Genomic DNA, 56,574 nt, shown 5'->3' with positions numbered 1-56,574 from the left:
GATCATCTCGGCGATCTGCTCGGGTTGTGCCATGTCCGCACCTTGGTGCCCGATGCGCGTGCCGTGCACCGACAGCTCGCGCACGGCCGCGTCGATGTCGCCGAAGCCGTTGACCACCACATTGGCGCCCGCCTGGGCCAGGCGCGCAGCGATGCCCAGGCCGATGCCGCTGGTGGAGCCGGTGACCAGTGCGGTCTTGCCCTTGAGTGTCATGCAAATCTCCTCTGGAACGGGTTAGCCGCATCGCTGCGACTATCAAAACATTGGAATACCCAGAATTCGTTTGTGGCCTTGCGAGCTAGAGCAGAACAAGGAAAAAGCAGGCGAGGACGCGGAGTTGACGTGTAGTCAATGAGCAGTCATCGCCTGCTTTTGACGCAGTTATGCCGACGCGCAGCTAGCCACAAGCGGATTCTCAGACGATGCCGGTGGCGTAGAAGGTGCTTATCACCACGAACACCGCGAGGGTCTTGATCAGTGTGATGGCGAAGATGTCCTTGTAGGCTTCGCGGTGGGTCAGGCCGGTGACCGCGAGCAGGGTGATGACCGCGCCGTTGTGCGGCAGGGTGTCCATGCCGCCGGAGGCCATGGCCGCCACCCGGTGCAATACTTCCAGCGGGATGTTGGCGGCCTGGGCGGCAGCGATGAACTGTTCGGACATGGCCGCCAGCGCGATGCTCATACCGCCGGACGCCGAGCCGGTGATGCCGGCCAGGGTGGTGACGGTGATGGCCTCATTGACCAGCGGATCGGGAATCTTCTTCAGTGCGTCGGCCAGTACCAGGAAGCCCGGCAGCGAGGCGATCACCGCGCCGAAGCCGTATTCCGAAGCCGTGTTCATGGCCGCCAGCAGCGCGCCGGAAACAGCGGTCTTGCTGCCCTCGGCGATCTTGCTGCGAATCACCGCGAAGCTGGTCACCAGCACCAGCAGGATGCCCAGCAGCAGCGCCGCCTGCACCGCCCAGATGCCGGTCAGCTTGGCCACATCGCTGGCCACCGGCGCGGCCATGCCGGCCAGTTGCAGGCTGTGGGTCTTGCCGTAGACCTGGGGAATCCAGTGGGTGAACAGCAGGTTGGCGACGCCCACCAGCACCAGCGGCGAGAGCGCCAGCAGCGGGTTGGGCAATCGGATGTCGTCCGCGGTTTCCGGCTCGTTGCGCAGTTCGTTGCCGTAGCCTTCACCGGCCGCGCGCGCCTTGCCGGCCTGGCGGCGGAGGAACAGCATGCCCACGGTGAACACGAACAGGCTGCCGATCACCCCCAGCCAGGGCGCGGCCCAGCCGGTGGTGTTGAAGAAGGCAGTGGGGATGATGTTCTGGATCTGCGGGGTGCCGGGCAGGGCGTCCATGGTGAAGCTGAAGGCGCCCAGGGCGATGGTCGCCGGGATCAGTCGCTTGGGGATATTGCTCTGGCGGAACATCTCGGCGGCGAACGGATAGACCGCGAACACCACCACGAACAGTGACACGCCGCCGTAGGTGAGCAGGGCGCAGACCAGCACGATCACCAGCATCGCCTGGCGGGTGCCGAGCAGGCGGATGGCCGCGGCGACGATGGAGCGCGAGAAGCCCGACAGCTCGATCAGCTTGCCGAACACCGCACCGAGCAGGAACACCGGGAAGTAGAGTTTGACGAAGCCGACCATCTTCTCCATGAACACGTCGGTGAAGGCCGGTGCCACGGCGGAAGGGTCGGTGAGCAGCACTGCCAGCAGCGCGGCGATGGGGGCGAAGAGGATCACGCTGTAGCCGCGGTAGGCGGCGAGCATCAGCAGGGCGAGGGCCGCGAGGGCGATGACCACGCTCATCGAAGTATCTCCAGTTGTCGCGCGGCTCCGGGCCGCGCGTCGTTCTTGTTGTAGTGGGATTGCCTGACGCTCAGATGATCACCACAGCGGCAGCACGTAGCTGAGGATCAGGCGGTTTTCGTCGAGGTCGTTGCCGAAGTGGCTGGAACGAACTGTCGCATTGCGCCACTTCACGCCGAAGTTCTTCAGCGGCCCGTTCTGCACCACGTAGCCGATGTCGGTGTCGCGCTCCCACTCCTTGCCTTCGGGCTTGCCGGCGCCCAGTTCGATGTTGTCGCCGGACAGGTAGCGCGTCATGAAGGTCAGACCGGGCACGCCAAGGGCGGCAAAGTCATAGTCGTAGCGCGCCTGCCAGGATTTCTCGTCGCGGTTGGCGAAGTCGCCGATCTGCACGAAGTTGACCAGGAAGGCGTCGGTGCCGCCGATGTAGGCGAAGCCGGTGTCGCCACTCATCTTCTGGTAGCCGGCGCCGAAGCCGTGGCCGCCGAGGGTGTAGGTGAGCATGGCGCCGAAGGCGCGGTTGTCGACGTTGCTGTGGCCGTCGTCGTCGGAGCGGGCGTAGCGCAGGTCGGTCTTCAGTGACTGGCCGGCGGCGATGGGCAGTACGTGCACCAGGTTGACGATGTGCTGGTCGTAGAGCCCGTCGAGCTTGGCGTAGCTGTAGCCGGTGGTGAGTTGCGGCGTCCACTTGTAGCTGAGGCCGGCGAAGTCGAACTGGTCGCTGGTGTCGGTGGCGACGATGCCGCGCGCGCTGCCACTGGTGACTGTCATGTCCTCGCGGTTGGACGAGTCGCGCTGGCTCACCTGGCGCAGGCGGCCGCCGTCGAAGGTCAGGCCGGCGAACTCGGCGGAATTCAGGTGCGCACCTTCGAAGGTCTGTGGCAGCAGGCGCGAATCGTTGGCCAGCACGGTGGGCAGCTTGGGCAGCAGGGTGCCGATCTTCAGCGTGCTCTTCGAGGCGCGCAGCTTGGCGGTCAGGCCCAGTTCGCTGTAGTCGTCCGGCGCGCCGTTGACCTTGTCCTTGTCGCGCGGCAGCAGGCCGGACCCGGCGCGGTCGGGGCTGGAGTCCAGCTTTAGGCCCAGTAGACCGATAGCATCGACGCCCACGCCGATGGTGCCTTCGGTGAAGCCGGATTCGTAGCGCAGCAGGAAGCCCTGCGCCCACTCGTCCTGCTTGGATTGCGCGGCGTTGTCCTGGCGGAAGTCGCGGTTGAAGTAGAAGTTGCGCAACTCGACGCTGGCCTTGCTGTCGGCAAGGAATTCGGCGAAGGCCTGGGGCGAAAGGGCGAGGGTGGAACCGAGGGCGGTGATGACGGCGGCATGATTGAGCGTGGAGCGGCTCATCGGGTGATCTCCTGGCGCGGCGCCGTATGCGAAGCGGGACTAGCCGTGGTGTCCGCTGGGGTCTGTTCGCGTTCGGGCAGCGTTGATTGTTGTTATGTCGGCTGTGCGGCGCGAAGGCCGCGAGAGGCGACATAGCCAGGACCGTGCCAGGATTGTAACTATTTGATTTATAAGTCTTATTTTGAGATTTTCGTGGATTGGGAGAAGCGGTTTGTCTCTAACTGGAGACAAGGCGACGGATTGAATCGCCTGGGGCCCATCACTCAAGAGTTTGGAGTGTTTGTCTCTTTTTTGAGACTTGTCTCTTTTTCAGGACTGAAGGCCCAGCGCTGCCATTTTCTTGTACAGCGTCGAGCGCCCCAGGCCCAGGCGTTGTGCGGCCGCATCGACGTTGCCGGCATGCTCGGCCAGGGTGTTGGCAATCAGTTCGCGCTCGAAGGCATCCCGTGCTGCGTAGAAGTCCTGCCCCTCGGCCAGACGGGTTCCCGGTGTCGTCGAGGCGACGGGCAGTGGCTGCAACTCGCCCAGTGCCGAACGCAGCGCGGCGGCGTCGATCTGCGGGCGATCACCCAGCAGCACGGTGCGCTCCAGCAGGTTGCGCAGCTCGCGCACGTTGCCCGGCCAGGAGTGCCGGGCGAGTAGGGCGAGGCCATCGGTGTTCAGTTCATAAAGTGTCTGGCGGTCGTCGCGCAGGCCGTCGAGGATGGCTTCGCACAGCGCCGGCAAATCCTCCAGGCGCTCGCGCAGCGGCGGAATCTCGATGGGCAGGACGTTGATGCGGTAGAACAGGTCGGCGCGGAAACGTCCCTCGCGCACGGCCGCAGCGAGGTCGATGGAGGTGGCGGCGATCAGGCGGATGTCGCTGCGCAGGACTTCGTTCGAGCCGACCGGTTCGAACTCCTTCTCCTGTAGCACCCGTAGCAGTTTGCTCTGCAAGGTCAGCGGCATGTCACCAATCTCGTCGAGGAACAGCGTGCCGCCCTGGGCGATCTGCAGCTTGCCGGCGCGGCCCTTGCGGTCGGCACCGGTGAAGGCGCCCGGCGCGGTACCGAAGAACTCGGCTTCCAGCAGGGACTCGGGAATGGCGGCGGCGTTGAGGCTGACGAAGGGTTTGTCGGCGCGTGGCGAGGTCGCGTGGATGGCGTGGGCCAGCAGTTCCTTGCCGGTGCCGGTCTCGCCCAGCAACAGGATCGGTGCCTCGCTGGCGGCACCCCGGCGGGCGCGGCGCTTCACTTCCAGGCTGGCCGGGCTGGTGCCGATGAAGTGGCCGAAGCTGTACTTCGCCTGGCGCGCCTGCAGCAGCGAACGGGTCGAGGCCAGCTCGGCCTGCATGCGCTGGTAGCGGGTGAGCAGGGGCGACAGCGCACGCAGTTCGTCGAACAGGGCGAAGCCGATGCCTCCGATGACCTCGCCCGCATCGTCGCGGATCGGCACGCGCATGACCACCAGCGGGTCCTTGGCCATGTCGAGGATGTCCAGCAGCATCGGCCGGCCGCTGCTGACCACTTCGCGCATCAGGCTGCCGGGGATCACCTGTTCTACCGGGCGGCCGACGGCCTGCTCGGCACTGTCCAGGCCGAAGCGCTGCGCATAGCGCTGGTTGATCCAGACGATCCGCGCCTCGCGGTCGACGATCACCGTGCCCTCGCTGAACTGCTCGAAGATCTCGAACAGCGAGCGGATCGCCAGTTGGCGGACGCTGGGGTAGTCCTTGAGGCTGTGGGTGTCGGTCATGGTCAGGCCGTGCGCGGGGAGGGCAGAGGGCGCACTGTACCGGGATGCGAAGATCAGGTCAGCCGGTAGGGCGAATAACGCCACAGGCGTTATCCGCCGATGGCTCGGCGCTGGATGAAGCGCGCTGCTTCAGGCGCCCTACGTTCTGGGAGTGTGCCGGCGAGCAGCCCCGTGAATCGGCGTCACCGGCTCCCCCTCACCCCAGCCCTCTCCCCGAGGAGAGGGGGCAGTCCGTGCCGGCTGACACATTGGTGTCAGCCGGCGCCGAACGGTTCCCTCTCCCTTTGGGAGAGGGTTAGGGTGAGGGGCTCTTGTAGGATCGGTCGACGTCAGCGCTTGGACAGTTGCGCCTTGGCCACCCGCGAGCCGTTGGGCTTGTCCAGCACCGCGCAGATGCGTTGGCCAGCATCGATCAGCTGGTCCAGGTCGACGCCGGTGTGGATGCCCAGGCCGCCCAGCAGGTAGAGCACGTCCTCGGTGGCGACGTTGCCGGTGGCGCCCTTGGCGTAGGGGCAGCCGCCCAGGCCGGCGACCGAGCTGTCGAACACCGCAATGCCTTCCAGGAGGCTGGCGTAGATGTTCGCCGTCGCCTGGCCATAGGTGTCGTGGAAGTGCCCGGCCAGTTGCGCGCGCGGCACGCGTTGGCCGACGACGTCGAACATGTGCCGGGTGGCGCCGGCGGTGCCGACGCCGATGGTGTCGCCCAGGGAGACTTCGTAGCAGCCCATGGCGTGCAGTTCCGCGGCGACGGCGGCGACCTGCTCTGCGTCCACTTCACCCTGGTAGGGGCAGCCGAGCACGCACGAGACATAGCCGCGCACGCGCACGCCGTGCTGGCGTGCCGCTTCCATCACCGGGACGAAGCGCTCCAGGCTCTCCTTGATCGAGCAGTTGATGTTCTTCTGCGAGAAGGCCTCGGAGGCGGCGGCGAATACCGCGACTTCCTTCACCTGGGACTCCAGCGCGGCTTCGAAGCCCTTCAGGTTCGGCGCCAGGGCTGCGTAGGTGACGCCGGCCTTCTGCCGGATGCCGGCGAAGACTTCGGCCGAGCCGGCCATCTGCGGCACCCACTTGGGCGACACGAAACTGCCGACTTCGATGTAGCCCAGGCCGGCGGCGGTGAGGTCATCGACCAGGCGCACCTTGTCGGCGACGGCGATGGGTTGCTTCTCGTTCTGCAGGCCGTCGCGCGGGCCGACTTCGACCAGGCGGACGGATGTTGGCAGTGTCATGAAATGTCCTCGTTGGGTTTGGGCGAAGGGCGCAGGAGCTTTCGGCCAAGTAGGGCGCATAAAGCGGAACGCTTTATGCGCCGTTGCCTGGTGGCGGATAACGCTGGCGCGTTATGCGCCCTACAAGAGCCGGGGTCAGGCCGGCGCTTCTTCCAGTTCGACCAGCGCGGTGCCTTCGGACACCAGTTCGCCCTCGCTGCAATACAGCGATTTCACCACGCCGGCGTGCGGCGCGCGAATGCTGTGTTCCATCTTCATCGCTTCGAGCACCACCAGTGCGGCGCCGGCTTCGACGCTCTGCCCCGGTTCGACCAGGATGCGCACGATGCTGCCGTTCATCGGCGCGCCCAGGCCGCCCTGGTGCGAATGCGCGGCTTCGGCCTCGGCGATGGCGTCGAAACGCTGCACGTTGACCAGTTCACCGTTCCACTCCAGATAGAGGCTGTCGCCACGGCGGATCACCTGATGGCGGCGGCGAATCTCGCCGTCCTTCACATCCAGCCACTGACCCTCGAGCTGGGCGATGCGCTGCCCATCGGCATGGCGCAGGCGCACCACGTGCGACTCACCCTTGGCCAGCAGGTGCAGGTCGGTCTCGCCCGGCAGGCCGCTGCGCCAGCCGCTCTGGGCGGACCAGGGCGAATGGGCGTCGTCGCCGCGCACGCGGGTGGCTTCGCTTTGCACCCAGGCTTCGCCGGCCAGTTGCCAGAAGCGCTCGGGCAGTGCGGTCGGAGCGGGCAGCAGGGTGTCCTGGTAGCGGGCGATGAAGCCGGTGTCCAGCTCGCCGTCGGCGAAGGCCGGATGGGCCAGCACGCGGCGCAGGAAGGCCAGGTTGGTCTTGAAGCCGCCAACGGCGGTTTCGGCGAGCATCGACAGCAGGCGCTGGCGCGCTTCCTCGCGGTTCTCGCCCCAGGCGATCAGCTTGGCCAGCATCGGGTCGTAGAACGGCGAGATGTCGTCGCCCTCGCGGATGCCGCTGTCGGTGCGGCGGCCGGGGCCGGCGGCGGGTTCGCGGTACAGCGCCAGATGGCCGCTGGCGGGCAGGAAGCCGCCCTCGGGGTCTTCGGCATACAGGCGCACTTCGATGGCATGGCCGTTCAGCGGCACCTGTTCCTGGGTGATCGGCAGCGGCTCGCCACGGGCGACGCGGATCTGCCAGGCGACCAGGTCGAGGCCGGTGATGGCTTCGGTGACCGGATGTTCCACCTGCAGGCGGGTGTTCATTTCCATGAAGAAGAACTGCCCGCTGCCTTCGTCGTAGAGGAACTCCACGGTGCCGGCGCCGACGTAGCCGATGGCCTGGGCCGCGCGCACAGCGGACTCGCCCATGGCGGCGCGCAGTTCGGCGGAGAGGCCGGGTGCCGGCGCTTCTTCCACCACCTTCTGGTGGCGGCGCTGGATCGAGCAGTCGCGCTCGTTGAGGTACAGGCAGTGGCCGTGCTGGTCGGCGAACACCTGGATTTCCACGTGGCGCGGCTTGGTCAGGTATTTCTCCACCAGCATGCGCGAATCGCCGAAACCGGACTGCGCTTCACGCTGGGCGGATTCCAGCGCCTCGGCCAGTTCGGCCTCGCGCTCGACGACCTTCATGCCTTTGCCACCGCCACCGGCGGCGGCCTTGAGCAGCACCGGGTAGCCAATGCGCTGCGCTTCGCGCTGGAAGGTGGCGTAGTCCTGCGCCTCGCCGTGGTAGCCGGGCACCAGCGGTACGCCGGCGGTTTCCATCAGCGCCTTGGCCGCAGACTTGCTGCCCATGGCGTCGATGGCGCTGGCCGGCGGGCCGAGGAAAATCAGCCCGGCCTCTTCGCAGGCGCGGGCGAAGCCGGCGTTCTCCGAGAGGAAGCCGTAGCCAGGGTGAATGGCCTGGGCACCAGCGGCCTTCGCGGCGGCCAGCACGGCGTCAGCGCGCAGGTAGCTTTCAGCCGGTTTGGCGCCGCCCAGGTCGATGGCGATGTCCGCCTCTTCGACGTGGCGGGCATTGCGGTCGGTGGCGCTGTGCACGGCCACGGTGGTCAGGCCCAGGGCCTTGGCGGTGCGCATCACGCGGCAGGCGATCTCGCCGCGGTTGGCCATCAGCAGGGTATCGATCTTCTTCATCAGACTTGCTCCTGCCAGGCCGGCTTGCGCTTCTCCAGGAAGGCGCGCAGGCCTTCCTGCCCCTCGGGGCTGATGCGGATGCGGGCGATGGCGGCTTCGGTGTAGCGGCGCAATTCGGGCTTGAGATCACCGGCGCCAATTTCGTGGAACAGCGCCTTGCAGGCGACCAGGGCCGCCGGACTGTTGTTCAGCAGGTTGGCGATCCACGCTTCGGCCTCGTCGTCCAGTTCGGCCGCCGGATAGGTTTCGTCCACCAGGCCCAACTCTCGCGCGCGGATGCCGCTGAAGCGCTCGGCGGTCATTGCGTAGCGGGTGGCGGCGCGCTGGCCGATGGCCTTGGTGACGAAGGGGCCGATGGTGGCCGGGATCAGGCCGATGCGCACTTCGGACAGGCAGAACTGCGCGTCCTCGGCGGCCAGCACCATGTCGCAGCAGGCGGCCAGTCCGACACCGCCGCCAAACGCCGCGCCCTGGACGATGGCGAGGGTCGGCTTCTTCAGTTGGTGCAGGTTGTAGAGCAACTCCGCGAGTTGCTGGGCGTCGTTCAGGTTGCCCTGGTAGTCCAGCTTCACGGACTCCTGCATCCACGCCAGGTCCGCACCGCCGCAGAAGTGGCGGCCACGGCCGCGCAGCACGACGAGGCGTACGCGGTCGTCGTTGGCCACGGTGTCCAGTGCCTGGATCAGCTCGGCGATGGTCTGTGCGTTGAAGGCGTTGTTCTTCTCCGGGCGGTTCAGCCACAGGCTGGCGACGCCGCGCGGGTCGATATCGAGCTCGATGCTCTCAAAAGAGAAAGTCTGATAGTCGGTCATGGCTGCGGCCTTACATGCGGAAGACGCCGAAGCGGGTTGCTTCGACAGGCGCGTTGAGCGAGGCGGAGAGGGCGAGGCCGAGCACGTCGCGGGTCTGCGCCGGGTCGATCACGCCGTCGTCCCACAGGCGGGCGCTGGAATAGTAGGGATGGCCCTGGCGCTCGTACTGCTCGAGGATCGGTGCCTTGATCTTTGCCTCGTCTTCGGCGGACAGCGCAGAGCCTGCGCGTTCGGCCTGCTCGCGCTTGACCTGGGCCAGCACGCCGGCAGCCTGTTCGCCGCCCATCACGCCGATCCGCGCGTTGGGCCACATCCACAGGAAGCGCGGGTCGTAGGCGCGGCCGCACATGCCGTAGTTACCGGCGCCGAAGCTGCCGCCGATGATCACGGTGAACTTCGGCACCTGGGCGCAGGCCACGGCGGTGACCAGCTTGGCGCCGTGCTTGGCGATGCCGCCGGCCTCGTACTTCTGGCCGACCATGAAGCCGGTGATGTTCTGCAGGAACACCAGCGGGATGCCGCGCTGGCAGGCCAGTTCGATGAAGTGCGCGCCTTTCTGCGCGGCCTCGGCGAAGAGGATGCCGTTGTTGGCGAGAATCGCCACCGGGTAGCCGTGCAGGTGGGCGAAGCCGCACACCAGGGTGGTGCCGAACAGCGCCTTGAACTCGTCGAATTCGCTGCCGTCGACCAGGCGGGCGATGATCTCGCGCACGTCGAAGGGCTGCTTGCTGTCCACCGGAATGACCCCGTACAGCTCGTCGGCGGCGTACAGCGGCGCGCGCGGGGCGCGGGTGTTGAGCTGGCCCTGCTTGGTCCAGTTGAGGTTGGCGATGCAGCGGCGGGCGATGGCCAGCGCGTGCTCGTCGTCCTCGGCGTAATGGTCGGCCACGCCGGAGGTCTTGCAGTGCACGTCGGCGCCGCCCAGGTCCTCGGCGCTCACCACTTCACCGGTGGCGGCCTTCACCAGCGGCGGGCCGGCGAGGAAGATGGTGGCCTGGTTGCGCACCATGATGGTCTCGTCGCTCATCGCCGGCACGTAGGCGCCGCCGGCGGTGCAGGAGCCCATCACCACGGCGATCTGCGGGATGCCCTGGGCGCTCATGTTGGCCTGGTTGAAGAAGATGCGGCCGAAGTGCTCGCGGTCGGGGAAGACTTCGTCCTGGCGCGGCAGGTTGGCGCCGCCAGAGTCCACCAGGTAGATGCACGGCAGGCGGTTCTGCTGGGCGATGGTCTGGGCGCGCAGGTGCTTCTTCACGGTCAGCGGGTAGTAGCTGCCACCTTTTACCGTGGCGTCGTTGCCGACGATCATGCATTCCACGCCTTCCACGCGGCCGATGCCGGCGACCACGCCGGCGGCGGCGACGTCTTCGCCGTACACCTCATGGGCGGCGAGGGCGGAGACTTCGAGGAAAGGGGAGCCGGCGTCGAGCAGGCGGTTGATGCGCTCGCGCACCAGCAGCTTGCCGCGCGCAGTGTGCTTGGCCTGGGCGGCGGCGCCGCCGCCTTCATGGACGCGGCCGAGGACGGCGCGCAGGTCCTGGACGTTCTCCAGCATGGTCGCGGCGTTGGCGGCGAAGTCGGGGGAACGCGGGTTGATCTGGGTGTGCAGGATGGCCATGGGGGCTCCATCAGGTTGAGCTCGGTGCGGGGGCTTTTCTCTCACCCCGACCCTGGCTGCGCGCCCCGCTCCTGAGGGAGAGGGGGCGCAATCGGAACGCTGAAGGTTCAGCCGGCACCGCTCAGTTCCCTAACCCTCCGGGAGAGGGTTAGGGTGAGGGTGCTCTCAGGCTGCTCAGCGGGTCTCGTTGAACAGCTCGCGGCCGATCAGCATGCGGCGGATTTCGCTGGTGCCGGCGCCGATCTCGTAGAGCTTGGCGTCGCGCAGCAGGCGGCCGGTGGGGAACTCGTTGATGTAGCCGTTGCCGCCAAGTATCTGGATGGCGTCCAGGGCCATCTGGGTCGCGCGCTCGGCGGTGTAGAGGATCACCCCGGCGGCGTCCTTGCGGGTGGTTTCGCCACGGTCGCAGGCCTGGGCCACGGCATAGAGATAGGCGCGGCTGGCGTTGAGCTGGGTGTACATGTCGGCGACCTTGCCCTGGATCAGCTGGAACTCGCCGATGCTCTGGCCGAACTGCTTGCGGTCGTGGATGTAGGGAACGATCACGTCCATGCACGCCTGCATGATGCCGATCGGGCCGCCGGCAAGAACCACGCGCTCGTAGTCCAGGCCGCTCATCAGCACCTTTACGCCGCCGTTGACTGCGCCCAGCACGTTCTCTTCCGGCACTTCCACATCATCGAAGAACAGCTCGCAGGTGTTCGAGCCGCGCATGCCCAGCTTGTCGAACTTGCTGCCACGGCTGAAGCCTTTCCAGTCGCGCTCGACGATGAACGCGGTGATGCCGTGGGCGCCTTTTTCCGGTTCGGTCTTGGCGTAGATCACATAGGTGTTGGCATCCGGGCCATTGGTGATCCAGGTCTTGCTGCCGTTCAAGACGAAGCGGTCGCCGCGCTTCTCGGCGCGCAGCTTCATCGATACCACGTCGGAGCCGGCGTTGGGCTCGCTCATGGCCAGGGCGCCGATGTGCTCGCCGCTGATCAGTTTGGGCAGGTACTTAGCCTTCTGCTCGGCGTTGCCGTTGCGCTTGATCTGGTTGACGCACAGGTTGGAATGCGCCCCGTAGGACAGGCCGACCGACGCCGAGCCACGGCTGATTTCCTCGATGGCGATGACGTGGGCCAGGTAACCCATGTTGGCGCCGCCGTATTCCTCCGCCACGGTGATGCCGAGCAGGCCCATGTCGCCGAACTTCTTCCACATGTCCATGGGGAACAGGTTGTCGGCGTCGATCTGCGCGGCGCGCGGGGCCAGTTCGCTGGCGACGAAGCCCTGCACCTGCTCGCGCAGCATGTCGATGGTTTCGCCGAGGCCGAAGTTGAGGGAGGGGTAGCTCATGGAATCACCTGTACTTGTATTTATATGCGGATGAGAGAGCGGGCAGGGCGGCGAGATCAGCTCGTGGCGCGCTGCTTGCGGGGTTTGTCGGTCTCGGCCATGGCCGCCAGGCAGCGCTCCTCGGCCGTGTCCAGTTCCAGTTTCATCTGCTCGATGTCGAGCAACTGTTGCTCAAGCTGCGCGCGGCGCGCGGTGATCTTGTCGAGGAAGGTCTGCAGCTGCCTGGTGTTGCCGCTGCTGGGGTCGTAGAGGTCGATCAGCTCCTTGCACTCGGCCAGCGAGAAGCCGATGCGCTTGCCGCGCAGGATCAGCTTCAGGGCTACCAGGTCCTTGGCGCTGTAGATGCGCTCCTGGCCACGGCGCTCGGGGCTGAGCATGCCTTGCTCCTCGTAGAAGCGGATGGCGCGGGTGGTGACGTCCAGTTCGCGGGCCAGCTCGGAGATGGTGTAGGTCGTGGGCATGGGAATCTTCTTGCTCGGTCGTTTACCTTTACGTTAACGTAAACCTGCCTTGGGTCACTGTCAACACACCTCGCAGGCGGCGTAGGAAAGGTGGATGGCGCGGGAATTGCCTCGTGGTCGCCTCTAACCTTTCCCACCAGGGGCTTCCCCTTTACGGACGCCGCCGGCGGGTGTACACAGCCCTGACCAGCCTGCGAGTTCCGTGCCCTGAAAGAGGGCGCGGAACCTACCGGAGCGATGCATGACGACAAGAACAATAAGCAGCAACCTGTTGCGCGAAGCCCACCTTGCCCGTGAACACCTGCAGCAGGAGGGCGAAGTGCCCAGCGGCGTGCTCCGCGAGGAAATCGACGCCTCCTGGCGACGCAGCCTCGGCCACGGCCTGGACTGCGCCAGCGGCACCGAGCACGGCCTCGACACGCGGGTGAAGCCCGACGTGCTGCTGGCCGGCAATCGCCTACTGCTCGACGCCGCCACGCCCGAGCTCGACTACCTGCAGCAGCGCCAGGGCCACGACGGCGTGATCATCCTGGCCAACGCCGACGCCACCATCCTGTCCGTCGAAGGCGCGCGCGAGCGCATGCAGAGCAAGGGCCTGGCCGATATCGTCCAGGGCGCCTGCTGGAGTGAAGCTTCCCGCGGCACCAACGCCCTGGGCACCGCGCTGGTGGAAAAGCGCGCCACGCAGATCGACTGCGGCGAACACTTCCTCGACCGCCTGAGCCGCTTCTCCTGCACCTCGGTGCCCATCGAGGGGCCGCAAGGCACGTTGCTCGGTGTGCTCGACATGACCCGCGAAGGGCCGCTTTCCGGTCCGCGGGAAAGCCTCTCGCTGCTCAGCCTCGCGGTGTTCCAGATCGAGGCGCGGCTGTTCGCCGTCAGCCATCCGGGACAGGTGGTGATCGCCTTCCATTACCGCCGCCAGTACCTCGATTCCGCCTGGCAGGGCCTGCTGGCGCTGGGGCTGGACGGCAAGGTGCTGGCCGTCAGCGGCCAGGCCTGCCAGTTGCTCGGCGCCAACCGCGAAGCCCTCGTCGGCCGGCGCAGTGAAGATTTCCTCGGCGTGCGCGGTGAGCAGCTCATCGCGCGGCTATACCAGGGCGGCGTGGGCAGCCTGCAGACGCCCAAGGGCGAGCTGTTCTACAAGACCCTGCAAGCGCCGCTGCGCAGCCATGCGGTGCCGGTCAGTACGCGTGCACCGCGCCCGGCGGCCGGTCCCGAACTCGAAGCTCTGGCCGGCAATCACCCCCGCTACGCCCGTGCCCTGCGCATGGCGCGCCAGGGGTTGGTGAACGAACTGCCCGTGCTGCTGCTGGGCGAAACCGGCAGCGGCAAGGAAGTGGTGGCCCGTGCCCTGCACCAGGCCAGCGCGCGCAGCGACAAGCCCTTCGTCGCGGTGAACTGCGCGGCGATTCCCGAGGGCCTGATCGAGTCCGAACTCTTTGGCTACCGCGACGGCGCCTTTACCGGCTCTCGGCGCGGCGGCATGGTCGGACGGCTGCAGCAGGCCCACGGCGGCACGCTGTTCCTCGATGAAATCGGCGATATGCCCCTGGCCCTGCAGGCGCGGCTGTTGCGCGTACTGCAGGAGCGCAAGGTGGCGCCGCTGGGCGCCGGCGAAGAGCAGGACATCGACGTCGCGCTGATCTGCGCCACCCACCGCGACCTCAAGCGCCTGGTGGAAGAGAAACACTTCCGCGAGGACCTCTACTACCGCGTCAACGGCATCAGCGTGAAGCTGCCGGCGCTGCGCGAACGCGACGACCTCGCCGAGCTCGCCAGGGGTCTACTGGCACGCCTGGGCGCACCCAAGGTGAAACTTTCAGCCGAACTGCTCGGCCTGCTGCGCGAATACCATTGGCCGGGCAACATCCGCCAGCTGGAGATGGTCCTGCGCACCGCGCTGGCCATGCGCGAGGAGGGCGAGGAGGAACTTGGCCTCGACCATCTGCCCGACAGCACTCTCGACGAACTCGCCGCTGGCGAGCGGCCGCAGAGCGGCAGCATCCGCGAGAACGAACTGGAGTTGATCCGCCAGGCGCTGGAGCGCCACCAGGGCAACGTTTCCGCCGCTGCCGATGCGCTGGGCATCAGCCGCGCCACGCTGTACCGCAAGCTCAAGCAACTCAAGGTGGGCTGATGTTCTTCACCCGCCTGATCGAGAGCGACGATCCCCAGGCGCTCAAGGCTTCGCTGCGTTGGCTGTACGGCTTCGTGAGGCCGCACAAGGCGGCCATCGCCGGCCTGCTCGGGTTGTCGTTCTGCGCATCCCTGCTGGTGCTGGCGCAGCCCTGGCTGACCAAGACGCTGATCGACGACGGCTTGCTGGCGAAGAACTTCCCGGTGCTGGTGACGGTGGCGGTGGCGATGATCATCGTCGGCCTGGCGGGTACGGCGTTGTCCGGCCTTAACCGCTACCTGCACACGCGGCTGTCCGGGCGCATCCTGTTCGCCTTGCGCGATGCGTTGTACCGCCACCTGCAGACGCTTTCGCCGAGCTTCTTCGGCCGCCGTCGCATCGGCGACCTGATGTCCCGGCTGGATGGCGATGTCGCGGAAATCCAGCGCTTCGCCGTGGACTCGCTGTTCTCCGCCGTTTCCAGCGTGATCGGCCTGGTTGGTGCGCTGGTGCTGTTGCTGACCCTGTCGTGGAAACTGTCGCTGCTGGTGGCGCTGCTGATTCCGCTGGACGTGCTCTGGCTGCGCTGGATGCGGCGCAAGGTCGAGCGCGAGGCGCGCGGTTTGCGCGAGCGTTCGGCGGACCTTTCGTCGTTCTTCGTCGAGACCCTGCCGGCAATGAAGTTCATCCAGTCCGCCGGCCAGCAGAACCGCGAAGCCGGGCGCCTGGAAGGCCTGGGGCAGGGCTATCTGGGCCAGCTGCTGCGCCTGCAACTCACCGAGTTCTTCACCCAGGCCGTGCCGGGCACGCTGATGTCGCTGTCCCGCGCCTGCGCCTTCCTGGTCGGTGGCTACTGGGTGGTGCAGGGCACCTGGCAACTGGGTTCGCTGATCGCCTTTTCCACGTACCTGGGCATGGCCATCGGGCCGGTGCAGAGCCTGCTCGGCCTGTATGTCGCGTTGCAGCGCATGACGGTCAGCCTTGGCCGGGTGATGGAACTGCGCGGCGAGGAGGCCAGCATCGTTTCACCGGTCTCTCCACGGGCCATGCCTGCGATTGGCGAGCTGCGCCTGGAGAACCTGAGCTACGCCTGGCCGGGCCGTGCGCAAGCCGTTTTGCTGGACGTACAGGCGGTGATTCCTGCCGGCCTGAAAGTCGCGCTGAGCGGCCCATCAGGCGTCGGCAAGAGCACTTTGATCGACTTGCTGCAACGCTTCTACGACCCCGACAAGGGGCGCATCCTGCTGGACGGCGTGGACCTGCGCGAACTCGACCTGCAAGCCCTGCGCCGGCGCGTGGCGGTGGTCAGCCAGGACATCGTGCTGTTCCGCGGCAGCCTCGCCGACAACCTGGCCTACAGCGCACCCGAGTCGAGCCGCGAGGCCATCGAGAAGGCCGCTCGCGCCGCACAGCTGGACAGCCTGATCGCCAGCCTGCCCGAAGGCCTCGACAGCCCGCTGGGCGAGCGCGGCCAGCAGCTGTCCGGTGGGCAGAAGCAACGCATCGCCATTGCCCGCGCGCTGCTGCAGGACCCGCTGATCCTGGTGCTGGACGAGGCTACTTCGCAGGTGGACGAGAGCACCGAACGCGAGGTGATCGCGGCCATCGACCAGTTGTTTGCCGGGCGTACGCGATTGCTGATCAGCCACCGTACTTCCACGTTGGCCGCCGCCGACCTGTACCTGGAATTGCAGGACGGGCAGATGCGCGTGCGCGCAGCGCAGCCGGTGCAGCGACATGAGGCCTGAGCTGCGGGTCGGGGTGGTCGATAGCGGTTTTGCCGAGTCGCAGTCAGCGAATGTCAGCGCTGCGCGCCGTTTCTTCCTCACCGACACCGGCCATGCTGGAAGCGAACCCCAGGTGGATGCCCTTGGCCACGGAAGCGCTGTCTGCGAAGCCATTCTTTCCCATGCGCCGAGTGTCCGACTGTCTGTCGCACAGGTCTTCGATGAACGCGGCGTGACCAGCCCGCTGCAGATCGCCGCTGCGCTGCACTGGCTCGGCGAGCAGGGTGTGCGGGTGATCAACCTGAGCCTGGGCGTGCGCCAGGATCGGCCGATCCTGCGTGATGCCGTGGCGGAACTGGTCGAAGCCGGCCTGATCGTTTGCGCGTCCAGCCCGGCGCGGGGGGAAGCGGTGTTTCCGGCAGGTTATCCGGGTGTGATTCGCGTAACGGGTGATGCGCGCTGCGGTGAAGGCGAGTGGTCCTGGCTGGATAGTCCGCAGGCGGATTTTGGCGCGGCGGTGAAGGTTGGCGGGCGTTCCGGGGCGAGCCTGGGGTGTGCGGCTTTTTGCGGGCATCTGGCGGCATTGCTGGTGGAACGACCGGAGCTTTCCAATGTGCAGCTCATTGAGCTGATGCGGGAGCGGGCAGCTTTTCGGGGGATCGAGCGGAAGGTGAGTTTGTGAGTCATGGTCGAGTTCTTTCCCCTCACCCCAACCCTCTCCCGGAGGGAGAGGGAGCCGTCCTCTGCAAGCGTTCATTACGCAGACTTTCCCGCGGCCCTCTGCGTGCGAAGAAACTCCCAAGCACGCCGATCAGTCCCTACTCCCTCCGGGAGAGAGCCGTCCTCTGCAGGCGTTCAGTTCTGAGACTTTGCTGCAGCCCTCGGCGTGAGCAGAAATCCCCATGCACGCCGATCAGTCCCCTCTCCCTCTGGGAGAGGGCTAGGGTGAGGGCCTCCGTAGCATGAGTGAACGCCCGATCCTGATTCTTGGCGCCGGCCCCGCCGGAGCCGCCGTCGCCCTCGGCCTGCGCCGTCTCGGTCATCCCGTCACAGTGATCAGCGAATGGCGCCGCTTCGCCGCCGTCGAAGGTGTCTCCCAGCGCGTACTCGAAGGCCTGCGCAATGCCGGCTTGCGGCATGCGCTGGAGTGCGCCGCGCCACCCTCACAGCGTCGCGTGCACTGGAACGGCGTGGAAAGCGCGCAGAACATCGAATGCATCCTCGACCGTCCGCGCTTCGATGCCGGGCTGCGCGAGGATATGGCGCAAGCCGGTGTCGAGCTGATCGAAGCGCAGGTGCTGGCAGTGGAGAAAGACGGCGCTGCTTGGCGCGTGACGCTGGATGACGGCCGGGTAGTGCAGGGCGCCTTCCTCGTCGAAGCCCGCGGCCGCCAGGCACCATTGAATCAAAAGGGCCAGAAGGCCCGGCGCGGCCCGGAAACCCTCAGCCTGCTGAATCGCTGGCGGGGCGAGCCCGGTCCTTTGGCGACAGCGGTGGAGAGTCTGCCCGACGGCTGGGCGTGGATGGCGCGGCTGGAGGATGGGCGCTGCTACTGGCAGCTCACCCTGGACGTCGCCAGCAGCCAACTGCCGCCCCGCGAGCAACTGCTGGACTACTGCCGCGAGCGCCGCCGCGCGTCGAGGCTGGTCCGGCAACTTTTCGGGGATGCCGAGGAGCGCGAACTGGACCTGCACGCCCGCAGCAGCACGGCGATCCTCTGCCTGGAGGCTTGCGGCGATAACTGGATTCGCGTGGGCGATGCGGCGATGGCGGTGGATCCGTTGTCGGGCAATGGCATCTTCCAGTCGCTGTCCTCGGCCTTGCAGGCGCCGCTGGTGATCAACACGCTGCTGCGCGCGCCGGAGCGGGCTGAATTGGCCAAGCGCTTCCACCGGCAACGGGTCGAGCAGCTGTTCCTGCGCTTCGCCCGCGTTGGCCGTGACTTTTATGCCAGCGAAGAACAATGGAGTGGCCAGCCGTTCTGGCAGGCTCGCCGCGGGTGGCCGGACGAGCAGCCGAGCCACGTGCCTGCGGATTTCGCCAGCCTGCGCATCGAGCGTGCACCGGTCCTGAAGGGCGAGTTCGTCGATGAGGCGGAAGTGGTGGTCAGCGCCGATCAGCCGCTGGGCATCTGGCACCTCGACGGCCTGGAACTGGCGCCCTGGCTACGGCGGCTGCGCGCGGAGCCGGAAGCCCAGGTGCTGGCGGACCTGCCGCCGGAACGGCGTCGAGCCTTCCAGGGCTGGCTGCTCGCCCAGGGCTATCGCCCGCAGCTTTAACCACTTCACGGATTTTCGAGGCTGCGCCGGGCGATGATGTACGGCTGCCCGATGGAGAATCCCATGGCCTTCCTGCGATCCGCCTTTGCCCTGTCGCTGATCCTGCTGACGCTCTTCGATACCTCGCTCGCGGCTTCGACGTCGGCGGTCGACACCGCCAGCGCGGAACGCTTCCTGCGCCAGTTGTACGCCAGCTATTCGCCGGACGGGCCGGGCGTGCCGAACCCGTCGCTGAAGGAAGAGGACGTCTACGATGCCTCGCTGATCGCCCTGATGAAGGCCGACCAGGACGCCGCCGATGGCGAGCTGGGCTACCTGGGTGGCGACCCGCTATGCGATTGCCAGGACTGGGGCGATATCAAGGTGAAGTCGCTGGAGTTTGCGCCGGTGGACGATGAGCGAATCAAGGCCCGGGTGGTGCTCAAGGATGCACTGACCGGGGAGGACCGCGACCTTGGCCTGCTGTTGCATCGCACGTCAGGCGGCTGGCTCGTCGAGGACTGCTTCAACGAGCAGGGCAGCCTGGCCGAGAATCTCCGGCATAGCACCCGTGAGCTCCTGCAGCTGAAGAAGGGCGCGGCCAAGCCCTGATGCAGAAGCGCCTCAAGTTCTTGTAGGGCGCATAACGCGCAAGCGTTATCCGCCGAAGGATGAGCCGGCGGATAACCTGTTCCAGGTTATGCGCCCTACGGCTTGATGACGGACTTCGGTCCGGTTCGCGAGCAAGAAGTCTGCCCCTGCAAAGGCCCTTCTGCCTTGAACGAAACGCACGGCACATCGCCCATGAAAAAGGCCCCGCTACCGCTTGGCGATAGAGGGGCCTTCTGCTTTCAGAGCGGCTTACTTGCGGTCGATCCAAACGGTCTGCGGGTTGGTGAACTCGCGCAGGCCGAAGTGCGACAGTTCGCGACCGAAGCCGCTTTTCTTCACGCCGCCGATCGGTACGCGCGGATCGGAAGCGGAGAAGCCGTTGATGAACACGCCACCGCTGACCAGGCGACGGGCCATGTGCTGGGCCTTGGCCTTGTCGGCAGTCCAGATCGCGCCGGAGAGGCCGAACTCGCTGTCGTTGGCCAGTTCCAGGGCGTGCTCGGCGTCGCGGGCGACGATCAGCGAGGCGACGGGGCCGAAGATTTCCTTCTTGAACGCGGTGTTGCCCGGCTGCACGTTGGCCAGCACGGTCGGCGCGTAGTAGTTGCCTTCGCCGTCGAGCTTGTGGCCGCCCAGCAGCAGGGTGGCGCCGTCGGCGATGGCTTGCTGTACCTGGCCGTCCAGCTCGTCGCGCAGGTCGAAGCGGGCCATGGGGCCGACGAAAGTGTCGTCTGCCAGCGGGTCGCCGATCTTCAGCGCTTTCACCGCAGCCAGCAGCTTCTCGGTGAAGGCCGGGGCGATGGATTCTTCGAGGATCATGCGCTTGGCGGCGATGCACACCTGGCCGCAGTTGCCGAAGCGGCTGGCGACGGCAGCCTTCACGGCGGCGTCGAGGTCGGCGTCGGCGAGCACGATGAAGGCGTCGGAGCCGCCCAGTTCCAGCACGCACTTCTTCAGCGCGGCACCGGCCTGGGAGGCGATGGCGGCGCCCGCGCCGACGCTGCCGGTCACGGCGATGGAGGCGATACGGTCATCGGCGATGGCCTTGGAGACCAGCGGCGGCTCGACGTTCAGCACCTCGAACACGCCTTCCGGCAGGCCGGCCTGCAGCCAGGCGTCGCGCAGCTGATAGGCGCAGCCCATGACGTTGGGCGCGTGCTTGAGCACGTAGGTGTTGCCGCCGAGGATGATGCTGACCGCGCCACGCATGACCTGCCAGGTGGGGAAGTTCCACGGCATCACGGCCAGGACTGGGCCCAGCGGCAGGTAGGAGATGTACGCGCCGTCGATGCTGGTCTTCTCGTCTTCGAGCATGGCCGGGCCGTTGTCGGCGTACCACTCGCAGAGATTGGCGCACTTGTTGATCTCGCCACGGGCCTGGGTGACCGGCATGCCCATTTCCTGCGCTTCCATGCGAGCCATCGGCTCGACGTTGGCGCGCAGCACCTCGGCCATCTTGCGCAGCACGGCGACACGTTCGGCGATGCCGGTGTCGCGCCATTGGCGGAACGCGGCGTCGGTGCGGGCCAGCGCGGTTTCCAGCTGGGCGGCGTCTTCGAAGGTGTAGCGGGCCAGTTCCTGGCCGGTGGCGGGGCTGCGGGAGATGGCAGCGGGGATGGCGGCGATCTGGTTCATGGTGAGTCCTGCTTGTTCTGTAGGAGGCGGTTCGTCCGGTCGCACTGGCTCCGGAATGACGCTGAAATTAAGATGTCGAACCATTCATGTAAAATGAATAATCAAGAAAGACTCTTTCTCCAGGAGAGAATGATGGACCTGACCCAGCTGGAAATCGTCCGCGCCGTCGCCACCGAAGGCAGCATCACCGCCGCTGCGGCCCGTCTGCACCGCGTGCCTTCGAACCTGACCACGCGGATCAAGCAGTTGGAAGCGGAGCTGGGCACCGAGCTGTTCATCCGCGAGAAGCTGCGCCTGCGTCTGTCGCCAACCGGGCGCAGCTTTCTCGACTACGCCGAGCGCATCCTCGATCTGGTGGAGGAAGCCAGGCAGGTCGCGGTGGGCGCCGAGCCGCACGGCGGGTTCTCCCTGGGCTCGATGGAAAGCACGGCGGCGGTGCGCATCCCGGAGATGCTCGCTCGCTATCACCAGAATTGCCCCAAGGTACAGCTGGACCTGTCCACCGGCCCGTCGGGGGAGATGATCGACGGCGTGCTCTCCGGCCGCTTCATCGCCGCCTTCGCCGACGGCCCGGCCAACCACCCGCAACTGGACGGCCAGCCGGTGTACCGAGAAGAGCTGGTGTTGATGAGCGCCAAGCACCATGCGCCGGTGCATGACGCGCGGGACGTGGCGGGGGAGACGGTATTCGCCTTCCGCGATACCTGTTCCTACCGCAAGCGCCTGGAGGGTTGGTTCGCCGAACACCGGGTGGTGCCGGGCAAGATCGTCGAGATGGAGTCCTACCACGGCATGCTCGCCTGCATCGCGGCGGGCGGCGGCGTGGCGATCATCCCGCGGGGGATGTTCGACAGCCTGGCCGGCGGTCGCAACGTGGCGATCCACCGGCTGGCGCCGCAGCATGCCGATGCGACGACCTGGCTGTTCTGGCGGCGCGGCACCGATACGCCGGCGCTGCGGGCCTTTATCGAGCTACTGGACGCGCCGGGCGCGGAAACCGAAGCGGCTTGATTTCAGCGCTGAAACAGCAGCTGTTTCAGCGCTGCAACGTAACGTTGGCAATACGCTCGAATTTATCCGCAAAGCCCCCTTGCAGAGCCTTTGCGCTGCGCTAACGTGAGCTGGACTGTCAGCCGTGCGAATGCGCGGAAGGCGCCCGTGGTTGGAGCATTGGGCGCATGCCGTGGCGCTTCGCGACAGGGATCGTTTCCATCCCTCGTTGCCCGGAGCCACTATGGACACACGCCCCCGGACCCGTCGCGCGAATCGTCTGCAGATATGGACGATGGGCGCTGGCCTGATCTTCCTTTCCCTTCTGCTGGCCTGGCTGCTGGTGTCGTTGTGGCCGCAGCACTACCCGAAGTTCCCGCTGGCCGGTGTCGAAGGCGATGCTGGCGCGCAATGCCTGCTCGGCTGGTGCCCTGGCCCAGATGCCCGGCTGCTGGTAATGGTTATGGTCGCGGGCGGCCTGGGCAGCTTCGTGCATATCGCCAAGTCGTTCGGCGACTTCGTCGGCAACGACCGCTTCATGGCCAGCTGGATCTGGTGGTACATCCTCAAGCCCTTTATCGGCATGATCCTCGCGCTGATGCTCTACCTGGTCATCCGCGGCGGATTCCTCACCGTCGGCACCACGGCGGCTGCCGATGACGGTGTGGTCAACGTCAACCTCTACGGCCTGGTGGGCATGGCATGCCTTGCCGGTATGTTCGCCAAGCAGGCCACCGACAAGCTGGGCGAGCTGTTCGACACCCTGTTCCGTACCCGTGAAAGCGACAAGCGCCGCGACGGTCTGGGCAATCCCGTGCCGACCTTGACCGACGCACAGCCTGGCGCCGTGGATGCCCAGTCCCTCCATGTCTGCCTGCAGGGCGGCGGTTTCGTGCGCGGCGCCGTCGTCCAGGTCAACGGCGTGAGCCGTGAAACCACCGTCAGCGACAGCACTCGCCTGGCGGTGCAGCTGCTGGAGGAGGACCTGCTGACGGGCCGCCAACTGAGCCTGGTGGTAGTCAATCCGCCTCCGGGGGGAGGCGCCTCGGCGCCGCTGATGCTGCCGTTGCTGGAGGCTGCCGCGCCGCCGCTCGCGGCGCCGGTGGGGCTGTCGGCGCCTGGCGTCGTCATGCTGCACCCGGAGGTTGAGATCGACGGTTGCGATTGCCCCATCGAAGAGGAAACCGCGGACGAGGACCTGCCCGCCGCTACCGGAGGAGTCCAAGCATGAACTACGCGTTGACCTGGTTGCCGGACGTGCTCGAAGCCGCCGGCTTGAAAGTCGCCCGTGTGGACGGCTGGAGCAGTCGCGGGGTGGGTGATATGGGGCAGGTGCATGGCGTGATCTGCCATCACACCGCTGGCCCGTTGCGCGGCAATATGCCCAGCCTGAAGACCCTGATCGAGGGGCGCCGTGACCTCAGTGGGCCTCTGGCCCAGCTGGGGCTCGGGCGTGACGGCACCTACTACGTGATCGCCGCCGGCCGCTGCAACCATGCCGGCAAGGGAAGCTGGGAAGGCTTAAGTTCCGGCAACAGCAGCTTCATCGGCATCGAGGCGGAAAATACCGGGCTCGATGAAGCCTGGAGCGATGTACAGATGGACAGCTACCAGCGCGGTGTCGCGGCCATTCTCAAGCACCTGAAGCAGGACGAACAGGCCTGCGCCGGCCACAAGGAGTACGCCCTGCCGCATGGGCGCAAGAACGATCCGACCTTCGACATGGAGGCATTTCGCACGAGGGTGCGCGAGATACTCGATGGCAAGGCGATCCTGCGTCCGATGATCCCGGCCCTGGAGTCGGATACGGTGCCTGGTCAGTTACCGCGGCCGACCTTGCGGCGCGGTGCGGTAGGTGACCTGGTGCGCCTTGTCCAGCGTGCCTGTGGTGCCGATGAGGACGCCCATTTTGGCGCGAAGACCGAAGCTGCGGTGCGGGAGTTCCAGCGCCGCCACGAGCTGGTGGCCGATGGCATAGTGGGGCCGAAGACCTGGCGGCTGATCGATCAGGCCCTGCAGCAGGAACAGGCGCCCTGAATGAAAAAGGCCCCGGAAGGGGCCTTTTTCATGGACGTCTGACTGAGTATCAGGCGCTGCTGTTCACCGTCTCGCGCTTGAGCGGTCTGGTCGCTGGCGCGTGGTGCTCGTCGTGGTCGTGATCGTCGACGATTACCGGTACTTCGTTGCCCTCGGCGTCAAACAGCTTGCCGTTCTGGAAGTAGTCACCCTCGTTCAGCGCGGCGATGTCACGGTAGCGCAGGGTGCGTTCCTCGGCGGCGACGAACACCGACTGCTGGTCCGAGTTGCCGGTCTTGAAGTGGTTGAACAGCAGGTTGAGGCCGATGGCCATGATCGCCGCCGAGCTGATGCCCGAGTGGAAGATGGTGGCGAACCAGCTGGGGAAGTGCTCGTAGAAGCTTGGCGCGGCGATCGGGATCATGCCGAAGCCGATCGAGGTGGCGACGATGATCAGGTTCATGTTGTTGCGGTAGTCGACCTTGGACAGCGTGCGGATGCCGCTCGCCGCCACGGTGCCGAACAGCACCACGCCAGCGCCGCCCAGCACGGAGGAGGGCACCGCGGCGATCACCCGGCCCATCACCGGCAGCAGGCCGAGGGTCACCAGGATCAGGCCGCCGGTGGCTACCACGTAGCGGCTCTTGACGCCGGTCACCGCCACCAGGCCGACGTTCTGGGCGAACGCGCTCTGGGTGAAGGAGCCGAAGATCGGCGCCACTATGCTCGACGCCATGTCGGCGCGCAGGCCGTTGCCCAGGCGCTTGGAGTCGACCTTGGTGCCGATGATCTCGCCCACGGCGAGGATGTCCGCCGAGGTCTCCACCAGGGTCACCATGATCACGATCAGCATCGACAGGATCGCGGCGATGTGGAAGGTCGGCATGCCGAAGTGGAAGATCGCCGGGAAGGCCACCATCGGACCTTCGGCCACGCGGGAAAAGTCGGTCATGCCCAGGGCGGCGGCGATCAGGGTGCCGATCACCATGGCCAGCAGGATCGACAGGCGCGAGATCGACGCGCTGCCCAGTTTGCTCAGCAGCAGGACGATCACCAGGGTGAGCGCGGCCAGGCCGATGTTGGCCATGCTGCCGAAGTCCGGTGCCTTGGGGTTGCCGCCCATGGCCCAGCGCGCGGCCACCGGCATCAGCGTCAGGCCGATGGTGGTGATGACGATGCCGGTCACCAGCGGCGGGAAGAACTTGGTGATGCGCGAGAAGATCGGCGTGATCAGGAAGCCGATGAACGAGGCGGCCATGACTGCGCCGAGCACGGCATTCAGGCCGCCGCCCTCGTAGCCGCCGCCGAGGATGGCGATCATGGTGGCGACGCCGGCGAAGGATACGCCCTGCACCAGCGGCATCTGTGAGCCGAAGAACGGGATGCCGAGGGTCTGCAGCAGGGTGGCGAGGCCGCCGGCGAACAGCGAGGCGGCGATCAGCAGGCCGATTTCGCTGGGGGAGAGCCCGGCCGCCTGGCCGAGGATCAGGGGTACGGCGACGATACCGCCGTACATGGTCAGAACGTGTTGCAGGCCGTACGCCAGGTTGGCGCCGATTCCGAGGTTCTCGTCTTCCGGGCGTGCGCCGGCGGACGCTACAGCTGAACGATCATTCATGGCTGAGGACTCGCTTGTTTTTGTTGTGCGGCCACTGTAGACAAAGTTCGTGGGAAATATCCACTGGTTTGTATACATTTTTGCGTCCAATGGTCCGGAATCTGACCGGGTGGTTAGGTGCCTTTTCCGTTGAGATGGCTCTGTAATCAGCGTTATGCATGAAATCCTGACTCGATATGCTCTGCCCAAAATGTGTGCATTCTTGAATCCAAAAGCACCAGTTGGCTGCATGCAAAGCGCCGCAAGCTTCTTTGCACCCACCTGGACACAGGACTTCGCAAATTGCGGGCCAGAGGTGCCTGGAGCGCGTTGCATTCCCGGGTGAAGGCCGCTCCTGCTATAACCGTCCGTCACGATTTGCGCAGGACTGCTTCAGAAGGTGGCCCTCCCGCCACTGCACAGTTTCAGGGTGTTCGAAAGCGTGGCCCGCCTGGGCAGCCTGGCGGCGGCTGCCATCGAACTGCACGTCACCAGCGGCGCGGTCAGCCAGCCGGTCAAGGCGCTGCAGGCCGGCCTGGGTGTGGAGCTGTTCGAGAAGCGCGGCCGCCAGTTGGGGCTGACCGCCAGTGGGCGAGCGCTGCAGAAGAGCGTGGTCAGCGCGCTGGCTTCGGCGTGGCGCTCAGCGACGAGACGGTTTCACAGCGCGACCTCGACGAAGGCCGGCTGGTGCGTCCGGCGCCGATCTCGGTGGCGGCAGTGCACAACTACTACGTGGTCTGCCCCGAGGCGAAGCGGGAACGCCCGGAGGTCCGGGCGTTCATCGAGTGGTTGCTGTCGGTTGGTGAGTAGTGCTCAACCCGGGAGCGCTGTGGCTTGGGTGAGTCTGCAAAAGGCGGCTTGGGCGCAGGCCTCAGTAGCCGTAACCGCGCCCATCCGTGAACTGGATGTCGGTCAGGATGCTGATGTCCTTCTCCATCTCACCGCTGGCAGGGGCGCACTTCAATGCACGATTTCTGTGGCCCGACAGTTCAGTTCGACTAAAGCATTGCGGATTAGCTGGGCTGATTTTTGAGAGCTTGCATAAGCCTGGCTAATACTTCATTCGGGGATTTCATGGCAGCGTCGGCGCCTTCCCGGTAGAAATAGCCTGGCCAGGCTTGCTGCCCGGCGCCTTCGTGCCCACCGACTCCGGAGACATTCCCATGAGGTCCAGATGGACCACTTTGCTTTGCCTGCTGAAAACCCTGTCCGTTGCCTGGGGCGACTACCACAAGCGCAACTTCGTCCGCCGCTGAGATGGGCAATTTGATCGTCCGCATTCGCTGTACACCAAGGATTTCGCCATGCATCCCGTCACGCCTCGCATTGCCCCCGCCATCGCCGCCATCGCCCCCGGCTTTCGGGCCCTGAGCATCACGGTCGAGGCCGCGCCGATCCGCCACCCGGCGGTGGCCGAGCAGGCCCTGCAGCGAGCCTGCGCGGCTCTCCTGGCGGGTGAGCCGGCCTGGGCCGAGGCACACCTGGCGGCGTGGGCCGACGTGTTCCGCCGTTTTGGTGCCAAGCCTCAGCGCACGCCCTGCTCGGCGGAGGCGCTGCGCAAGCGTGTACTGCGTGACGGCAGCCTGCCGGTCATCGATCCGGTGGTGGACCTGTACAACGCCATCAGCGTGCAGTTCGCGATTCCGGTGGGTGGGGAGAACCTCGCCGCCTACGCCGGAACCCCGCGCCTGGTGATCGCCGACGGCAACGAACTCTTCGACACCATGAAGGACGGCGCGCCGGCCCACGAATCGCCCGAATCCGGCGAAGTCATCTGGCGTGACGACCTCGGTGTCACCTGTCGCCGCTGGAACTGGCGGCAGGGCGTGCGCACCCGCCTGGACGCCGACGCGCAGCAGATGTGGTTCATCCTCGAAAGCCTGCCGCAGATGCCGCTGGAAGCCCTGCGCGAGGCGGGCGACCAACTGATCGCCGGGTTGCAGGCGATGATGCCGGGCGCCAAGGCCGAGGCGCAGTTGGTGGAGTGCCGGGGTTAAGCCTCTACTGCATGAGGCTCTTCAGGTAGGCGCAGAACATATCTGCCAGCGCATCGCTGAAAGCATCGATCTGCTCGGCGCTGCGCGGGCTTTCCGAGAACTGCTTGCCCACTGAGCCGAGCGTCGTGGTGATCAACTCGCAAGCCAGCGTGCGCTGGGTTGCGGGAGCGAGCGGGAGGGCTTCGGCGATGAACGCCTGGAAAATCCCCTCGCCGACGGCCTTGGCTTCGCGGGCCTCCGGCGCATCGCGGTAGAGCGGGGCGGCATCGCTCAGGGCGATGCGCATGCGCGCCTCTTCGCACTCGGAGCGGATGAAGGCATGGACGAGGTTGCGCAGGCGCTGCAATGGCGCCTGCGTTTCGTCCGCCAGCAGGCCGCGCAACATCTCGGTGGTCTGCCGCCATTCGTCGCTCTGCAGGCGGAACAGGATCGCCGCCTTGTTCGGGAAGTACTGGTACAGCGAGCCGACACTGACGCCGGCGCGCTCGGCCACGCGCGCGGTGGTGAAACGCGAGGCGCCTTCCTTCTCCAGAACCTGAACAGCGGCATCCAGAATGGCCGTCACCAGGTCGTTGGAGCGCGCCTGTTTCGGCTCCTTGCGCGTGGAAATACGCGGGCTGCGGCGTTCGGGCATGGGGCTCTCCGGCAATGCGAATAGTGGAACCTGACGAATTCGTCGCATTCTAGTCGGGCGCTTTTTCGCGCTCAATCCCCTATCCGGAGACCACCATGACGACCCTCACTTCTGCCCCCTTGGCACCCCTGCTGCAACGCCTCTTCGAGGAAGCTGATGCGGCCTCTCCCCAGTCCAGCCCGGCCTTCGCCAATCTCGACCAGGCCGCGCTGACGCGCCTGATGCAGAGCAAGACCCAGTATCGGGAGCTCTACGGCCAGCTCAGGGACCAGCCGCTGCCCGTCTCGCGGGAAACCGCTGCGCTGTTGTACATGCTGGCGCGCAGCATCGGCGCCAGGCACATCGTCGAATTCGGCACTTCCTTCGGTATTTCGACGTTGCACCTGGCGGCTGCCTTGCGCGACAACGGCGGCGGCCGGCTGATCACCAGCGAGTTCGAGCCTTCGAAAGTGGCACGCGCCCAGGCCAACCTGGTCGCGGGTGGCGTGGCCGACCTGGTGGAAATCCGCGAGGGCGATGCACTGCAGACGCTGGCCCGCGACCTGCCTGAGAGCATCGACCTGTTGCTGCTCGACGGCGCCAAGGCGCTCTACCCGGAAGTCCTCGCCCTGGTGGAAAACCGCCTGCGGCCCGGTGCGCTGGTCATCGCCGACAACGCCGACTACAGCGCGGAGTACCTGGCGGAGGTCCGCCTGCCGGGCGGGCGCTACCTGTCGATTCCCTTTGCCGATGACGTGGAATTGTCCATGCGCCTGGGTTGAAGCTGCGCTGTCTAGAGTCGGGGCTGGGCCACCGGCGCGTGCCGCGCCATCAGCTCGACGATCCAGTCGATGAACACCCTCAGCTTCGCGCTGACGTGGCGGTTGGGCGGGAAGGCCACGAACAGCGGCATGGTTTCCATCGTCCAGCCGGCGAACAGCTCCACCAGTTCGCCGCGCGCCACGGCCTCGTCGGCCATGTAGCGCGGCAGCCAGAGCACCCCCATGCCGGCGATACCGGCGGCAAGGTAGGCGTTGCCGTCGTCCACGGTCAGCACCGGCCGCCCCTGGACCTGCACGGTCTCTCCCGCCTTGTGCAGCGCGTACGACAACGGCTTGCCGGTGCGCGCCCAGAGGTAACCGACGATGCGCTGCTGGCTGTTCTCCAGGTCACGCGGGTGTTCCGGCATTCCGGCGCGCTGCAGGTAGGAAGGCGCGGCGAAGACCCCCAACTGCAGGTCGCCGACGCGCCGGGCCATCAGCGATTGATCGGTGAGTTCGCCACCGCGCACCACGCAATCCACATTTTCATCGATGAGGTCGACCATGCGGTCGCTGACGCCCAGGTCGATCTGGATGTCCGGGTAGCGCGCGTGGAAGCCCGGCAGCGCGGGGATCAGCAGGATGCGCGCCAGCGGGCTGGGCACGTCCACCCTCAGCCGCCCGCGAGGCAGGGCGGCGGCGCTGGAGAGGCTGGTCTCGGCGTCGTCCATGTCCGCCAGCAGGCGCACCACGCGCTCGTAGTAGGCGGCGCCGTCGGCGGTGAGGTTGAGCTTGCGCGTGGTGCGGTTGATCAGGCGCACGCGCAGGCGCGCCTCCAGCTGCTGGATCAGTTGGGTCACGCTGGTGCGGCTCATGTGCAGGGTGTCGGCGGCCTTGGTGAAGCTGCCGGTTTCCACCACGCGGGCGAAGGCTTGCATCGCATCGAAACGGTCCATGGCGGCTCCGGCTGACCCAGGAAGGAGGGCGTTGAGAGGGGCTGATTGTTTGGATTCTACAAACAATGCTGACCAGTGTTGCCCGATTATCGCTGCCCCCGCGCGCCGTAACCTGCCTCCATCGTTGAACCGGGGCCATCGCGCCCCTCGCTGGAGCAAGCAGATGAGTACACGTGACGTGGTTTTCCCTTCCGGCCGCCAGGCTCTTTATGAACGCAACCGCTATTCCCCGGCGATCCGCAGCAACGGCCTGCTGTTCGTCTCAGGTCAGGTTGGCAGCCGCGAGGACGGTTCGCCCGAGGCCGGGCTGGATGCCCAGGTGCGGCGTGCCTTCGCAAACCTCAACGGGATCCTCGACGCCGCCGGTTGCAGCTTCGATGACGTGATGGACGTGACGATCTTCATGGTCGACCCCCAGGCGAATTTCGAGCGCGCCTGGCAGGTCGCCGCCGACTATTGGGGCGCAGCCCCCTATCCGACGGTGACGGCGGTGGGCGTGACCTGGCTCTACGGCTTCGATTTCGAGATCAAGGTGATCGCGCGCCTGCCACAGGGCTGAAACCGGCCGCAGGGCAGGGCGGCGAGACGGGACGGCCGGGTTTCTTTACCATGCCGTCCTGTTTTGCTCTGCCAGGATTTCCCCATGACCGCTCCGACCTTCCGCACCGCCGTTCCCGCCGACACCGACCGTTGCTTCGCGATCGAAACCACCGCCTACGAGGGCGACGAGGCGGCGACGCACGAGAAGATCGCCACGCGCATCGCGCAATATCCCGAAGGCTTCCTGATCATGGAGCTGGACGGCGAGATCATCGGCTTCATCAACAGTGGCTGCGCGTTCGACGTGGTGATGTCCGACGAGGGCTTCAAGGAACTCATCGGCCATGATCCGGCGGCGCCCAACGTGGTGATCATGTCGGTGGTGATCGACCCGGCGCAGCAGGGCAAAGGCTATGCGTCGCTGCTGATGCGCACCTTCGTCGAACGCATGGCGGGCCTGGGCAAGCGCACCATCCACCTGATGTGCAAGGACCGCCACGTGCCGCTCTACGAGCGCTTCGGCTACCGCTACGTCAAGCCGTCGGCGTCCGACCATGGCGGCATGGCGTGGCACGAGATGGTCATGGAATTGCCAGCCGCCTGAGCCTTCAGCGCTCCGGTCGATCGTTCACCCGGTCGCGGGTGGCGCGCTCGGCCAGCCGGTCGAAGGATTCCGGCAGCAGCGCCGCCTCGCCCTGCTCGTCCAGCAGCTGGCGGAATACCAGGTGGTCCGGGAAGCTGCGGCTGATCAGCGTGAGCAGCTCGGTGCCGCGTTCGGTCAGCTCGAAGTTGTTGCCGGTGCCGCCGTGCTCGCGCGGGCGCTCCTGGATATAGCCGTTGGCGTAGAGATCGCCCTCCAGGTCGCCGGCGACCTTCTTCAGATGATCCGTGCTGCCCTCCACCGGCTCGCCCTGCAGCCGGTGCTGCTCGGCCACTTCCTCGCCGCATTCGCGAGCCTTGTAGGGTTGGTCGGCGCATTCCTGAGCGCGCAGCAGCAAGCGTTCGATCAGGTCCCAGTCGTAGCTCATGGTATGTCCTCCGGGGTTGGAAAGTCGGGGGCTTCCTGATTTGCGACCGGCCAGGGCGGGGAGGGTTCGAACTTCCTGCGCAGCGGCGCGCAACCATCAATGCCGTCGAGCTTCACTATCGATGCAATCGAGTGGTGCGCGGGCCGGGCGCGGCTGACTATCTGCCCCACGAGATCGATGAACCGAGCAAGGGACAGATTCGATGAACACCCAGCGCCCCACCGCCAATCGCCCGGCTGCCCGTATCGCCCTTGGTCCGCTGCTGCTGGCGGTGGCAAGCCTGACCGGCTGCGCGGCGACCTCCGAAAGCCAGCTGAGCTGGGATAGCCTCGGTGGCATGACTGCCCAGGACAGCAGCGCCTACCTCAACTGCGTCGACGGCAGGCTGACTCCCGGCACCGCCACGTTCGTCAGCGACCGCGGCACCACCCGCCAGTTGCTCACCGGCAGCGCCGATCCGCTGCAGGCCAGCGGCATCGTCCAGGTGACCCCCATCGCCGGCGGTAACCATTTCAGCGCCTTCCAGCGCAGCGCCTGGCAGGACAAGGGCGAGTTGCTGGACGCCGCCTACCAGTGCTCGCAGCACGGTTGATGATCTGTAGAGGTTGATACGTCTTCGAGCGGATCGCTCCCCCCCAGCGACCCGCCCAGCGCCGGCAGGCGGCGAGTAGCCTGCGCCAGCGTCTGCCTTCGGGCTTTCGCTGATTCACTCTCCAAGGGTGCTTCCCCCGGCACCCGTATCTCGCCCGTCGAGTCCGCGCTCGGCGGGCGTTTTTTTTAATTTACGCGTGTTGTGTATTCTGATCGGACATGCCAGTGTGTGCGCCCTGGTGGCTGTATTCGCCCTGCCTTGCCCAGGATGCGCATCCGGTTTGTCCGCCGGGCGCTGAACGACGCCGCCGGCCGACGGTAAACTCACTCCCGTCGCGTAACAGAAGTACAAGAGAATCGAGATGAACACGCATTTTCCGACTTGCGCCGTCTGGGTCCTTCGCGACGCAGACCTGTCCCTTCCCACCAACCTTCAGCCGACGGTGAAAGCATGATCGAGGTAACCGAAGTTTCCATTGCGCAGCTGCGTGAAGCCCTCGAGTCGGGCCGCACCACCGCGGTCGAACTGGTCAAGGCCTACCTCGCGCGCATCGATGCCTACGATGGCCCGACCAAGCTCAACGCCGTGGTCGTGCGCAACCCCGAGGCCCTGAAGGAAGCCGAAGCCTCCGACGCCCGCCGCGCCCGTGGCGAAACCCTCGGCCCGCTGGACGGCATTCCGTACACCGCCAAGGACAGCTACCTGGTGAAAGGCTTGACCGCCGCTTCCGGCAGCCCGGCCTTCAAGGACCTGATCGCCTACCGCGACGCCTTCACCGTCGAGCGCCTGCGCGCCGGCGGCGCCATCTGCCTGGGCAAGACCAACATGCCGCCCATGGCCAACGGTGGCATGCAGCGCGGCGTCTACGGCCGTGCTGAAAGCCCGTACAACCGCAAGTTCCTCACCGCGCCCTTCGCCTCCGGCTCCTCCAACGGCGCCGGCACTGCGACTGCCGCGAGCTTCTCGGCCTTTGGCCTGGCGGAAGAAACCTGGTCCAGCGGCCGCGGCCCAGCCTCGAACAACGGCCTGTGCGCCTACACCCCGTCCCGTGGCGTGATCTCGGTGCGTGGCAACTGGCCGCTGACCCCGACCATGGACGTGGTGGTGCCCTACGCCCGCACCATGGCCGACCTGCTGGAAGTGCTCGACGTGGTCGTCGCCGAAGACGCCGACAAGCGTGGCGACCTGTGGCGCCTGCAGCCGTGGGTGCCGATTCCTGCCGTTTCCGAAGTGCGCCCGGCGTCCTACCTGGACCTCGCCGCAGGCCCGGAAGCCCTCAAGGGCAAGCGCCTGGGCGTGCCGCGCATGTTCATCAACAAGGACGAACTGGCCGGCACCAGCGAGAAGCCTGGCATCGGCGGCCCGACCGGCCAGCGCATCAACACCCGCGCCTCGGTCATCGACCTCTGGGAACAGGCCCGCAAGGCCCTGGAAGCCGCCGGCGCCGAAGTCGTCGAAGTGGACTTCCCGCTGGTCTCCAACTGCGAAGGCGACCGTCCCGGCGCGCCGACCGTATTCAACCGCGGCATCGTATCCCCCGAGTTCCTCCACGATGAACTGTGGGAGCTGTCCGGCTGGGGCTTCGACGACTTCCTGCGCGCCAACGGCGACCCCAAGCTGAACAAGCTGGCCGACGTCGATGGTCCGCAGATATTCCCGCACGATCCGGGCACCTTGCCCAACCGCGAGGACGACCTGGTCGCCGGCATGGACGAGTACGTCAACATGGCCAAGCGCGGCCTGAAGACCTGGGACCAGATCGAGACCCTGCCCGACGGCCTGCGTGGCCTGGAAAAGACCCGCAAGCTCGATCTGGAAGACTGGATGGACGGGCTGAGGCTGGACGCCGTGCTGTTCCCCACCGTGGCCGATGTCGGCCCGGCGGACGCCGACGTCAATCCGGAGTCGGCCGACATCGCCTGGAGCAACGGCATCTGGGTGGCCAACGGCAACCTGGCGATCCGTCACCTGGGCGTGCCGACCGTCACCGTGCCCATGGGCGTGATGGCCGACATCGGCATGCCGGTGGGCCTGACCTTCGCCGGTCGCGCCTATGACGACTCGGCGCTGCTGACCTTTGCCGCGGCCTTCGAGGCCACCGGCTCCAAGCGCCTGGTGCCGCCGAGCACGCCGCCGCTGGGCTGATCGGTCGATTGCTTCCAGCAGGATGAAAAACCGCGCCCCAGGGCGCGGTTTTTTATTGCCAGAAGCGCTGGGTGCGACGTTTTCGATGATCTGGTGTGCTAATGGGCCATATTAGCGACCAGGCGCCGGCCCGGTTGGCGAAGCGTGCCTCTACAACCGCTCCCCTGTGCGCACCGCCTTCACGCAACCGAAGCGCGACTCCTTGGACGGCGAGTAGCCGTAGAAGGACGTGTAGCACTTGCTGAAATGGCTGGGCGAGACGAAGCCGCAGGCCAGCCCCACCTCGTACATCGGCAGGCTGGAATGCTGCAGCAGGCGACGGCTTTCGGTAATGCGCAGCTCCAGGTAATAGCGTACCGGCGTGGTGCCCAGTTGGTCCTGGAACAGTCGCTCGATCTGCCGCTTGGAGCGCCCGACGTAGTTCGACAGCTGGTCCTGGCTCAGCGGTTCCTCGATGTTCGCGCTCATCAGGTTGATCGCCTCGCGCAATGGCTCGCTGAGCTTCTCGTGCAGTGCCGGGCGAGTGCGGCGGAAGCGGGACTCCTCGAAGGCCAGGATGTCGACAATGGCATCGACCAGTTCGCGGCCGTGTCGCACATTGATCCACTCCAGTACCAGGTTGAAGGCGCCGGTGGGACTGGCGGCGGTGAGGCGGTCGCGGTCGGCCTGGTAGCTCTCGCTGGTGACATCGCTGTGCCGGGCGATCTCCGCCAGCGCCGCGCGGTTCTCCGGGTGGATGGCGCAACGGTAGCCGTCCAGCAGGCCCGCCTGGCCGAGGAACCAGGCGCCGTTCCACAGGCCGGCGAGGGCGATGCCGCGGTCGGCGGCGATCCGCAGCAGGCGCGTCAGCTCGGGGATCGCGCGCAGCGAGGTGCGCAAGCCACCGCAGACCACCAGCAGGTCGAGCTCGGCGAGTTGCGCCGAGGTCAGCGTCGTGCCGGGGCAGATCACCAGGCCCAGGTCGCTGGTGACCGACTCGCCGTCGAGGCTGAAGGTCTGGGTGGCGAAGGTCTGTGCGCGGATGAGGTTGGCGGTGACCAGAGTATCCAGAGCCTGGGTGAAGGCCGGCAGGGAGAAGTGCTCCAGCAGCAGGAAGCCTACCCGCGCGAGACGGCCGGGCTCCCGGGACTCTCCGTCGAGATAGCGCAGGTTGCGCCTCTGCATGGCCCCACTGAACTGGCGGCGTTCGACCAATTGGCGGTTCTCCTGTGGGCAAGCGTCAACCGTGAACGGCCCGATGGCCGTGGGCGGGCTGGGAATGGGGGGCGCCGTGAGGCTCAAGCTAAGGCAGTGGCTGAGCTGTGAGTTACTCGACATCGTCGTGGGCATCGCCAAAAACGACATGGCCGGTCGGCGGGGCCGTCGGTCGCTCTCCGACATTCCGGGCTAGGCTCAAGGATTTGGTCCACCCCAGGTAATTCCGCCATGTCCCTTGTCCTTTTCGGCCATCTCTTTTCCTCCTACACGCAGAAGGTGCTGATCGCGCTGTACGAGAACGCCACGCCCTTCGAGTTCCGCGGCCTGGGCCCGGATGAGCCGGACAACGGTGCGCACTGGCTGCGCCTGTGGCCGCTGGCGAAGTTCCCGGTGCTGCTCGACGGTGAGCACAGCGTCGCCGAGACCAGCATCATCATCGAGTACCTCCACTTGCAGCATCCCGGCCCGGTGCGGCTGTTGCCGGACGATCCGCTGAAGGCGCTGGACGTGCGCTTCCTCGACCGCTTCTTCGACTGGCACGTGATGACCCCGGTGCAGCACGCCGTGCTGGGGGCCATGAGCGGCGAGGCGAGCAAGCGCGCCGAAGGCCTGGCCCACGCGGTGAGCAAGCTCGAACTGGCCTATGCCTGGCTGGAAGAGGAACTGGCCGGGCGCGCCTGGGCGGCGGGCGACAGCTTCAGCCTTGCCGACTGTGCCGCGGCTCCTTCGCTGTTCTACGCCGACTGGACCCACCCCATCGGCGACCGCTACCCGACCCTGCGCGCCTACCGTTCGCGCCTGCTGGCGCGCCCGTCCTTCGCCCGCGCGGTAGAGGATGCGCGACCTCTGCGGACACTGTTCCCGCTGGGAGCGCCGGATCGCGATTGAGCGCAAAAAAATCCCCCGTGCGCTGCCGCGTCCGGGGGATGCAAGACCCGCACAGAGGATGCGCGGATGAGGTAGACGAGTGGAGAGTTACAGGCGAATCAGCACCGACTTCAGCTCGGTGTAGTGCTCGATGGCGGCGGCGCCCATTTCGCGGCCGAGGCCGGACATCTTGTAGCCACCGAAGGGCAACGCCGGGTCCAGAGCGCTGTGGCAGTTGACCCACACCGAGCCGGACTTGATGCGCGGCACCATGCGGTGCACCGCCGCCAGGTCGTTGGACCAGACGCTCGCGCCGAGGCCGTAGGGGCTGTCGTTGGCCAGGCGCAGGGCATCCTCGATGTCGTCGAAGGGCAGGGCGACCAGCACCGGGCCGAAGATCTCTTCCTGCACCAGCGGGTTCTTCTGGTCGACGTCGACGATCACCGTCGGCTTGACGAAGTAGCCGGGGCCGAACTGCTCGCCGCCGCAGGCGATGGTGGCGCCCTTGTCGCGGCCCAGTTCGATGTAGTCGAACACGCGTTTCTGCTGCTTGGCGGAGATCAGCGGGCCCATGTCGATGCTCGGGTCGAGCCCGTTGCCCAGCTTCATGCCGTTGGCGATGCCGGCGATGTCGGCCACCACGTTGTCGAAGTGCTTGCGCTGCACATACAGGCGCGATCCGGCGCAGCAGACCTGGCCCTGGTTGAAGAAGATCGCCTGGGCGGCGCCGGCTGCGGCGGTGGCCAGGTCGGCGTCGGCCATGACGATGGTCGGCGACTTGCCGCCCAGCTCCAGGGTCACGCGGGTCATGTTGTCCATGGCCGCCTTGCCGATCTGCTTGCCCACCGGCGTGGAGCCGGTAAAGGTCAGCTTGTCCACCAGCGGGTGGTGGGAGAGGGCGGCGCCCGCGGTGATGCCGGTGCCGGTGACGACGTTGAACACGCCGGCCGGGTAGCCCGCTTCGAGGACGAGTTCGGCAAGTTTCAGCGCGGACAGCGGCGTCTCGTCGGCGGGCTTGAGCACCACCGAGCAGCCGGTGGCCAGCGCCGGGCCGAGCTTCCAGCAGGCCAGCAGCAGCGGGAAGTTCCAGGCGACGATGGCGCCGACCACGCCGACGGCTTCGCGGCGGATGTAGCCGTGGAAGTCGCCGTCGGGCATCAGCGGCATGGACACATCCACCGTGCTGCCTTCGATCTTGGTGGCGTAGCCGGCCATGTAGCGCAGGAAGTCGATGGCCAGTTGCACGTCCATCACGCGGGCGACGGCGGCGCTCTTGCCATTGTTCAGGCACTCGAGTTCGGCCAGCAGGTCGGCGTCGCGTTCCATGAGGCCTGCGAGCTTCCACAGCAGGTTCTGCCGCTCACGCGGGCGGGTGCGGCTCCAGGCGGAGTCATCGAAGGCCTGGCGTGCGGCGCGCACGGCGCGGTCGACATCGTCGACGGTGCCGGCCGGCACCTGGCAGAGCACTTCGCCGGTGGCCGGATTGCGCAGGTCCATCAGGGCGCCGTCGCTGGCGGAGGTCCAGTCGGCACCGATGAGCATCTTCGGCGCGCGCTGCAGGAAGGCGCGGGATTCGGGCTTGATGGGCAGGGAAGCGAGCATTGCGGTGGCCTCTTGTTGTCTGTTCCAGGAACGTTGAGGCGGGATATCGCAACGGCTGTGCCAAGGCTGAAAATTGAAGGCAACTTTATGAATTAAAAGGATTTTATTTTTATGGAGGAAAAGAAAAAGGAAAGCCGCTGTCGCATTGTGCGACAGCGGCTGAGACGTCGGGCTCAGGTGCGGGTGATATCCCGGTCCTTGGTCTCCGGCAGGAACAGAATGCCCAGCACCGCCGTCATCACGGCAATGACGATGGGGTACCAGAGCCCGTAGTAGATGTCCCCGGTGGCCGCCACCATGGCGAAGGCGACGGTGGGCAGGAAGCCGCCGAACCAGCCGTTGCCGATGTGGTAGGGCAGCGACATGGAGGTGTAGCGGATGCGCGTCGGGAACAGCTCTACCAGCCACGCGGCGATTGGGCCGTAGACCATGGTCACGTAGATCACCAGGACGGTCAGCAGCACCAGCATCATCAGGTGGTTGATCTTCGCCGGGTCGGCCTTCTCGGGGTAGCCGGCTTCCTTCAGCGAGGCGGCCAGTTGCGCGGTGAAGACTTCGGACTGCACCTTGAACTCTGCCGCCGGCATGCCGGCGCCTTCGAAGCTGGCGATGACCTTGTCGCCGATGTGCACCTGGGCGACGGCGCCCGTTTCGGCCTTGAGGTTTTCGTAGGGGATCGCGCGCTTGGCCAGCAGGCTTTTGGCCATGTCGCAGGAACTGACGAATTTGGCCTTGCCCACCGGGTCGAACTGGAAGGCACAGGCGCTCGGGTCGGCGACCACCGTCACCGGGTTCTTCTCCTGGGCGGCGAACACGTCCGGGTTACCGAACTGGGTCAGCCCGTGGAAGATCGGGAAGTAGGTCAGCGCCGCGAGGATGCAGCCGGTCATGATGATCTTCTTGCGGCCGATGCGATCGGACAGGCTGCCGAAGAACACGAAGAACGGTGTGCCCAGCAGTAGGGAGCCGGCGATCAGCAGGTTGGCGGTCTGCGGGTCGATCTTCAGTGTCTGCAGCAGGAAGAACAGCGCGTAGAACTGCCCGGTGTACCAGACCACGGCCTGGCCGGCGGTGCCGCCGAGCAGCGACATGATCACTACCTTGAGGTTCTCCCAGCGGCCGAAGGACTCGGTCAGCGGCGCCTTGGAGGCCTTGCCTTCTTCCTTCATCTTCATGAACACCGGCGACTCGGCGAGTTGCAGGCGGATGTACACCGAGATGATCAGCAGCAGGATCGACAGCAGGAACGGAATCCGCCAGCCCCAGGCTTCGAACGCCTCGGTGCCGAGCACGGTGCGGCAGGCCATGATCACCAGCAGCGAGAGGAACAGGCCGAGGGTCGCGGTGGTCTGGATCCACGAGGTGAAGAAGCCCCGCTTGCCCTTGGGCGCGTGCTCGGCGACGTAGGTCGCTGCGCCGCCGTACTCGCCGCCCAGCGCCAGGCCCTGCAGCAGGCGCAGGGTGATGAGGATGATCGGCGCAGCGACGCCGATGGTGGAGTAGGCCGGTAGCAGGCCGACTACGGCGGTGGACACGCCCATGATGACGATGGTGATGAGGAAGGTGTGCTTGCGCCCGATCATGTCGCCCAGGCGGCCGAACACGATGGCGCCGAAGGGCCGCACCGCGAAGCCGGCGGCGAAGGCCAGCAGGGCGAAGATGAAGGCGGTGGTTTCGTTGACCCCGGCGAAGAAGTGCTTGGCGATGATCGCCGCCAGGGAGCCATAGAGGTAGAAGTCGTACCACTCGAAAACGGTGCCCAGGGAGGAGGCAAAGATGACCTTGCGCTCCTCCTTCGTCACTCCGGTGGAAGGCGCGTTGCCCGCGGACGGGCTGTATGTCTGTGCCATGTTCGTCTCCGTCTTGTTGTTGTGTTGGGCCGGAGTCCCTCAATACCGTTACCGCACTCGAGCCCAGGGCTGATGTCAGGTCGTACGGATTGCGCGAAGCTTGAATACAGGCAGCCCTGCGGCACGTCGCAAGGTCAATGAGAAGCATAATCGGCCTGCCGCGGATATCCACTGGCCATCACCGGAAAAGCCCCGGCTGGCGCGGATTGGCACCTGTTCTGGACAAGCGGTGGGAAGTGACGCGTCTGGCTGGCGCCTTTCTCGGGAGCGGTATTCGATGATGGCTTTCTGCTGTTAGACCATCGTCTATAACGGGTGGAGCTGTCTCAGGCTGCTACAGCTGTCGCGATCTGCCACGCCGCATTGCCCATCGCGTGAGCGCAGCCTGCTGTTTCACAAGGATTTTCCCCCCTGGCACGCAACGTGAAGAGCGCTGGGTTTCGCCAAGCGCCGCGTCGGCGCTGCACAAGGAGGCCTGGCTTGAAGAGGATGCATCTGTCGTTGCCGTGGATGGCGGGGCCGCCGGCCGCCGCGTTGACCTGCCTTTTGCTGTGGTTGCTGCCCGGCGTGGGCAACGCTTTGCTCTGGGCGCTGGCGGGTCTGATTGCCCTGGGCGCCATCCGCCATGAATGGCGAGGGCCGGCTTGGCCGATTGCCGTCGGTGCGCTCTGCGGCGCCTGCCTGGCGCTGGCGTTGCACCTGGTGGCCGACCACTTTCAGCTGCGTTATGCGTGGCTCTACAGCAGCGCGGGGCTGCCGGCCTACCTGAAGTTTTCCAATCTCTGGGGTGGCGACGAAGGCACGGTGCTGCTGCTGGCGACCTTCTGCATGGCGATCGCCCTGAAAAGCGCCGCGCTGCCCGGTTGGGCGGGGCGCGGCATGGCGCTGATCGCTGCCTGGTATGTCGCCACCGCCGCCTGGCTCGGGCCGTTCAGTGCGACACCGGGGGATTGGCTGGCGGCGCAGCCGAGCCAGGGCATGAACGCGCACCTGCAGACGTTCTGGATGTCGTTGCACGCGCCGCTGATTCTCTGCGCCTATGCCTGGGTGCTGGCGCCCGCCGGGGCCGCGCTCGAAGCGCTGGGGCGAGGCGGGCACGCCTATGCCTGGGTGATGCCGCGCTATAGCCGTCGCGCCTGGCTGATCCTCAGCGCGGGCATTGGCGTCGGCATGGCCTGGGCCATGGAAGATTTCACCTACGGCCAGCTGTGGCACTGGGACCCGGTGCAGACCTCGGCCTTCATCATCTGGGCGCTGCTTGGCGCGGTGTTGCACGGCGCCCGTCGCTGGCGCGCTGACGGCGCCTACGCACGTCTGCTGCCGGTGCTCAGCCTGCTGGCGGCGGCCATGGCCTGCGGCGCCATGGCGGTGACCCGCAGCACGGTGCTGGCCAGCTCGCACCGCTACATCGGCACCACGTCCTGGCTCAGCCACCTGGCATTGGCGGCGATCCTGCTGGCCCTGGCGGCGTTCCACCTGCTGGCCGGATGGCGATCCCGCAAGCGGGCAGGGCGGCGGCGCGGAGCCTCGGACTGGACGCTCGACGTGGCCATCTACCTGTTCGCCGGCGCCGGCCTGCTGGCCCTGGGCGCGCTGCTCCAGGCGCACCTCTACGAATGGCTGGGGATGGAGCGGCCGAGCGAGCTGAAACCCTTCTTCGAAACCCTGACCGCCTGGGCCACCACCGCCGAGATGGACAGCCTGCGTCGCGCCTTCGACCAGTGGGACGTCAACGGCTACAGCCTGGCGCACTGGGTGGTGCCGCTGCTGGCGGCCCTCGGCCTGATGGGCGGCTACAGCTTCCTGCGTCGATGTGGACGACCGCGGCCGGCGCTGCTGGCAACCGCCCTGATGGCCGCCCTGATGCTCTGGACCGGCTGGCGCGGCGGTTGGCTGAGCGGCGGCTACAACGGCGACGGCATGCTTTCGCAGAATATCGTGCGGGTGCTGCCCTGGCTGGACGCGGCGCTGCTGGGGGGCGCCTTCCTGATGGGCAGTTGCCTGCTGTGGGGCGTGCAGAGCCTGTGGCGCAGCCGACGTCTGGGCAACCTGCGCTACAGCGGCGGGCTGGCGCTGGTGCACGGCGGCGCGGTGATTGCGCTGGTGGGTGGGCTGGCCGCCACGGCGCTGAACAGCTACCAGCAGATCAGCATCCCCCCGGGCACGTCCTTCGAGCAGTGGCACGCGGTGATCGGCGGCATGCAGATGCGCGTCTCGCCGGATTCCAGCCGCCCGGATTTCTCCGGTTACCACGCGGTGGCCAAGGTCGAGTTGCGCGACGGCGAGCACACATTGGCCGGCCACGCGCTGTTCCAGGACAGCCGCGGCAACCCGCCGGCCTACCAGGGGCCGGTCCGCCAACTCTGTGAAATCCTCGACTACCACTACGCGCGCTTCGCCTCGGACCGCGGCTACGTGCTGCATCCCTTCATCGTTCGCGGCTGGAGGGGCGATCTGCAGATATGGGTGCCAGCCTCGGCGCGTCTGCTCAACCAGCCCGGCGACGACATTGAGAGCGTGGTGGTGGTGCGCCGCTTTCCGTTCCTCTCGCTGGTCTGGATCGGCCTGCTCACCATGCTGTTCGGCGCCCTGATGCTGCCGGCGGGCGGCACTTTGCGCAGGCAGGACCATACTGCTTCGCAGGGTGTCTCACAGGCCCTGTCTCAGAGTTAGACAGCAATCGCGAAATGTGACGTCGCAACCCCGCTGCCACCCGCCGGGCGTGCCGGCAAGTGCCGCCGGAAGCCTGAGTAGGCGGGGTTTGCAAAGGAGTGGCACACAACCTGCTAAACCGCTTTCAAGAGCTCGCTCTTAGCCCATCGGTGGGCGCCAATAACCAACAAGAATACCGAGGAGGCCTGACCTTGAAGATGACACGACTTCGGCACTATCTGGGTGCCGGAACCCTGGCCGCACTGGCCCTTGCGCTGCACCAGACGGCCCAGGCCGCACCCGAGGGTCAGGCGATCATCAACGCCAAGTGCCAGGCGTGCCACACGCCCGAAGGCAACAACTCCCTCAGCCGTATCAGTCATCAGCGGAAGACCCCCGAGGGCTGGCTGATGAGCATCGGCCGCATGCAGGTGATGTACGGCCTGAAGATCACCGACGAGGAGCGTCGTGCGGTGGTCAAGTTCCTCGCCGACAAGCAGGGCCTGGCGCCCAGCGAGACCGAAGGCGTGCGCTACGCCCTCGAGCGCCGGCTTAACACCGTCGAGACATTCGATACCAACTTCGAGCAGATGTGCGCCCGTTGCCACTCGGGCGCGCGCATCGCCCTGCAGCGCCGCCCGGCGGCGGAGTGGGAGAAGCTGGTGAACTTCCACCTCGGCCGCTGGCCGTCGCTGGAATACCAGGCCCTGGCCCGTGACCGTGACTGGTTCGACCTGGCGAAGAAGGAGATGGTCCCGGAGCTGGCCAAACGCTTCCCGCTGGAAGACAAGGCCTGGAGCGACTGGCAGAAGAACCGGCCCAAGGCCGAGACACTGGCTGGCGAATGGAGCTTCGCCGGGCACATGCCGGGCAAGGGCGATGTCGCCGGCAGCATGAAAGTCGCAAAGGACGGCGACGACGCCTTCAAGGTCAGCGTGACCGGCAAGTATGCCGACGGTTCGCCGTTCGATGGCGAGGGCAGCGCTGTGCTCTACAACGGCTACGAATGGCGCGGCGCGGTGAAGGTCGGTGACGTCACCATGCGCCAGGTGTTCGCCGCCCTGAACGGCCAGATGCAGGGCCGCATGTTCGACAAGGCCCACGACGAGCGCGGCCTGGACTTCGTCGCCGCACAGAACGGCACCAGCCGCGTCCTGGGCGTGCAGCCGGCGTACCTGAGGGCGGGCGCCGAGACCGAAGTCAGCGTCATCGGCAGCGGCCTGAAAGGCAAGCCGTCGTTCGGCCCGGGCGTCGAGGTGGTGTCGGTGGTTTCCGCGACGCCCGAGCGCGTGACCGTGAAGGTCAAGGCCGCCGACTCCGCTGCCGTCGGCGAGCGCGATGTCGCCGTGGGCAGCGCCAAGGGCGGCAGCCTCGCGGTGTACAAGGACATCGCCGAAGTGAAGGTGGTGCCGGAGTTCTCCATCTCCCGCATCGGCGGCAATGGCGGCTCCACGCCCAAGGTCCAGGGCAGCTTCGACGCCGAGGCCTGGGGCAAGGGTGCCGACGGCAAACCGTTCCGCATCGGCGTGTTCCCCGCGCAGTGGTCGGTGGAGCCGTTCGACGACCGCGCCAAGGAAGACCAGGACGTGAAGTACGCCGGGGTGATGGACGCCGACAGCGGCATCTTCACACCGGGCGACGCCGGCCCGAACCCGGCGCGCAAGATGATGACCAACAACGCCGGCAACCTGAAGGTGATTGCCGCGGTGGACGACGCTGGCCAGTCGCACAAGGGCGAAGGGCACATGATCGTCACCGTGCAGCGTTGGAACAACCCGCCGATTCCGTGATGCGGGATCGGATGAACTGAACCCCTGAACCCCGTCTTCGGACGGGGATTGGCAAGCAAGTTCCGGGAGGTCGCCATGGGCGCCATCTTGAATCTGGTCGAACGCAACCTGCATGAAGTGCAGGTCGACGCCGACCGCCTATTGTTCCATATCCCCAGCTCCTCGCTGTTCGCCAGCGACGAGTTGACCGGCGGGATCATCGACGCGCTGCGCGGGCATGCCTGCTCGCCGGACGAGCTGACCCAACGCCTGGCCGGGCGCTTCGGCGCCGAGGAAATCGACGAGACCCTGCGCGAGCTGATCGCGCTGGAGCTGGTCAGCGACGGCTCGCCGCTGACCCCTGAAATCGGTATCAAGAAGGTTGACCGCACCGCACTCAATACCGTGGTGCTGAACGTCAACACCGGCTGCAACCTCAGCTGCACGTACTGCTACAAGGAAGACCTGGACAAGCCCTCCGCCGGCAAGAAGATGGGTGCGGAAACCGCCGAGGCCTCGGTGGAAATGCTGATCCAGGAGTCCCCCGACGAGCAGCGCTACACCGTGGTGTTCTTCGGCGGCGAACCGCTGTCCAACCGCCCGCTGATCGAGCACATGGTCGCGTATTGCGAGCGCCGTTTCGGCGAACTGGGCAAGACGGTGGACTTCGTCATGACCACCAACGCCACGCTGCTCACCGAGGAAATCGTCGACTGGCTCAACGCCCATCGCTTCGGACTGTCCATCAGCATCGACGGGCCGAAGACGGTGCACGACCGCAACCGCATCACCGTGGGCGGGCAGGGCACCTATGACGTGGTGCGGCGCAAGGCCGACATGCTGCTGTCGCGCTATACCGCGCGGCCGGTCGGCGCGCGGGTGACGCTGACCACCGGCGTCACCGATGTCGAGACCATCTGGAATCACCTGTTCAACGAGATGGGTTTTGCCGAAGTCGGCTTCGCCCCGGTCACCTCGGGCGACATCAGCAGCTACAACCTCACCGGGGACGAGTTGAAGGCGGTCTTCGCCGGCATGAAGGCCCTCGGCCGGCGCTACCTGGACGAGGCACTGGAAGGGCGCAACATCGGCTTCTCCAACCTGCACCAGCTGATCACCGATATCCACGAAGGGCAGAAGAAGGCCCTGCCGTGCGGCGCCGGGCTGAAGATGCTGGCGGTGGACCACAAGGGCGAGTTGAACCTGTGCCACCGCTTCACCGGCTCCTCGCTGCCGACCTTCGGCAACGTGCATGAAGGGGTGAAGCAGGCCGAGCTGAACGAGTTCCTCTCCCAGCGCCTGGACCGCACTGACACCGGCTGCGCCAGCTGCCACATCCGCAACCTCTGCTCCGGCGGCTGCTACCACGAGAGCTATGCGCGCTACGGCGACCCGGCGCACCCCACCTACCACTACTGCGAACTGATGAGGGACTGGGTCGATTTCGGCATCGAGGTCTACAGCCGGATCATGGCTTCCAACCCCAGCTTCATCGACCGCCACATCACTCCGCGGAAGGCGCACTGACATGAAACATCTGAAAGCGATCAACACCAAAGCACAGAAGCTCGAACAGGCCGCCGCCGAGGATCGCATCGAGGACGTGGTGGCGATGAACTCCGTGGCCGGCTGCGCGGCCACCACCGACCCGGGCTGGGAAGTCGACGTGTTCGGCGGCGTGTCCTCGCTCTGCCAGCCGATGGAAGCGGACCTCTACGGCTGCTCCGACCCCTGCTGGTGGCCGGCCCAGGTGCCGGACATGATGAGCACCTACCCCGACTGGAACAAGGATGCGCAGGCCTCGGCCGAGAACTGGCGCAACCTCGGCACCGTATTCCCGGACGACAAATGACCGGACTGACGAATATCGGCCCACAGAGCATGGACCAGAAGAACAAGAGGAAAACCTGCATGTCCAGAAAAGCATTCGCCGCCGCGCTCGGCGGCCTCTCGCTGGCCTGCGCGCTGCAAGCCGTCGCCGCCGATGCCGGCGCCGACACCGGCAAAGCGCTGGAAAGTGGCCACGAGTACCTGATCAGCACCAACTACCCGAACAACCTGCACGTCATCGACATGCAGACCGACAAGCTCTACAAGACCTGCGCGATCCCCGGCGCCTATGGCCCGGGCATGACCCAGCTGTCGCCGGATCGCAAGGTCGCCTACATCCTCAGCAACCACTACGCGGACATCTACGGCATCCAGCTCGATGACTGCAAACCGGTGTTCCACGCCACCATCGCGCAGAAGCCGGGCGAGAACGCGCGGGCGATGTTCTCCATGACCGTCAGCCACGACGGCAAGGAGATCTACGCCATCGCCAACCCGACGCTGATCCTCTCCGAACACTACGAAGTGCAGCAGCCGCGCCTGCAGGTCTACTTGGTGGCCGACGGCATGGGCGCCAAGCCGGTGCGCACCTTCCCGGCGCCGCGGCAGCTGACCATCATGCAGAGCGGCGATGACGGCACCCTCTACGTGGCGGGCCCGGACATCTACAAGGTGGACGTGAAGACCGGCAAGTTCGACGTGATCATCCCCAGCCGCAACTGGAAGCGCCCCAACTACGCGCCGCCAGATGTGCTCTACGTGTGGAACCAGCAGACCTACCCGCGTGACTTCTCGCTGCTCTACACCACGGCGAAGTTCAAGGACGCCAAGCAGGACATGGCCACGGCCGATTTCCTCTACGGCTTCTTCAACATCGACCTGGCCACCGGCAAGACCGAGACCGTCGATTTCGGCCCGGTCACCGAGGTGTACTTCAGCGGTATTCGCTCGGCCAAGGACCGCAACGTCATCTACGGCGTGCTGAACCGCCTGGCCAAGTACGACATCAAGGAGCAGAAGCTGGTCAAGGCGGCGAACCTGGACCACTCCTACTACTGCCTGTCGACCAACAAGGCCGGCAACAAGCTGTACCTGACCGGCACCCTGAACGACGTGGAGATCTACGATGCCGACAGCCTGGAGCGCATCGGCGATCTGAAGCTGCCGGGCGGCGACATGGCGATCACCACCAGCCAGGCCTTCGTGGCGAACTGATTCACCTCCGCTGTACCGGACTGCCCGGAGCACTTGCGTGCTCCGGGCAGTTTCGTTTCCGGCCCGCAATCCCGGCTCAGATTTCCGGAGCGGGCCTCAGGTACCGCTGCGCCCCACAGCGCGCACAGCGCTGGCACAGCATCGGCACATGGCCGACCTCGGTCAGATTCCCTTCATCCCAAGCACAGCCCAGGAAAAAGCAGCGCAATCGCATGTGTCCTCCTCCGGCAACGCCGGTGTTGAGACAGGCAGAAAGGTGCAGGTGGGGCTCCCGGCTTGTTCTTGTGTGGAGACGCCCGAGAGGTTCTCGCGAGCGCTCTAGAATGGGCAATCTAAACCGCCCAATGGCCTTCATGGCCCGTGCGGTGCGGTCTGCCGCCACGCCGGTTACCACTCGTCACCCTCAGAGAATGGACCTTGACAGTTAATATTATGAGCATAATATTCACCTTCAGATGACGGCCATAATCTGAATCGGGTCGGACATTCCAGACGGCCAATCGGCCCTACCCACCTTGCATGCGGGGCAACCGCCTCACTGGAGACAGAACCATGAATGCCAAATCCGAACTGGGCCGCGCACTGATCACCGGTGCTTCCTCCGGCATCGGCGCCACCTACGCCCAGCGCTTCGCCGCCCAGGGCTACGACTTGCTGCTGGTGGCCCGCGACCAGCAACGCCTGGAGGCCCTGGCCGCACGGCTGGGCGAGGAGTACGGCGTTTCCGTGGATGTGCTCAAGGCCGACCTCACCCGTCGCGAGGATCGTGCCCGCGTCGAAGCGCGCCTGGCCGAAGACAGCAGCATCAGCCTGCTCCTGAACAATGCCGGTGTCGCCATCAACGGCACCCTGCTGGAGACCGACCTGGACCGCCTGGAAAGCATGATCGAGCTGAACGTCACCGCCACCGCGCGCCTGGCCGGCGCTGCCGCCAAGGCCTTCGCCGGGCGCGGGCGCGGCACCATCATCAACGTGGCCTCGGTGCTGGCCCTGGCGCCGGAGCTGTTCAACGGCAGCTACAGCGCCACCAAGGCCTTCGTGCTCAACCTGACCCAATCCATGCAGCAGGAACTGGCGCCGCAGGGCCTGCGTATCCAGGCCGTGCTGCCGGGTGCCACCCGCACTGAAATCTGGGATCGCGCCGGCACCGATATCTCCGCACTGCCGGCGGAAATGCTGATGGACGTGAACCACATGGTCGACGCCGCGCTGGCCGGCCTGGCCCAGGGCGAAGTAGTGACCCTGCCGGCGCTGCCGGATGCCGGCGAGTTCGACGCCTTCACCGCTGCGCGCCTGAAATTGGCGCCGAACCTCTCGCGCAGCGTGCCGGCGCAGCGCTACGGAGTTGCAGTGGGCTAACCGAGTAACTGAGTGGCGAAAAGCTTGCCCCGGCCTTGCGCCGGGGCTTTTTTATGCGCGGCTCTTTGTAGGAGCGAGCTTGCTCGCGAACCTGCAAGGCACGCTGCCAAGCGGTTCGCGAGCATGGACTGGGCGTCCCCCTCGGTCCTGCGGGTGTCTCTTATTCCGCCGCGCCGATTTCCCGCTTCAGGTGCCGGCGGGTGCTGTCCAGGATGCGCTCGGCCAGCTCGGTGTCCGCCACGCTGCGCGACAGCACCAGCGCGCCAATCAGGGTGGCGAGCAGGGCGACGCTTTCGTCCTCGGCATGCTCGGTTGGCAGCGCCTGCTCGATGGCTTTGATGCGTGCCCGGACGATGGCGTCCGTGGTGGCGCTGGCATGCCCTCGGGCGCCCAGTTCGGCAGAGATGGTCGGCAACGGGCAGCCCTTGCCCGGCGTGTTGCGATGGCCGGTGGAGAGGTACTGGTCGATGAAGCCGGGCAGTGGGTCGTCCTTGGCGAACTGCTGGTCGACCACCGGGCGCAGTTGCTCGGCGGCCTGCTGCAGGGCGATTTCCACCAGTTCGTCCTTGGACTTGAAGTGCGCGTAAAAGCCGCCGTGGGTCAGGCCCAGCGCCTTCATCAACGTCTGCAGGCCGGTGGCGTCGACGCCTTCGCTGCGGAAGCGCTGTGCCGCCTCGTTGATGATGCGTTCGCGGGTCTGGGCCTTGTGGTCTTCGGAGTAACGCATGACCGGGTGTCTCCTGCGGTGCATGGAATGCTGGGTGACATTCTAACGCAGGGTGGGCGAGGGGAGGTGATTCAGGGCAGAGGTGTTGATGGAGTTGCAGGAGCGAGCTTGCTCGCGAACGAACCCCCGCAGCGGGTCCAGGTTCGCGAGCAAGGACCAGGCGTTCCCCTCGCTCCCACAAACGTCAAAAGCGCTCGGTAACCGTCAGCGAACAGCTTCCAGCAACGTCGCCACACCTTGCCCGCCACCAATGCACTGGGTGGCAATGGCATAACGCCCGCCGGTTTCCTTCAGCAGCGCCGCCGCCTTGCCGGTGATGCGCGCGCCGGTTGCGCCCAGCGGGTGACCGATGGCCAGAGCGCCGCCGTGCAGGTTGACGCGGTCGATATCCAGCTCAAGCCCGCGCAGGCAGGCCAGTGCCTGGCTGGAGAAGGCTTCGTTGATTTCCACCAGGTCGATGTCGGCCATGCGCAGACCCGCTCGGTCGAGCAGCTTGCGGGTGGCATAGAGCGGGCCCATGCCCATGATTTCCGGCGGGCAGCCAACCACGGCGACGGCTTTCACCCGCGCCAGGATGTCCAGCCCATGGGCACGGGCGAAGTCTTCGCTGCACACCAGCACGGCCGCTGCGCCATCGGTGAGGGGGGAGGCAGTACCCGCGGTGACGCTGCCGCCGAACGCCGGTTTGAGCTGCGCCAGCGCCTCCAGGTTGGTGCCGGGGCGGATGCAGCCGTCCTCGTTGACCACGCCGTTGGGTGTGTCGATGGGCACGATCTCCGCGGCCAGCAGCCCTTGCTCGCGGGCACGGGCCGCCTTGGCATGGGAGTCCACCGCCATGGCTTCCTGGTCCGCGCGCGAGATGCCGAAGCGCTCGGCGACGATTTCCGCTGTCTGCCCCATCGGCATGTAGGCCTGCGGGAATTCGGCCAGCAGGTGCGGGTTGGGTGACAGGTTGAAGCCACCCATGGGCACGCGGGTCATGGATTCCACACCGGCGCAGATGAACGCATCGCCGGTGCCGAGCTGGATCTGCCCGGCGGCGAAGTGGATGGATGTCATGGACGAGCCGCAGAAGCGGTTCACCGTGGCGCCGGCCACCGTTTCCGGCAGCCCGGCGAGGAAGCTGGTGATGCGCGCGATATTCATGCCCTGTTCGGCCTCGGGATAGGCGCAGCCCATGATCAGGTCCTCGATCAGGCTGGCATCCAGGCCGCTGCGTTGTACCAGTGCCTTGACGGTCTGCGCGGCGAGGTCGTCCGGGCGTACGTCGATCAGCGCGCCCTTTTTGGCGAAGTGGAACGGGGAGCGGGCATAACCCGCGATCACTACGGAAGTCATGGTCGGTCTCCTGAACAGCTGTCAGCGCCCGAGGATCAGGCAGGTGGTGGAACCGGTGGCGTAGAGCTTGCCGTCCACGTCGTAGAGACGGCCTTCGGCCAGGGCGGTGGAGCGGCCGACATGCACGATCGTGCCCTCGGCGCGGATCGGTCCGGTGTCGCGGGTCAGTGCGCGGATGTAGCTGATGCGCAGGTCGGTGGTGGTGTAGCCCAGGCCCGGTTCGAGCATGGTGTGCACCGCGCAGCCCATGGCCGAGTCCAGCAGCGTGGCCGCGTAGCCGCCGTGCACGGTGCCCAGCGGGTTGTAGTGGCGCATGTCCGGGGTGCCCTGGAAGATGAAGCGGCCCTGGCTCCATTCCAGCGGGACGAAGCCGATCAGCGCGTTGATCGGCGGGGCGGGCAGCTCGCCTGCTCCGATGCCGTCGAAGAACTCCTGGGGCGTCTTGCTGCGCAGTTCCTGCAGGGCAATCACGCCGGGCTCGGCCAGGCGCTGGCGCATTTGCGCGGCCGCCGCTTCCCAGGCGGCAATCTTCTGTTCACGGGTCAGTGTCAGTTCGGTCATCGCGGGCTCCAGCACTTCGATTAAATATTACGGTCATCATACTAGCATTGAATGATGATTGGCATATAAGTGACGGAAGCGCCATCCAGCAGGGCTGAAACGACAGGGAAAGGGGGAAGGAGAGGGCGCTGGCGGAGCGGACTCCGCCAGCGCGGAGGGCTTTACTCGGCGGTAGCGGTCATGCTGGCCGCGCGGGCCTGGCTGCGCTGAGCCTTGTATTGCAGGGCGACGGCGGGCACCGGCGAGGCTACACCGGTTTCGACCCAGCGGCGGATGCGGCCGGCGTCGGCCACGTGGGTGCGTTTGCCAAAGGCATCGAGCAGGGCCAGGGCGACCGGGCGGCCGTTCATCATGGTAACCATCACCAGGCAGTGGCCGGCGTCGTTGGTGAAGCCGGTCTTGGTCAGGCGGATGTCCCACTTGCCGTTGCGCACCAGCGGGTTGGTGTTGAAGAAGCTCAGCGAATAGCTGGGCTTGCTGAAGCGCGCATCGCTGGTCGCCGTGGTGCTCAACTGGCGGATCTGCGGGTAGGTGTAGGCAGCCTTGGCCAGGCGGATCAGGTCATTGGCGTCGGAAACGTTGTGGATCGACAGGCCGGTGGGCTCGACATAATGAGTGCTGGTCATGCCGAGGGATTTCGCCTTGGCGTTCATGGCTGCGACGAAGGCCCTGGAGCCGCCCGGGTAGTTGTGCGCGAGGCTGGCGGCGGCGCGGTTTTCCGAGGACATCAGCGCCAACAGCAGCATGTTCTGGCGGCTGATCATGCTGCCCAGGTGGACGCGGGAGAACACGCCCTTCATCTCGGCGGTCTCGGAGATGTCCACGGGGATCAGCTCGTTCATCGGCAGCTTGGCGTCCAAGGTAACCATCGCGGTCATCAGCTTGGTCACCGAGGCGATAGGCACTACCAGGTTGGGGTTGCTGGAGTAGAGGGTCTTACCGTTCTCCAGGTCGACCACCAGCGCGCTGCCGGAGGCGAGGACGAGTTCTTTGGCGGAGGCCGTCTTGGGGGTGGCAGCAAAGGAGTTCGATGTACAGACAACAGCGGCGCAGGCAAACAGCAGGCTCAGTATCGAACGACGAGTAGTCATGGATGTGATTCGCAAGCGTTGAGTGGGAATTTGTCTACATCCATGTAGGCATTTTCGTCGAATTCTACTGCAAGGCCTGCGCTAGCGCACCTGGCGCTGGGCGTCTCAGTTTGCGACAACCTGAGACGTGCCGACGTCGTCCAGGCAAGGCCACGACTGGTACTGGCGGCCGTAGCTCAGCTACCAGCTCGAGCTGTTGCGAAATGCAACCGCAGCGGTTGGGAGGCGAACTTCCGAAACTCTTCTCAAGGCCTCGCCAGCTCTGGCTTTCAGGCCGAATGGCACGCTTTGTGAGTAGCTATCCTGAATGATGCGGAGGCGCCCGCCAACATCGTTCTGCCGATGGTCGGGGTTGCGTTTACCTTTACGTTAACGTAAACATTCTCCGTCGCCCGCGACCGGTCAGTCAGTCCGGCGGGGTAGGTTGGCTCTCGGTGCTTTGGCACCGCTGCCAGAGTCGATCGTTCAGCGTTGATCCCAGAACAAGCACAACAAGGGAAAGCCATGAACCACCTGAGTTACACCCGCGGCCCCCAGGACAAACCCCTGCTGGCCATGACCGTCGGCGCTGCCTTCGACGCCACGGTAGAGCGTTTCGCGGCCCGCGAGGCTCTGGTCGTGCGTCACCAGAACCTGCGCTACACCTGGGCCGAGCTGGCCGAGGTGGTCAATGGCATCGCCCGCGCTTTCCTCGCCCTCGGCCTGCGCCCCGGCGACCGGCTGGGCATCTGGGCGCCCAACTGCGCGCAATGGTGTGTCACCCAGTTCGCCAGCGCCAAGGTCGGCGCCGTGCTGGTCAACATCAACCCGGCCTACCGGGTGAGCGAACTCGAATACGCGCTCAAGCAGTCCGGCTGCCGCTGGCTGGTGTGCGCCGATGCGTTCAAGACGTCCGATTACCACGGCATGCTTGCCGACCTGCTGCCCGAACTGGGGCAGGGGCGACCGGGCGAGCTGTCCAGCGACCGCCTGCCGGAGCTGCGCGGGGTGATCAGCCTGTCCGATACGGCGCCGTCCGGCTTCCTGCGCTGGAGCCAGCTGGAGCCGCTGGGCCGTGGCACGTCCGCCACCGAGCTGGCCGAGCGCCAGGCGCTGCTGCAGTTCGACGAGCCGATCAACATCCAGTACACCTCTGGCACCACCGGTTTCCCCAAGGGCGCCACGCTCAGCCACTACAACATCCTCAACAACGGCCTGATGGTCGGCGACAGCCTCGGCCTCACCGAGCACGACCGCCTGGTGATCCCGGTGCCGCTGTACCACTGCTTCGGCATGGTGATGGGCAACCTCGGCTGCCTGACCCACGGCTCCACCATGATCTACCCCGCGCCCAGCTTCGAGCCCGAGGCAACCCTGGCGGCGGTGGCAGAAGAGAAGGCCACCGCGCTGTACGGCGTGCCCACCATGTTCATTGCCGAACTGGATCACCCGACCCGCCACGACTTCGACCTCTCCAGCCTGCGCACCGGCATCATGGCCGGCGCCACCTGCCCGATCGAAGTGATGCGCCGCGTGATCGACGAGATGCACATGGCCGAGGTACAGATTGCCTACGGCATGACCGAGACCAGCCCGGTGTCCCTGCAGACCGGCCCGGAAGACGACCTGGAAACCCGCGTCACCACCGTCGGTCGCACCCAGCCGCACCTGGAAAGCAAGATCATCGACGCCGACGGCCGTGTCGTCCCGCGCGGCACCATCGGCGAACTCTGCACCCGTGGCTACAGCGTGATGCTCGGCTACTGGAACAACCCGCAGGCGACTTCCGAGGCCATCAGCCCGGCGCGCTGGATGCTCACCGGCGACCTCGCCGAGATGGACGAGGCGGGCAACGTGCGCATTGTCGGGCGCAGCAAGGACATGATCATCCGCGGCGGCGAGAACATCTATCCGCGCGAGATCGAGGAGTTCCTCTATACCCACCACGCCGTGGCCGACGCGCAGGTGATCGGCATTCCCGACGAGAAGTACGGCGAGGAGCTGGTGGCCTGGGTCAAGTTCCACCCCGGCCACAGCGTCGCCGAGGACGAGCTGCGCGCCTTCTGCAAGAACGCCATCGCCCACTTCAAGGTGCCGCGCCACTTCCGCTTCTGCGACGAGTTCCCGATGACGGTGACCGGCAAGGTCCAGAAGTTCCGCATGCGCGAAATCAGCATCGACGAGGTGCGCGCCAAGCGTGGCTGAGCGTTCGACACCTTCCTGCGCCCAGGCGTGCGTCCCTGACATCGGCGCGCCATGGGCGTAGAGAAGGGCACCATCTCCATCCGCCTGGTCAGCGAAGCGCTGGCCGAGTTTCGTCGCGCCGGCCGTGACGACGGGCCTCTATTGGCCGCCGCCGGCATCGCCCCGGAGCTGTTCGGCAAGCCTTACGCGCGGGTTTCCAGCCAGGCTTACGCGCGGCTCTGGCTGCGCCTGGCGAAGGAGATGGACGACGAATTCTTCGGCATGAATGCCCGGCGCATGAAGTCCGGCAGCTTCAACTTCATGGCCGCTGCTGCGATCCGCGAACCGACCCTGGAAGCGGCGATGAACGCCGCGCTGCGCTTCATGGGCCTGGTGTTCGACGACTTCTCGCCGCGCCTGGTGCGCCAGGACGGCGTCGCCTCGATCACCCTCGACGAGCCTGCAAGCTCCGCGCCTCGCGCTTTCTGCTACTTCACCCTGTGGTTGATGCTGCATGGCCTGGCCTGCTGGCTGGTGGGGCGGCGCATCCCGATCCTCGCCATCGAGCTGCGTTGTCCACGGCCGGATTTCATCGAGGACTACCGGGTGATGTTCTGTGACAATCTGCGCTTCGCCCGCCGCCAGTCGCGCCTGTTGTTCAACGCCGAAGCGCTGGAGCTGCCGGTGCGCCGCGACGAGCGCGAGTTGCGGCGATTCCTGGGTGGCGCGCCGGCCAATATCCTGGTGCGCTACCGCGACCCGCAGAGCCTCGCTGCACGTACCAAGGCCTACCTGCGCAGCCTGAAGTTCGAGCGCTGGCCGGACCTCGACGCATTGGCCAGCCACTTCTACATGGCGCCCTCTACCCTGCGCCGCAAGCTGGCCGCCGAGGGGCAGTCCTACCAGGCACTCAAGGACCAGTTGCGCCGCGACCTCGCCCTTGCACGGCTGGACAGCGGCGACGGCAACTTCGCCGACCTGGCCGAAGAGCTGGGTTTCGCCGACACCAGCGCCTTCTACAAGGCGTTCCGCAAATGGACCGGATCGACGCCGGGGCAATACCGCGCACTGATCCGCCAGGAGCCTGAAATTTAAGGGCGCCGCTCAAGTAGCCGCCTTTCAAGCCGATAGAACGACACAGAACCGCTCTTGCCCAAGGACGCCCCTCCATGCCCCTGTCCCGCCTTTCGATCCAGTGGAAGATTACGCTGCTGACCGGCCTCTGCCTGCTCTGTATCGTCTGCCTGCTGGTCGGCCTCTCGCTGTTCCGGATGAACCATGATGCGCAGCTGATCAAGGCGGCCAATGCTGACATGCTCAAGGACGCGGCCAAGTCGCGGATGCAGGCGCGCAGCGAGCAGCAGGCGGAAATCATCCAGCGCTTCTTCACCGACGTGTACCACTTCGGCAACCAGTTCTCCCGCCAGGTCGCCCAACTGCGCGAACAGTCCACCAAGCACGGCGCGGACCCGGCAGCCGTGCGCAAGGACCTCAACCTGCTGGTGCGTGACGGCCTGAAGAGCAACCCCAACCTGCTCAGCCTCTACGTGGTCTTCGAGCCCGATGCGCTGGACGGCCAGGACGCCGCCTTCCATGACCCGCCCGATGCCGGCAGCAACGAAAAGGGCCGCTTCGGTGCCTACTGGGCGCAGAAGGCCTCCGGTGAAATGACCGGCCTGGCAGTGACCGAAGACATGATCGCCGACACCTCGGCCATGCTCGACGGCAGCCCGTTCAACACCTGGCAGCTGTGCCCGCTGCAGACCCGCAAGGCCTGCGTGCTCAACCCCTATTTCGACAGCGCCTCGGGCACCAAGGTGCTGATGACCACCGTGACTTTCCCGCTGATGGATCAGGACAAGGTCATCGCCGTGATCGGTATCGACATCAGCCTCAGCCGCCTGCAACAGCTGGCCGTTGATGGCGACCGCGAGCTCTACGACGGTGCCGGCAGCGTCAGCATCGTCAGCCCGGCGGGCCTGCTCGCCGGCTACAGTAGCGACGAAGCGTTGCTCGGCCAGCCGCTGGAGAAGGCCATTCCCGGCCAGGCCGCCGAACTGCTGTCGCTGCAGGCCAGCGGTCGCCCGCAGGTGCTGGAGAAGGATGGCCAACTGCGGGTGGTCGAGCCGCTGCTGCCGATCCCGGACGCCACCAAGCCATGGGCCGTGGTGCTCGACGTACCGCAGGACGTGCTGCTGGCTCCCGCGCTGCAACTGCAGAAGCAGCTCGATGAGCGCAACTCCAGCGGCGCGCTGTGGCAGACGATCTTCGGCCTGATCGCCGCCATCGTCGGCCTGCTGCTGGTCTGGCTCACCGCCCGCGGC

Annotated in this window: 47 protein-coding genes and 2 pseudogenes (1 of these 49 only partly in view); 26 read left to right on the top strand and 23 right to left on the bottom strand. The window is 66.2% G+C overall.

Going from position 1 to position 56,574, the window contains the following annotated elements; genetic code table 11:
* The 10 genes and pseudogenes from PNI01S_RS26845 to PNI01S_RS26800 form a co-directional block, all read right to left on the bottom strand.
* Positions 1-213 carry the 5' portion of a 3-hydroxybutyrate dehydrogenase gene (locus tag PNI01S_RS26845; RefSeq protein WP_084359763.1) on the bottom strand. It extends 558 nt beyond the left edge of the window, so only the first 213 of its 771 coding nucleotides appear in the window; it begins with the start codon at positions 211-213; its stop codon lies beyond the left edge, outside the window.
* 202 nt (positions 214-415) lie between these two features.
* Positions 416-1,807: a GntP family permease gene (locus PNI01S_RS26840; RefSeq protein WP_084359762.1), complete on the bottom strand. Its 1,392-nt coding sequence runs from the start codon at positions 1,805-1,807 to the stop codon at positions 416-418.
* Between the two features lie 78 nt (positions 1,808-1,885).
* Complete coding sequence (locus PNI01S_RS26835; RefSeq protein ID WP_084359761.1) at positions 1,886-3,151, bottom strand: OprD family porin; 1,266 nt, start codon at positions 3,149-3,151, stop codon at positions 1,886-1,888.
* Positions 3,152-3,414: 263 nt separating this feature from the next.
* Positions 3,415-4,885: pseudogene (locus PNI01S_RS26830) on the bottom strand (sigma-54 interaction domain-containing protein).
* 329 nt (positions 4,886-5,214) lie between these two features.
* Complete coding sequence (locus tag PNI01S_RS26825; protein WP_037018116.1) at positions 5,215-6,117, bottom strand: hydroxymethylglutaryl-CoA lyase; 903 nt, start codon at positions 6,115-6,117, stop codon at positions 5,215-5,217.
* A gap of 135 nt (positions 6,118-6,252) precedes the next feature.
* Positions 6,253-8,214, bottom strand: a complete 1,962-nt coding sequence (locus PNI01S_RS26820; RefSeq protein WP_084359759.1) for an acetyl/propionyl/methylcrotonyl-CoA carboxylase subunit alpha — start codon at positions 8,212-8,214, stop codon at positions 6,253-6,255.
* Positions 8,214-9,026 (bottom strand): gamma-carboxygeranoyl-CoA hydratase, encoded by an 813-nt coding sequence (locus tag PNI01S_RS26815; RefSeq protein WP_084359758.1) that lies wholly within the window; start codon positions 9,024-9,026, stop codon positions 8,214-8,216. Before PNI01S_RS26815 ends, PNI01S_RS26820 begins: the two co-directional genes overlap by 1 nt.
* Before the next feature lie 10 nt (positions 9,027-9,036).
* Positions 9,037-10,644, bottom strand: coding sequence for a carboxyl transferase domain-containing protein (locus PNI01S_RS26810; RefSeq protein ID WP_084359757.1), 1,608 nt, complete (start codon positions 10,642-10,644; stop codon positions 9,037-9,039).
* A 174-nt stretch (positions 10,645-10,818) separates the two neighbouring features.
* A complete protein-coding gene (locus PNI01S_RS26805) occupies positions 10,819-11,982 on the bottom strand; it encodes an isovaleryl-CoA dehydrogenase (RefSeq protein WP_024765596.1) in 1,164 nt (387 codons plus the stop codon).
* Positions 11,983-12,038: 56 nt separating this feature from the next.
* Positions 12,039-12,443: a MerR family transcriptional regulator gene (locus PNI01S_RS26800; protein ID WP_024765595.1), complete on the bottom strand. Its 405-nt coding sequence runs from the start codon at positions 12,441-12,443 to the stop codon at positions 12,039-12,041.
* A 241-nt stretch (positions 12,444-12,684) separates the two neighbouring features.
* On the opposite strand from PNI01S_RS26800, the gene PNI01S_RS26795 reads away from it, so the two are divergent.
* From PNI01S_RS26795 to PNI01S_RS26775, 5 genes are all read left to right on the top strand, one after another.
* Positions 12,685-14,583, top strand: coding sequence for a sigma-54-dependent Fis family transcriptional regulator (locus PNI01S_RS26795; RefSeq protein ID WP_084359756.1), 1,899 nt, complete (start codon positions 12,685-12,687; stop codon positions 14,581-14,583).
* Positions 14,583-16,310: an ABC transporter ATP-binding protein gene (locus PNI01S_RS26790; RefSeq protein WP_037008782.1), complete on the top strand. Its 1,728-nt coding sequence runs from the start codon at positions 14,583-14,585 to the stop codon at positions 16,308-16,310. The genes PNI01S_RS26795 and PNI01S_RS26790 overlap by 1 nt, the downstream gene beginning before the upstream one ends.
* Entirely contained in the window at positions 16,300-16,971 is a 672-nt protein-coding gene (gene qhpE, locus PNI01S_RS26785; protein ID WP_024765593.1) for a subtilisin-like serine protease QhpE, read from the top strand. The genes PNI01S_RS26790 and qhpE overlap by 11 nt, the downstream gene beginning before the upstream one ends.
* Before the next feature lie 280 nt (positions 16,972-17,251).
* On the top strand, positions 17,252-18,568 hold the full coding sequence (gene qhpG / locus PNI01S_RS26780; RefSeq protein ID WP_084359755.1) for a flavin-dependent monooxygenase QhpG: 1,317 nt from the start codon (positions 17,252-17,254) through the stop codon (positions 18,566-18,568).
* 63 nt (positions 18,569-18,631) lie between these two features.
* The gene (locus tag PNI01S_RS26775) at positions 18,632-19,159 is read left to right on the top strand and encodes a DUF3828 domain-containing protein (protein ID WP_038803153.1); all 528 of its coding nucleotides are present in this window, start codon (positions 18,632-18,634) and stop codon (positions 19,157-19,159) included.
* Positions 19,160-19,408: 249 nt separating this feature from the next.
* On the opposite strand, the gene PNI01S_RS26770 is transcribed toward PNI01S_RS26775, so the two are convergent.
* The gene (locus tag PNI01S_RS26770; protein ID WP_024765590.1) at positions 19,409-20,794 is read right to left on the bottom strand and encodes an NAD-dependent succinate-semialdehyde dehydrogenase; all 1,386 of its coding nucleotides are present in this window, start codon (positions 20,792-20,794) and stop codon (positions 19,409-19,411) included.
* A 132-nt stretch (positions 20,795-20,926) separates the two neighbouring features.
* Between PNI01S_RS26770 and ptrR the strand changes: the two genes are divergently transcribed.
* The 3 genes from ptrR (at position 20,927) to PNI01S_RS26755 (ending at position 23,821) form a co-directional block, all read left to right on the top strand.
* Positions 20,927-21,805 (top strand): putrescine utilization regulator PtrR, encoded by an 879-nt coding sequence (ptrR, locus tag PNI01S_RS26765; RefSeq protein ID WP_024765589.1) that lies wholly within the window; start codon positions 20,927-20,929, stop codon positions 21,803-21,805.
* Positions 21,806-22,028: 223 nt separating this feature from the next.
* A complete protein-coding gene (locus tag PNI01S_RS26760) occupies positions 22,029-23,015 on the top strand; it encodes a choice-of-anchor Z repeating domain-containing protein (protein ID WP_024765588.1) in 987 nt (328 codons plus the stop codon).
* Positions 23,012-23,821, top strand: coding sequence for a peptidoglycan recognition protein family protein (locus PNI01S_RS26755; RefSeq protein WP_084359754.1), 810 nt, complete (start codon positions 23,012-23,014; stop codon positions 23,819-23,821). The genes PNI01S_RS26760 and PNI01S_RS26755 overlap by 4 nt, the downstream gene beginning before the upstream one ends.
* A gap of 49 nt (positions 23,822-23,870) precedes the next feature.
* Here PNI01S_RS26755 and PNI01S_RS26750 read toward each other — a convergent pair whose 3' ends face one another.
* Positions 23,871-25,418 carry a nucleobase:cation symporter-2 family protein gene (locus PNI01S_RS26750; RefSeq protein WP_024765586.1) on the bottom strand — a complete coding sequence of 516 codons (1,548 nt, stop codon included), beginning with the start codon at positions 25,416-25,418 and terminating at the stop codon, positions 23,871-23,873.
* A gap of 379 nt (positions 25,419-25,797) precedes the next feature.
* On the opposite strand from PNI01S_RS26750, the pseudogene PNI01S_RS28720 reads away from it, so the two are divergent.
* The 3 genes and pseudogenes from PNI01S_RS28720 to PNI01S_RS26740 form a co-directional block, all read left to right on the top strand.
* Positions 25,798-25,932 (top strand): annotated as a pseudogene (locus tag PNI01S_RS28720) (LysR family transcriptional regulator); the annotation flags it as partial.
* A 98-nt stretch (positions 25,933-26,030) separates the two neighbouring features.
* The gene (locus tag PNI01S_RS28715; protein ID WP_226046402.1) at positions 26,031-26,207 is read left to right on the top strand and encodes a LysR substrate-binding domain-containing protein; all 177 of its coding nucleotides are present in this window, start codon (positions 26,031-26,033) and stop codon (positions 26,205-26,207) included.
* A 494-nt stretch (positions 26,208-26,701) separates the two neighbouring features.
* A complete protein-coding gene (locus tag PNI01S_RS26740) occupies positions 26,702-27,394 on the top strand; it encodes a B3/B4 domain-containing protein (RefSeq protein ID WP_084359753.1) in 693 nt (230 codons plus the stop codon).
* Between the two features lie 4 nt (positions 27,395-27,398).
* Here the strand turns inward: PNI01S_RS26740 and PNI01S_RS26735 are convergent, their stop codons facing one another.
* Positions 27,399-28,028, bottom strand: coding sequence for a TetR/AcrR family transcriptional regulator (locus PNI01S_RS26735; RefSeq protein ID WP_084359752.1), 630 nt, complete (start codon positions 28,026-28,028; stop codon positions 27,399-27,401).
* 95 nt (positions 28,029-28,123) lie between these two features.
* Here PNI01S_RS26735 and PNI01S_RS26730 point away from each other — a divergent pair, with 95 nt between their 5' ends.
* A complete protein-coding gene (locus tag PNI01S_RS26730; protein ID WP_037012220.1) occupies positions 28,124-28,789 on the top strand; it encodes an O-methyltransferase in 666 nt (221 codons plus the stop codon).
* A gap of 11 nt (positions 28,790-28,800) precedes the next feature.
* Here the strand turns inward: PNI01S_RS26730 and PNI01S_RS26725 are convergent, their stop codons facing one another.
* A complete protein-coding gene (locus tag PNI01S_RS26725; protein WP_084359751.1) occupies positions 28,801-29,724 on the bottom strand; it encodes a LysR family transcriptional regulator in 924 nt (307 codons plus the stop codon).
* A gap of 163 nt (positions 29,725-29,887) precedes the next feature.
* Here PNI01S_RS26725 and PNI01S_RS26720 point away from each other — a divergent pair, with 163 nt between their 5' ends.
* Together PNI01S_RS26720 and PNI01S_RS26715 are read left to right on the top strand one after the other, a co-directional pair.
* On the top strand, positions 29,888-30,283 hold the full coding sequence (locus tag PNI01S_RS26720) for a RidA family protein (RefSeq protein ID WP_037012222.1): 396 nt from the start codon (positions 29,888-29,890) through the stop codon (positions 30,281-30,283).
* An 84-nt stretch (positions 30,284-30,367) separates the two neighbouring features.
* Positions 30,368-30,868, top strand: coding sequence for a GNAT family N-acetyltransferase (locus tag PNI01S_RS26715; RefSeq protein ID WP_065084116.1), 501 nt, complete (start codon positions 30,368-30,370; stop codon positions 30,866-30,868).
* A 4-nt stretch (positions 30,869-30,872) separates the two neighbouring features.
* Here the strand turns inward: PNI01S_RS26715 and PNI01S_RS26710 are convergent, their stop codons facing one another.
* Positions 30,873-31,292 carry a hypothetical protein gene (locus PNI01S_RS26710; RefSeq protein WP_024765580.1) on the bottom strand — a complete coding sequence of 140 codons (420 nt, stop codon included), beginning with the start codon at positions 31,290-31,292 and terminating at the stop codon, positions 30,873-30,875.
* A 202-nt stretch (positions 31,293-31,494) separates the two neighbouring features.
* On the opposite strand from PNI01S_RS26710, the gene PNI01S_RS26705 reads away from it, so the two are divergent.
* Together PNI01S_RS26705 and PNI01S_RS26700 are read left to right on the top strand one after the other, a co-directional pair.
* Positions 31,495-31,884, top strand: coding sequence for a hypothetical protein (locus PNI01S_RS26705; RefSeq protein ID WP_235376348.1), 390 nt, complete (start codon positions 31,495-31,497; stop codon positions 31,882-31,884).
* A 450-nt stretch (positions 31,885-32,334) separates the two neighbouring features.
* Entirely contained in the window at positions 32,335-34,029 is a 1,695-nt protein-coding gene (locus PNI01S_RS26700) for an amidase (protein ID WP_084359750.1), read from the top strand.
* 150 nt (positions 34,030-34,179) lie between these two features.
* Here PNI01S_RS26700 and souR read toward each other — a convergent pair whose 3' ends face one another.
* Positions 34,180-35,193 carry a GlxA family transcriptional regulator gene (gene souR, locus PNI01S_RS26695; RefSeq protein ID WP_089285853.1) on the bottom strand — a complete coding sequence of 338 codons (1,014 nt, stop codon included), beginning with the start codon at positions 35,191-35,193 and terminating at the stop codon, positions 34,180-34,182.
* Positions 35,194-35,454: 261 nt separating this feature from the next.
* Here souR and PNI01S_RS26690 point away from each other — a divergent pair, with 261 nt between their 5' ends.
* On the top strand, positions 35,455-36,114 hold the full coding sequence (locus tag PNI01S_RS26690; RefSeq protein WP_024765576.1) for a glutathione S-transferase family protein: 660 nt from the start codon (positions 35,455-35,457) through the stop codon (positions 36,112-36,114).
* Positions 36,115-36,201: 87 nt separating this feature from the next.
* Here the strand turns inward: PNI01S_RS26690 and PNI01S_RS26685 are convergent, their stop codons facing one another.
* Together PNI01S_RS26685 and PNI01S_RS26680 are read right to left on the bottom strand one after the other, a co-directional pair.
* Positions 36,202-37,695, bottom strand: coding sequence for an aldehyde dehydrogenase family protein (locus PNI01S_RS26685; RefSeq protein ID WP_065084112.1), 1,494 nt, complete (start codon positions 37,693-37,695; stop codon positions 36,202-36,204).
* A 173-nt stretch (positions 37,696-37,868) separates the two neighbouring features.
* Complete coding sequence (locus PNI01S_RS26680; RefSeq protein WP_065084111.1) at positions 37,869-39,545, bottom strand: MFS transporter; 1,677 nt, start codon at positions 39,543-39,545, stop codon at positions 37,869-37,871.
* A gap of 489 nt (positions 39,546-40,034) precedes the next feature.
* Here PNI01S_RS26680 and ccsA point away from each other — a divergent pair, with 489 nt between their 5' ends.
* The 5 genes from ccsA (at position 40,035) to peaD (ending at position 47,011) form a co-directional block, all read left to right on the top strand.
* Positions 40,035-42,218, top strand: a complete 2,184-nt coding sequence (ccsA, locus tag PNI01S_RS26675; RefSeq protein WP_084359748.1) for a cytochrome c biogenesis protein CcsA — start codon at positions 40,035-40,037, stop codon at positions 42,216-42,218.
* Positions 42,219-42,415: 197 nt separating this feature from the next.
* Positions 42,416-43,987 carry a quinohemoprotein amine dehydrogenase subunit alpha gene (gene peaA, locus PNI01S_RS26670; protein WP_167632577.1) on the top strand — a complete coding sequence of 524 codons (1,572 nt, stop codon included), beginning with the start codon at positions 42,416-42,418 and terminating at the stop codon, positions 43,985-43,987.
* 75 nt (positions 43,988-44,062) lie between these two features.
* Entirely contained in the window at positions 44,063-45,493 is a 1,431-nt protein-coding gene (gene peaB, locus PNI01S_RS26665) for a quinohemoprotein amine dehydrogenase maturation protein (protein WP_084359746.1), read from the top strand.
* Between the two features lies 1 nt (position 45,494).
* Positions 45,495-45,818, top strand: coding sequence for a quinohemoprotein amine dehydrogenase subunit gamma (qhpC, locus tag PNI01S_RS26660; RefSeq protein ID WP_015477047.1), 324 nt, complete (start codon positions 45,495-45,497; stop codon positions 45,816-45,818).
* Between the two features lie 59 nt (positions 45,819-45,877).
* Complete coding sequence (gene peaD / locus PNI01S_RS26655; RefSeq protein ID WP_084359745.1) at positions 45,878-47,011, top strand: quinohemoprotein amine dehydrogenase subunit beta; 1,134 nt, start codon at positions 45,878-45,880, stop codon at positions 47,009-47,011.
* Between the two features lie 76 nt (positions 47,012-47,087).
* Here peaD and PNI01S_RS28750 read toward each other — a convergent pair whose 3' ends face one another.
* Positions 47,088-47,225 carry a PSPA7_2676 family Cys-rich small protein gene (locus PNI01S_RS28750; protein WP_305777623.1) on the bottom strand — a complete coding sequence of 46 codons (138 nt, stop codon included), beginning with the start codon at positions 47,223-47,225 and terminating at the stop codon, positions 47,088-47,090.
* 338 nt (positions 47,226-47,563) lie between these two features.
* Here PNI01S_RS28750 and PNI01S_RS26650 point away from each other — a divergent pair, with 338 nt between their 5' ends.
* On the top strand, positions 47,564-48,370 hold the full coding sequence (locus tag PNI01S_RS26650; RefSeq protein ID WP_037013022.1) for an SDR family NAD(P)-dependent oxidoreductase: 807 nt from the start codon (positions 47,564-47,566) through the stop codon (positions 48,368-48,370).
* Between the two features lie 160 nt (positions 48,371-48,530).
* Here the strand turns inward: PNI01S_RS26650 and PNI01S_RS26645 are convergent, their stop codons facing one another.
* From PNI01S_RS26645 to pbpG, 4 genes are all read right to left on the bottom strand, one after another.
* Positions 48,531-49,097, bottom strand: coding sequence for a TetR/AcrR family transcriptional regulator (locus tag PNI01S_RS26645; protein WP_084359744.1), 567 nt, complete (start codon positions 49,095-49,097; stop codon positions 48,531-48,533).
* A 204-nt stretch (positions 49,098-49,301) separates the two neighbouring features.
* Positions 49,302-50,435, bottom strand: coding sequence for a thiolase family protein (locus PNI01S_RS26640; RefSeq protein WP_084359743.1), 1,134 nt, complete (start codon positions 50,433-50,435; stop codon positions 49,302-49,304).
* A gap of 21 nt (positions 50,436-50,456) precedes the next feature.
* On the bottom strand, positions 50,457-50,933 hold the full coding sequence (locus PNI01S_RS26635) for a PaaI family thioesterase (RefSeq protein WP_084359768.1): 477 nt from the start codon (positions 50,931-50,933) through the stop codon (positions 50,457-50,459).
* Positions 50,934-51,157: 224 nt separating this feature from the next.
* Positions 51,158-52,087, bottom strand: coding sequence for a D-alanyl-D-alanine endopeptidase (gene pbpG, locus PNI01S_RS26630; protein WP_065084998.1), 930 nt, complete (start codon positions 52,085-52,087; stop codon positions 51,158-51,160).
* A 504-nt stretch (positions 52,088-52,591) separates the two neighbouring features.
* On the opposite strand from pbpG, the gene PNI01S_RS26625 reads away from it, so the two are divergent.
* From PNI01S_RS26625 to PNI01S_RS26615, 3 genes are all read left to right on the top strand, one after another.
* Positions 52,592-54,271, top strand: a complete 1,680-nt coding sequence (locus PNI01S_RS26625; RefSeq protein ID WP_065084997.1) for an AMP-binding protein — start codon at positions 52,592-52,594, stop codon at positions 54,269-54,271.
* Between the two features lie 51 nt (positions 54,272-54,322).
* Positions 54,323-55,345, top strand: coding sequence for an AraC family transcriptional regulator (locus tag PNI01S_RS26620; RefSeq protein ID WP_024765565.1), 1,023 nt, complete (start codon positions 54,323-54,325; stop codon positions 55,343-55,345).
* A 74-nt stretch (positions 55,346-55,419) separates the two neighbouring features.
* A partial coding sequence (locus tag PNI01S_RS26615; protein ID WP_218191861.1) for a cache domain-containing protein occupies positions 55,420-56,574 on the top strand: 1,155 nt, incomplete at its 3' end.

The sequence above is a fragment of the Pseudomonas nitroreducens NBRC 12694 genome (assembly GCF_002091755.1).
In the GTDB taxonomy this organism is placed as follows: domain Bacteria; phylum Pseudomonadota; class Gammaproteobacteria; order Pseudomonadales; family Pseudomonadaceae; genus Pseudomonas; species Pseudomonas nitroreducens.
Note: the sequence above shows the minus strand (reverse complement) of the source record. Positions and strands in the feature narration are given on the sequence as shown.

Excerpts from the sequence above, each read along its gene's own strand:
- PNI01S_RS26815 (WP_084359758.1), bottom strand. The coding sequence starts at position 9,026 with ATGACCGACTATCAGACTTTCTCTTTTGAGAGCATCGAGCTCGATATC.
- PNI01S_RS26715 (WP_065084116.1), top strand. The coding sequence starts at position 30,368 with ATGACCGCTCCGACCTTCCGCACCGCCGTTCCCGCCGACACCGACCGT.
- PNI01S_RS26640 (WP_084359743.1), bottom strand. The coding sequence starts at position 50,435 with ATGACTTCCGTAGTGATCGCGGGTTATGCCCGCTCCCCGTTCCACTTC.
- peaD (WP_084359745.1), top strand. The coding sequence starts at position 45,878 with ATGTCCAGAAAAGCATTCGCCGCCGCGCTCGGCGGCCTCTCGCTGGCC.
- PNI01S_RS26805 (WP_024765596.1), bottom strand. The coding sequence starts at position 11,982 with ATGAGCTACCCCTCCCTCAACTTCGGCCTCGGCGAAACCATCGACATG.
- PNI01S_RS26740 (WP_084359753.1), top strand. The coding sequence starts at position 26,702 with ATGCATCCCGTCACGCCTCGCATTGCCCCCGCCATCGCCGCCATCGCC.
- PNI01S_RS26725 (WP_084359751.1), bottom strand. The coding sequence starts at position 29,724 with ATGGACCGTTTCGATGCGATGCAAGCCTTCGCCCGCGTGGTGGAAACC.
- PNI01S_RS26650 (WP_037013022.1), top strand. The coding sequence starts at position 47,564 with ATGAATGCCAAATCCGAACTGGGCCGCGCACTGATCACCGGTGCTTCC.
- PNI01S_RS26810 (WP_084359757.1), bottom strand. The coding sequence starts at position 10,644 with ATGGCCATCCTGCACACCCAGATCAACCCGCGTTCCCCCGACTTCGCC.
- PNI01S_RS26835 (WP_084359761.1), bottom strand. The coding sequence starts at position 3,151 with ATGAGCCGCTCCACGCTCAATCATGCCGCCGTCATCACCGCCCTCGGT.
- PNI01S_RS28750 (WP_305777623.1), bottom strand. The coding sequence starts at position 47,225 with ATGCGATTGCGCTGCTTTTTCCTGGGCTGTGCTTGGGATGAAGGGAAT.
- PNI01S_RS26735 (WP_084359752.1), bottom strand. The coding sequence starts at position 28,028 with ATGCCCGAACGCCGCAGCCCGCGTATTTCCACGCGCAAGGAGCCGAAA.
- PNI01S_RS26645 (WP_084359744.1), bottom strand. The coding sequence starts at position 49,097 with ATGCGTTACTCCGAAGACCACAAGGCCCAGACCCGCGAACGCATCATC.
- qhpE (WP_024765593.1), top strand. The coding sequence starts at position 16,300 with ATGAGGCCTGAGCTGCGGGTCGGGGTGGTCGATAGCGGTTTTGCCGAG.
- PNI01S_RS26770 (WP_024765590.1), bottom strand. The coding sequence starts at position 20,794 with ATGAACCAGATCGCCGCCATCCCCGCTGCCATCTCCCGCAGCCCCGCC.
- PNI01S_RS26775 (WP_038803153.1), top strand. The coding sequence starts at position 18,632 with ATGGCCTTCCTGCGATCCGCCTTTGCCCTGTCGCTGATCCTGCTGACG.
- PNI01S_RS26820 (WP_084359759.1), bottom strand. The coding sequence starts at position 8,214 with ATGAAGAAGATCGATACCCTGCTGATGGCCAACCGCGGCGAGATCGCC.
- PNI01S_RS26700 (WP_084359750.1), top strand. The coding sequence starts at position 32,335 with ATGATCGAGGTAACCGAAGTTTCCATTGCGCAGCTGCGTGAAGCCCTC.
- PNI01S_RS26755 (WP_084359754.1), top strand. The coding sequence starts at position 23,012 with ATGAACTACGCGTTGACCTGGTTGCCGGACGTGCTCGAAGCCGCCGGC.
- PNI01S_RS26730 (WP_037012220.1), top strand. The coding sequence starts at position 28,124 with ATGACGACCCTCACTTCTGCCCCCTTGGCACCCCTGCTGCAACGCCTC.
- PNI01S_RS26750 (WP_024765586.1), bottom strand. The coding sequence starts at position 25,418 with ATGAATGATCGTTCAGCTGTAGCGTCCGCCGGCGCACGCCCGGAAGAC.
- qhpG (WP_084359755.1), top strand. The coding sequence starts at position 17,252 with ATGAGTGAACGCCCGATCCTGATTCTTGGCGCCGGCCCCGCCGGAGCC.
- PNI01S_RS26760 (WP_024765588.1), top strand. The coding sequence starts at position 22,029 with ATGGACACACGCCCCCGGACCCGTCGCGCGAATCGTCTGCAGATATGG.
- ccsA (WP_084359748.1), top strand. The coding sequence starts at position 40,035 with ATGCATCTGTCGTTGCCGTGGATGGCGGGGCCGCCGGCCGCCGCGTTG.
- PNI01S_RS26800 (WP_024765595.1), bottom strand. The coding sequence starts at position 12,443 with ATGCCCACGACCTACACCATCTCCGAGCTGGCCCGCGAACTGGACGTC.
- PNI01S_RS26710 (WP_024765580.1), bottom strand. The coding sequence starts at position 31,292 with ATGAGCTACGACTGGGACCTGATCGAACGCTTGCTGCTGCGCGCTCAG.
- PNI01S_RS26720 (WP_037012222.1), top strand. The coding sequence starts at position 29,888 with ATGAGTACACGTGACGTGGTTTTCCCTTCCGGCCGCCAGGCTCTTTAT.
- PNI01S_RS26825 (WP_037018116.1), bottom strand. The coding sequence starts at position 6,117 with ATGACACTGCCAACATCCGTCCGCCTGGTCGAAGTCGGCCCGCGCGAC.
- peaA (WP_167632577.1), top strand. The coding sequence starts at position 42,416 with ATGACACGACTTCGGCACTATCTGGGTGCCGGAACCCTGGCCGCACTG.
- peaB (WP_084359746.1), top strand. The coding sequence starts at position 44,063 with ATGGGCGCCATCTTGAATCTGGTCGAACGCAACCTGCATGAAGTGCAG.
- souR (WP_089285853.1), bottom strand. The coding sequence starts at position 35,193 with ATGCAGAGGCGCAACCTGCGCTATCTCGACGGAGAGTCCCGGGAGCCC.
- PNI01S_RS26625 (WP_065084997.1), top strand. The coding sequence starts at position 52,592 with ATGAACCACCTGAGTTACACCCGCGGCCCCCAGGACAAACCCCTGCTG.
- qhpC (WP_015477047.1), top strand. The coding sequence starts at position 45,495 with ATGAAACATCTGAAAGCGATCAACACCAAAGCACAGAAGCTCGAACAG.
- PNI01S_RS26635 (WP_084359768.1), bottom strand. The coding sequence starts at position 50,933 with ATGCGCCAGCGCCTGGCCGAGCCCGGCGTGATTGCCCTGCAGGAACTG.
- PNI01S_RS26705 (WP_235376348.1), top strand. The coding sequence starts at position 31,495 with ATGAACACCCAGCGCCCCACCGCCAATCGCCCGGCTGCCCGTATCGCC.
- ptrR (WP_024765589.1), top strand. The coding sequence starts at position 20,927 with ATGGACCTGACCCAGCTGGAAATCGTCCGCGCCGTCGCCACCGAAGGC.
- pbpG (WP_065084998.1), bottom strand. The coding sequence starts at position 52,087 with ATGACTACTCGTCGTTCGATACTGAGCCTGCTGTTTGCCTGCGCCGCT.
- PNI01S_RS26790 (WP_037008782.1), top strand. The coding sequence starts at position 14,583 with ATGTTCTTCACCCGCCTGATCGAGAGCGACGATCCCCAGGCGCTCAAG.
- PNI01S_RS26690 (WP_024765576.1), top strand. The coding sequence starts at position 35,455 with ATGTCCCTTGTCCTTTTCGGCCATCTCTTTTCCTCCTACACGCAGAAG.
- PNI01S_RS26685 (WP_065084112.1), bottom strand. The coding sequence starts at position 37,695 with ATGCTCGCTTCCCTGCCCATCAAGCCCGAATCCCGCGCCTTCCTGCAG.
- PNI01S_RS26840 (WP_084359762.1), bottom strand. The coding sequence starts at position 1,807 with ATGAGCGTGGTCATCGCCCTCGCGGCCCTCGCCCTGCTGATGCTCGCC.
- PNI01S_RS26795 (WP_084359756.1), top strand. The coding sequence starts at position 12,685 with ATGACGACAAGAACAATAAGCAGCAACCTGTTGCGCGAAGCCCACCTT.
- PNI01S_RS26620 (WP_024765565.1), top strand. The coding sequence starts at position 54,323 with ATGGGCGTAGAGAAGGGCACCATCTCCATCCGCCTGGTCAGCGAAGCG.
- PNI01S_RS26680 (WP_065084111.1), bottom strand. The coding sequence starts at position 39,545 with ATGGCACAGACATACAGCCCGTCCGCGGGCAACGCGCCTTCCACCGGA.